At 49.5% G+C, this 54,011-nt stretch carries 41 protein-coding genes, 1 tRNA gene and 1 pseudogene; 28 read left to right on the forward strand and 15 right to left on the reverse strand.

Features of this window, described 5'->3' with window-relative positions; genetic code table 11:
* Window positions 1-1,431, forward strand: a pseudogene (locus HF894_RS12155) (BT4734/BF3469 family protein); the annotation flags it as partial.
* A complete protein-coding gene (locus HF894_RS12160; protein ID WP_021848100.1) occupies window positions 1,403-1,813 on the forward strand; it encodes a DUF5675 family protein in 411 nt (136 codons plus the stop codon). The pseudogene HF894_RS12155 and the gene HF894_RS12160, both read left to right, overlap by 29 nt.
* 140 nt (window positions 1,814-1,953) lie before the next feature.
* Here HF894_RS12160 and uxaC read toward each other — a convergent pair whose 3' ends face one another.
* Window positions 1,954-3,360 (reverse strand): glucuronate isomerase, encoded by a 1,407-nt coding sequence (gene uxaC / locus HF894_RS12165; protein WP_075316897.1) that lies wholly within the window; start codon window positions 3,358-3,360, stop codon window positions 1,954-1,956.
* Between the two features lie 233 nt (window positions 3,361-3,593).
* Here uxaC and HF894_RS12170 point away from each other — a divergent pair, with 233 nt between their 5' ends.
* From HF894_RS12170 to HF894_RS12190, 5 genes are all read left to right on the forward strand, one after another.
* Window positions 3,594-4,655 (forward strand): LacI family DNA-binding transcriptional regulator, encoded by a 1,062-nt coding sequence (locus tag HF894_RS12170; RefSeq protein WP_021848098.1) that lies wholly within the window; start codon window positions 3,594-3,596, stop codon window positions 4,653-4,655.
* A 39-nt stretch (window positions 4,656-4,694) separates the two neighbouring features.
* The gene (locus tag HF894_RS12175; protein ID WP_204972740.1) at window positions 4,695-6,173 is read left to right on the forward strand and encodes a tagaturonate reductase; all 1,479 of its coding nucleotides are present in this window, start codon (window positions 4,695-4,697) and stop codon (window positions 6,171-6,173) included.
* A gap of 247 nt (window positions 6,174-6,420) precedes the next feature.
* Window positions 6,421-8,727, forward strand: coding sequence for an ABC transporter permease (locus HF894_RS12180; protein WP_204972742.1), 2,307 nt, complete (start codon window positions 6,421-6,423; stop codon window positions 8,725-8,727).
* 126 nt (window positions 8,728-8,853) lie between these two features.
* The gene (locus tag HF894_RS12185; RefSeq protein ID WP_204972744.1) at window positions 8,854-9,531 is read left to right on the forward strand and encodes an ABC transporter ATP-binding protein; all 678 of its coding nucleotides are present in this window, start codon (window positions 8,854-8,856) and stop codon (window positions 9,529-9,531) included.
* A gap of 112 nt (window positions 9,532-9,643) precedes the next feature.
* Window positions 9,644-11,968 carry an ABC transporter permease gene (locus HF894_RS12190; RefSeq protein ID WP_204972746.1) on the forward strand — a complete coding sequence of 775 codons (2,325 nt, stop codon included), beginning with the start codon at window positions 9,644-9,646 and terminating at the stop codon, window positions 11,966-11,968.
* 99 nt (window positions 11,969-12,067) lie between these two features.
* Here the strand turns inward: HF894_RS12190 and HF894_RS12195 are convergent, their stop codons facing one another.
* Window positions 12,068-13,423, reverse strand: a complete 1,356-nt coding sequence (locus HF894_RS12195) for an MATE family efflux transporter (RefSeq protein WP_204972748.1) — start codon at window positions 13,421-13,423, stop codon at window positions 12,068-12,070.
* Window positions 13,424-13,602: 179 nt separating this feature from the next.
* Here HF894_RS12195 and HF894_RS12200 point away from each other — a divergent pair, with 179 nt between their 5' ends.
* The 3 genes from HF894_RS12200 (at window position 13,603) to HF894_RS12210 (ending at window position 16,101) form a co-directional block, all read left to right on the forward strand.
* Window positions 13,603-14,256 carry an HAD family hydrolase gene (locus HF894_RS12200; protein ID WP_021848092.1) on the forward strand — a complete coding sequence of 218 codons (654 nt, stop codon included), beginning with the start codon at window positions 13,603-13,605 and terminating at the stop codon, window positions 14,254-14,256.
* Window positions 14,257-14,318: 62 nt separating this feature from the next.
* Window positions 14,319-15,140, forward strand: a complete 822-nt coding sequence (panB, locus tag HF894_RS12205) for a 3-methyl-2-oxobutanoate hydroxymethyltransferase (RefSeq protein WP_021848091.1) — start codon at window positions 14,319-14,321, stop codon at window positions 15,138-15,140.
* Complete coding sequence (locus tag HF894_RS12210; protein ID WP_204972750.1) at window positions 15,121-16,101, forward strand: MFS transporter; 981 nt, start codon at window positions 15,121-15,123, stop codon at window positions 16,099-16,101. The genes panB and HF894_RS12210 overlap by 20 nt, the downstream gene beginning before the upstream one ends.
* Here HF894_RS12210 and HF894_RS12215 read toward each other — a convergent pair.
* From HF894_RS12215 to HF894_RS12230, 4 genes are all read right to left on the reverse strand, one after another.
* On the reverse strand, window positions 16,077-16,448 hold the full coding sequence (locus HF894_RS12215) for a diacylglycerol kinase family protein (RefSeq protein ID WP_204969020.1): 372 nt from the start codon (window positions 16,446-16,448) through the stop codon (window positions 16,077-16,079). The genes HF894_RS12210 and HF894_RS12215 overlap by 25 nt on opposite strands.
* An 8-nt stretch (window positions 16,449-16,456) precedes the next feature.
* Window positions 16,457-18,673, reverse strand: coding sequence for a RelA/SpoT family protein (locus HF894_RS12220; RefSeq protein ID WP_075316905.1), 2,217 nt, complete (start codon window positions 18,671-18,673; stop codon window positions 16,457-16,459).
* Between the two features lie 220 nt (window positions 18,674-18,893).
* On the reverse strand, window positions 18,894-19,343 hold the full coding sequence (locus HF894_RS12225; RefSeq protein ID WP_204972752.1) for a type I restriction enzyme HsdR N-terminal domain-containing protein: 450 nt from the start codon (window positions 19,341-19,343) through the stop codon (window positions 18,894-18,896).
* A 107-nt stretch (window positions 19,344-19,450) separates the two neighbouring features.
* Window positions 19,451-19,834, reverse strand: a complete 384-nt coding sequence (locus tag HF894_RS12230; RefSeq protein WP_021848086.1) for a nuclear transport factor 2 family protein — start codon at window positions 19,832-19,834, stop codon at window positions 19,451-19,453.
* 169 nt (window positions 19,835-20,003) lie between these two features.
* On the opposite strand from HF894_RS12230, the gene HF894_RS12235 reads away from it, so the two are divergent.
* Complete coding sequence (locus HF894_RS12235; RefSeq protein ID WP_204972754.1) at window positions 20,004-20,369, forward strand: winged helix-turn-helix transcriptional regulator; 366 nt, start codon at window positions 20,004-20,006, stop codon at window positions 20,367-20,369.
* 10 nt (window positions 20,370-20,379) lie between these two features.
* On the opposite strand, the gene HF894_RS12240 is transcribed toward HF894_RS12235, so the two are convergent.
* A complete protein-coding gene (locus HF894_RS12240; RefSeq protein ID WP_021848084.1) occupies window positions 20,380-21,255 on the reverse strand; it encodes a radical SAM mobile pair protein B in 876 nt (291 codons plus the stop codon).
* Window positions 21,256-21,419: 164 nt separating this feature from the next.
* Here HF894_RS12240 and HF894_RS12245 point away from each other — a divergent pair, with 164 nt between their 5' ends.
* Window positions 21,420-22,325: a helix-turn-helix domain-containing protein gene (locus HF894_RS12245; protein ID WP_204972756.1), complete on the forward strand. Its 906-nt coding sequence runs from the start codon at window positions 21,420-21,422 to the stop codon at window positions 22,323-22,325.
* 86 nt (window positions 22,326-22,411) lie between these two features.
* Here HF894_RS12245 and HF894_RS12250 read toward each other — a convergent pair whose 3' ends face one another.
* The gene (locus tag HF894_RS12250) at window positions 22,412-24,913 is read right to left on the reverse strand and encodes a hypothetical protein (RefSeq protein ID WP_204972758.1); all 2,502 of its coding nucleotides are present in this window, start codon (window positions 24,911-24,913) and stop codon (window positions 22,412-22,414) included.
* Window positions 24,914-24,995: 82 nt separating this feature from the next.
* Window positions 24,996-25,826 (reverse strand): GLPGLI family protein, encoded by an 831-nt coding sequence (locus tag HF894_RS12255; RefSeq protein ID WP_021846468.1) that lies wholly within the window; start codon window positions 25,824-25,826, stop codon window positions 24,996-24,998.
* Window positions 25,827-26,054: 228 nt separating this feature from the next.
* Here HF894_RS12255 and HF894_RS12260 point away from each other — a divergent pair, with 228 nt between their 5' ends.
* The 7 genes from HF894_RS12260 to HF894_RS12290 all read left to right on the forward strand — a co-directional run bounded on the left by HF894_RS12260 (window position 26,055) and on the right by HF894_RS12290 (window position 33,671).
* Window positions 26,055-27,497 (forward strand): sensor histidine kinase, encoded by a 1,443-nt coding sequence (locus HF894_RS12260; RefSeq protein ID WP_204972759.1) that lies wholly within the window; start codon window positions 26,055-26,057, stop codon window positions 27,495-27,497.
* Entirely contained in the window at window positions 27,494-28,177 is a 684-nt protein-coding gene (locus HF894_RS12265) for a response regulator transcription factor (RefSeq protein WP_204972761.1), read from the forward strand. The genes HF894_RS12260 and HF894_RS12265 overlap by 4 nt, the downstream gene beginning before the upstream one ends.
* A gap of 436 nt (window positions 28,178-28,613) precedes the next feature.
* Window positions 28,614-29,390, forward strand: a complete 777-nt coding sequence (locus HF894_RS12270; protein ID WP_204972763.1) for an AMP nucleosidase — start codon at window positions 28,614-28,616, stop codon at window positions 29,388-29,390.
* A gap of 4 nt (window positions 29,391-29,394) precedes the next feature.
* On the forward strand, window positions 29,395-30,420 hold the full coding sequence (gene holA, locus HF894_RS12275) for a DNA polymerase III subunit delta (RefSeq protein ID WP_204972765.1): 1,026 nt from the start codon (window positions 29,395-29,397) through the stop codon (window positions 30,418-30,420).
* A gap of 978 nt (window positions 30,421-31,398) precedes the next feature.
* Entirely contained in the window at window positions 31,399-31,869 is a 471-nt protein-coding gene (locus tag HF894_RS12280; RefSeq protein ID WP_021846461.1) for a helix-turn-helix domain-containing protein, read from the forward strand.
* 123 nt (window positions 31,870-31,992) lie between these two features.
* On the forward strand, window positions 31,993-32,772 hold the full coding sequence (locus tag HF894_RS12285; protein WP_204972767.1) for a dihydroorotate dehydrogenase electron transfer subunit: 780 nt from the start codon (window positions 31,993-31,995) through the stop codon (window positions 32,770-32,772).
* Window positions 32,760-33,671: a dihydroorotate dehydrogenase gene (locus HF894_RS12290; RefSeq protein WP_204972776.1), complete on the forward strand. Its 912-nt coding sequence runs from the start codon at window positions 32,760-32,762 to the stop codon at window positions 33,669-33,671. Before HF894_RS12285 ends, HF894_RS12290 begins: the two co-directional genes overlap by 13 nt.
* 92 nt (window positions 33,672-33,763) lie before the next feature.
* Here the strand turns inward: HF894_RS12290 and trmD are convergent, their stop codons facing one another.
* Complete coding sequence (gene trmD / locus HF894_RS12295) at window positions 33,764-34,441, reverse strand: tRNA (guanosine(37)-N1)-methyltransferase TrmD (protein ID WP_021846458.1); 678 nt, start codon at window positions 34,439-34,441, stop codon at window positions 33,764-33,766.
* A gap of 106 nt (window positions 34,442-34,547) precedes the next feature.
* Here trmD and ligA point away from each other — a divergent pair, with 106 nt between their 5' ends.
* From ligA to HF894_RS12320, 5 genes are all read left to right on the forward strand, one after another.
* Window positions 34,548-36,545 carry an NAD-dependent DNA ligase LigA gene (ligA, locus tag HF894_RS12300; protein WP_204972778.1) on the forward strand — a complete coding sequence of 666 codons (1,998 nt, stop codon included), beginning with the start codon at window positions 34,548-34,550 and terminating at the stop codon, window positions 36,543-36,545.
* A gap of 103 nt (window positions 36,546-36,648) precedes the next feature.
* A complete protein-coding gene (gene dapA / locus HF894_RS12305; protein ID WP_204972780.1) occupies window positions 36,649-37,542 on the forward strand; it encodes a 4-hydroxy-tetrahydrodipicolinate synthase in 894 nt (297 codons plus the stop codon).
* 351 nt (window positions 37,543-37,893) lie between these two features.
* Window positions 37,894-39,087, forward strand: a complete 1,194-nt coding sequence (locus HF894_RS12310) for a hypothetical protein (protein WP_204972782.1) — start codon at window positions 37,894-37,896, stop codon at window positions 39,085-39,087.
* A 4-nt stretch (window positions 39,088-39,091) separates the two neighbouring features.
* Window positions 39,092-39,805, forward strand: a complete 714-nt coding sequence (locus HF894_RS12315; protein WP_204972784.1) for a DUF5043 domain-containing protein — start codon at window positions 39,092-39,094, stop codon at window positions 39,803-39,805.
* 9 nt (window positions 39,806-39,814) lie between these two features.
* On the forward strand, window positions 39,815-40,384 hold the full coding sequence (locus tag HF894_RS12320) for a DUF5043 domain-containing protein (RefSeq protein ID WP_246593236.1): 570 nt from the start codon (window positions 39,815-39,817) through the stop codon (window positions 40,382-40,384).
* 196 nt (window positions 40,385-40,580) lie between these two features.
* On the opposite strand, the gene HF894_RS12325 is transcribed toward HF894_RS12320, so the two are convergent.
* The 5 genes from HF894_RS12325 to HF894_RS12345 all read right to left on the reverse strand — a co-directional run bounded on the left by HF894_RS12325 (window position 40,581) and on the right by HF894_RS12345 (window position 48,193).
* Window positions 40,581-40,654: transfer RNA gene (locus tag HF894_RS12325), tRNA-Arg, on the reverse strand.
* Window positions 40,655-40,730: 76 nt separating this feature from the next.
* The gene (locus HF894_RS12330) at window positions 40,731-43,037 is read right to left on the reverse strand and encodes a patatin-like phospholipase family protein (protein WP_075318855.1); all 2,307 of its coding nucleotides are present in this window, start codon (window positions 43,035-43,037) and stop codon (window positions 40,731-40,733) included.
* A 20-nt stretch (window positions 43,038-43,057) separates the two neighbouring features.
* Complete coding sequence (locus HF894_RS12335; protein WP_204972786.1) at window positions 43,058-43,342, reverse strand: hypothetical protein; 285 nt, start codon at window positions 43,340-43,342, stop codon at window positions 43,058-43,060.
* A 156-nt stretch (window positions 43,343-43,498) separates the two neighbouring features.
* Window positions 43,499-45,547 carry a molecular chaperone HtpG gene (gene htpG / locus HF894_RS12340; RefSeq protein WP_075316919.1) on the reverse strand — a complete coding sequence of 683 codons (2,049 nt, stop codon included), beginning with the start codon at window positions 45,545-45,547 and terminating at the stop codon, window positions 43,499-43,501.
* A gap of 114 nt (window positions 45,548-45,661) precedes the next feature.
* On the reverse strand, window positions 45,662-48,193 hold the full coding sequence (locus HF894_RS12345; protein WP_204972788.1) for an ATP-dependent Clp protease ATP-binding subunit: 2,532 nt from the start codon (window positions 48,191-48,193) through the stop codon (window positions 45,662-45,664).
* 846 nt (window positions 48,194-49,039) lie between these two features.
* Here HF894_RS12345 and HF894_RS12350 point away from each other — a divergent pair.
* From HF894_RS12350 to HF894_RS12365, 4 genes are all read left to right on the forward strand, one after another.
* Entirely contained in the window at window positions 49,040-49,501 is a 462-nt protein-coding gene (locus HF894_RS12350) for a hypothetical protein (protein WP_204972790.1), read from the forward strand.
* A 7-nt stretch (window positions 49,502-49,508) separates the two neighbouring features.
* Window positions 49,509-49,805: a hypothetical protein gene (locus HF894_RS12355; protein WP_075316924.1), complete on the forward strand. Its 297-nt coding sequence runs from the start codon at window positions 49,509-49,511 to the stop codon at window positions 49,803-49,805.
* Window positions 49,806-50,008: 203 nt separating this feature from the next.
* Window positions 50,009-52,540, forward strand: coding sequence for a DNA gyrase subunit A (gene gyrA, locus HF894_RS12360; RefSeq protein WP_204972792.1), 2,532 nt, complete (start codon window positions 50,009-50,011; stop codon window positions 52,538-52,540).
* A 40-nt stretch (window positions 52,541-52,580) separates the two neighbouring features.
* The gene (locus tag HF894_RS12365) at window positions 52,581-53,861 is read left to right on the forward strand and encodes a tetratricopeptide repeat protein (protein WP_204972794.1); all 1,281 of its coding nucleotides are present in this window, start codon (window positions 52,581-52,583) and stop codon (window positions 53,859-53,861) included.
* Window positions 53,862-54,011 lie beyond the last annotated feature (150 nt).

Consider the following 54,011-nt stretch of genomic DNA (forward strand, 5'->3'; position numbering starts at 1 on the left):
CCGCGGATGCTGAAAGAGGCCCTTGAAAATGAAGAACGAAGAATGAAGAATGAAGAATCTTTGAGAAATGAAGAATTAAGAATGAAGAATGAAGAATTGCCTGCGGATGGTGAAGATTCTTCATTCGGAGGCGAAGCCGACATTCTTCATTCTTCATTACCCAAGCGCCTTCCCGCCCTGATAAAGCTTCTCGTGAGCCGCACGCCTGATGTCTATAAACCTGCCGTGGCACATGCCGTCTTCCCCTCGCTGGGCGCGCACCTGCACAAAGTACGCTTCCGCTACATCGACAACGTGGAGCACGAAGCCACGCTGATGAATGTCCTCATGGCAGGCACAGGCGCGGGCAAGGACTGTATTTCAGAGCCCATCAACCGCATCATGGCCGACATCCGCCGACGCGACGAGGACAACCTGCGACGCGAACGCGAGTGGAAGAACGAAGTCACCTCGAAGGGCGCCAACAAGGACAAGCGACAACGCCCCGAGGGCCTTATCATCCAAGAGATTGACGCGGACATGACGAACCCTGCTTTCGTGATGCGTATGGCCGAGGCGGACGGGCACTTCCTCTACACGAAGCTGAACGAAATCGACCAGTTCGACGCACTGAAGGGCACAGGGCGTGCAGGGCAGCAATTCCAGATCATGTGCCTGGCCTTCGACCCCGGCAACCGCTACGGACAGACACGCGTGGGGGCGCAAAGCGTGACGGAGAAAGTGACTATCCGCTTCAACTGGAATGCCGCCACGACCATCCAGAAAGGGCGGCGGTACTTCTCAAAAGTTTTGACAGACGGTCCCATCTCGCGCATCAACTTCTGCACCATCCCTGAACGCGAAATCGGCGCGGACATGCCTGTCTATGGCACGTATGACGCCGCCTTCGACGAGGAACTTCGCCCCTACATCGAGAACCTTGTGAAGGCGCAAGGGTTGATTGACTGCCCGCAGGCCTATAAGCTTGCGCAGAAGCTCAAGGAAGAGTGCGCCGACTTCGCCCGCCTCTCGCAGAGCCGCGTGTACGAGAACCTCTCGTTTCGCGCCAACGTCATCGCCTGGCTGAAGGCGTGCGTGCTCTATGTAGCCAACGGCTGCCAGTGGGACAAGACGTTCGAGGACTTCATCCGCTGGTCCTTGCAATACGACCTGGCTTGCAAGATGGAGTTCTTCGGAGCCGCTATTGAAGAAGCGCAGGCGGCTAACTCCAACAAACAGAAGGGGCCGCGTAACCTGCTGGAACTGCTGCCCGACAACTTCTCTTATCGGGAGGCCGTGGAGGTACGTCTGCAGGCGGGTATGGACGAGAAAGGTACGCAAAATATGTTGAACCAGTGGGGCTACCGAAACTATATTGCGAGAATTACGAATTACAATTACAGTAAACTAAAATTCAAAAAAGATGGAACTGACACTGACAAGAACTACTAAAAGGAAAGGCTGCACGCTGGGCGTGCTGGTCGTGGACGGAAAAGAGATGTGCGACACGATGGAACCCACGTGGCGCGACCTGAAGAAAGAACGCAAGGTGAAGGGCTGCACGGCCATCCCCGAAGGGCGCTACCCCGTGGTAATCACCCTCAGCCCCAAGTTCGGCAAGTGGCTGCCCCTGCTGCTGAACGTGCCCTTCTTCGAGGGCATCCGCATCCATGCGGGCAACCTGCCTGCGGACACGGAGGGGTGTATCCTCGTGGGCGAGTACAACGAAGAAACGCGCCAGCTGGAGTGCTCCACGCTCTACGTCCGCCTGCTGAAGCAGCTCATCGTCGAAGCCAAGGAGCGGGGCGAAGGGGTGTGGATTACGGTGAAGTGAGAATGGAGAGTGAAATGAGCCGCGTTTCATAGAAAAAAGCACCACCGATTACACAGATGGACACAGATTCCTTCTCGGACGATGGGGGATAATCTGTGAAAATCCGAGTAATCGGTGGTGAAAAAAGGGCCAACGTCTGCTTAGAACTGGAAGTAGTTCTTTGCGTTGTTATAGCAGATGTCTTCGATCATCTGGTTGATGCGATCCATTTCGCTGACAGGCAGTTCGCCATTCTCGACATCGCGACCTACGAGGTTGCACAGCGTGCGGCGGAAGTATTCGTGGCGCGGGTAGGAGAGGAACGAACGCGAGTCGGTCAGCATACCTACGAAGCGGCTCAGCAAGCCCAGCAGTGACAGGGCGTTCATCTGCTTCTCCATGCCGTCCTTTTGGTCGAGGAACCACCAGCCCGAACCAAACTGGATCTTGCCCGGCCACGTGCCGTCCTGGAAGTTGCCCAGCATGGTGGCGATCACTTCGTTGGCGCAGGGGTTGAGGTTGTAGAGGATGGTCTTGGTCAGCTTGCCTTCGGTGTTCAGGCGGTCGAGGAACTTGGCCATCTTCTTAGCGGTAGTGAACTCGCCGATGGAGTCGAAGCCTGTGTCAGGGCCCAGGAGCTTGAACATCTTGGTGTTGTTGTTACGGATGGCGCCGTAGTGGTATTGCTGTGCCCAGCCTTTCTCCCAGTCCATCTCGGCAAAGATGACGAGCATGGCCGACTTGAACTTCAGGATTTCTTCCTGCGTCAATTCCTTGCCTCCATACACCTTGTTGAAGATGGCTTTGATTTCGGCATCGGTATAGTCTTCGGCATAGAATTCCTCGATGCCGTGATCGGACAGACGGCAGCCTTGCTCGGCGAAGAAGTCGTGACGACGGCGCAGGGCGGCGATCATGTCGTCAAAAGTGGAGATGGCAACGCCGCTCACTTCGGCCAGCTTCTCTACATAGGCGCGGAAGTCGGCAGGCACCTCGACAGCCATGGCCTTATCAGGACGCCAAGCGGGCAGCATCTTGATTTCGAAGCCGCTCTCGCGCGTCTGGATGTGGTATTCGAGCGAGTCGACAGGGTCGTCTGTGGTGCAGACAGTCTCTACATGGTAGCGGCGCATCATGCCACGAGCAGAGTATTCGGGCTGTTTCAGCTTCTCGTTGCACTCGTCGTAGATTTCGCGGGCGGTCTGGGGATTGAGCACCTTGTCAATGCCGAAGGCGGTCTTCAGCTCGAGGTGGGTCCAGTGGTACAGCGGGTTGCGCATGGTATAGGGAACGGTCTCGGCCCATTTCTCGAACTTTTCCCAGTCGGTAGTGTCCTTGCCTGTGCAGTAGCGTTCGTCTACGCCGTTGGTACGCATGGCGCGCCACTTGTAGTGGTCGCCTCCGAGCCAGATTTCGGTCAGCGAACGGAACTGGTAGTCGTCGGCCACCATCTTGGGGATGAGGTGGCAGTGGTAGTCGATAATCGGCATCTTGGCCGCATGTTCGTGGTAGAGCTTCTGTGCAGTTTCGGTCTGCAACAGGAAGTTTTCATCCATAAATTTCTTCATAACGTATGTGTTTTAAGTATCTAAAAATGTTACTTTCTCTCTATATACTTATATAGCTCTGATTGTAAATAGAATAGAGGTTGATTACGATTTTAGTTTTATTAACCGTTATCGAACACAAAAGTAGATATTTTACTTGGAGAAACAAAATATTTCGTATCTTTGCGACGAATATTTATAATATTTAAGTTTTAGGCAAACCGCCCTTCATTCCTATAAAAAGCGAAGCAGAGATGGGAAACAAGAACTATACCATAAAAGACATCGCCCGCATGGCGGGTGTATCGGCCGGAACAGTGGATCGCGTGCTGCACAATCGTGGAGACGTGTCGGCGGCCAGCCTGGAGAAAGTACGCAAGGTGCTCGACGAGATCAGCTACCAGCCCAACATGTTTGCCATCGGCCTGGCGGCGAAGAAACGCTACAGCATTGTCTGCATCATACCTTATTATATAGCCTACGACTACTGGTATGCCGTGGCAGGAGGCATCGACCGCGCCGCGCAGGAGCTGGCGCCCTACAACGTGACGGTGAGCTACCTGCATTACCTGCACGCCGACGAGGCTTCTTACAGCCAGGCCTGTACGCAGGTGCTTGGCGAGGAATGTGACGCCGTGCTGCTGGCGCCCAACTTCCGCGAAGAGACCCTGAAGCTCACGTCTGCCCTCGAGCAGAAAGGTACGCCCTATGCCTTCATCGACTTCAACATCGAACAGACACATGCCCTGTGCTACATCGGACAGGACTCGCGCATGAGTGGATACATCGCCGCCAAGATACTGATGCAGCACTTCAAGCAGGGGCAGGAGCTGGCCCTCTTCCTGAACAACCAGAAGCAGAGCCCTGCCGAGATACAGATGCAACGCAGGCTGGAGGGATTCATGCAATACCTGACTGAAAACCATGTGGGGCTTACCGTCCACGACGTGCTGCTCGACAAGAAAGATGCCGACGCCAACCGACGTACGCTCGACCGATTCTTCGACCAGTGCCCGCAGGCAGTGCTGGGCGTGGTGTTCAATTCGCGCGTCTATCAGGTGGCCGACTACCTGCACGCCACAGGCCGGCGCATGGAAGGGCTCGTGGGCTACGACCTGCTGAAGAAGAACGTGGAGCGGCTGAAGACAGGCGAGGTAGACTACCTGATAGGGCAACGACCTGCCATGCAGGGCTATTGCGGGGTGAAGGCTCTGTGTACGCACATGGTGTTCAAACGGCCTGTCACGACGACACAATACATGCCCATCGATGTGCTGATCAAGGAAAACATCGACTATTATTTCGAGTTCGAATAAAAAATATACATATCAAAACTTTTAAAATATACATTGAATATGAAAGCATTGAACAAGCTGACGGCTCCCAAGAGCGCAGCACCCGAAAGAATCATCCAGTTTGGCGAAGGTAACTTCCTCCGCGCGTTTGTAGACTGGATCATCTACAACATGAACCAGAAGACCGACTTCAACAGCAGTGTCGTAGTCGTGCAGCCCATCGAGAAGGGTATGGTAGAATGGCTCAACGGCCAGGACTGCCTCTATCACGTCAATCTGCAAGGACGCCTGAACGGCGAGGCTGTGAACTCCCTGACGCGCATAGACTGCATCAGCCGCGCCTTGAACCCCTATACGCAGAACGCCGCCTTCATGGCCCTGGCCGACCAGCCTGAAATCCGCTTCGTCATCTCCAACACGACCGAAGCCGGCATTGCTTTCGACCCCAACTGCAAGTTTACCGACGCGCCTGCCTCTTCCTATCCAGGCAAGCTGACCCAGCTGCTCTACCGCCGCTTCAAGACCTTCAAGGGCGACAAGACGAAGGGTCTTATCATCATGCCTTGCGAGCTGATCTTCCTGAACGGACACCACCTGAAGGAGTGCATTTATCAGTACATCGAGCTGTGGAAAGATGATTTCGGCGCCGACTACGAAAAGTTCAAGACATGGTTCACGAAATACTGCTACGTGTGCGCCACACTCGTTGACCGCATCGTGCCGGGCTTCCCTCGCAAGGAGATTGCTCAAATCCAGAAGAAGATCTGCTATGCCGACAACCTCGTGGTGCAGGCCGAAATCTTCCACCTGTGGGTCATCGAGGCCGCCGAGAACCTCTCTCTGCGCCAACTGGCCGAAGAGTTCCCCGCCAACAAGGCCGGCTTGAACGTGCTCTTCGTGAAGTCCGAGGCTCCTTACCATGAAAGAAAAGTGACGTTGCTCAACGGTCCGCACACCGTCCTCTCGCCCGTGGCCTACCTGAGCGGCGTGAACATCGTGCGCGACGCCTGCAACCACCCCGTCATCGGACGCTACATCCACAAGGTACAGTTCGACGAGCTGATGCAGACCCTCAACCTGCCGATGGACGAGCTGAAGAAGTTTGCCGCCGACGTGCTGGAACGCTTCAACAACCCCTACGTAGATCATCAGGTGACGAGCATCATGCTGAACTCCTTCCCAAAATTCCAGACGCGCGACCTGCCTGGCTTGAAGACTTACCTCGAGCGCAAGGGCGAACTGCCGAAGGGCTTGGTATTGGGCTTGGCCGCCATCATCACCTACTACAAGGGCGGTGTACGTGCTGACGGCGCTGAAATCGTGCCCAACGACGCACCCGAAATCATGCAGCTGCTCAAGGACCTTTGGGCAACAGGCGACACCCGCCGCGTGGCCGAAGGCGTACTGGCTGCCAAGGACCTTATCTGGGGCGAGCATGGCGACCTGAACACCATCCCTGGCCTGACCGACATGGTGACTGCCTTCCTGAACTCTATTCAGGAGAAAGGTATGCTTGAGACAGTGAAAAGCATACTTTAAGGAGAAGAAAACCACATTCTTGTAAATTAATAGTTGAGAAGAGTGCAGCAAGTCGCTTTTGAGCGTGCTTTGCTGCACTTTTGTTTTTTGCGGCCGGGTTGTCTAATAATTAGACACCAGTGTCCAATAATTAGACACTCCGTTCCAAGCTGAAGAAAGCTTATCTGTTGATTGTCAGACGTATAACATTTTTGGCACACTTTCTGCATTATAAATGGGTAGAAAACAACTAAAAAACGTTATACGCATGAGACAAATCCATTACGTCATCCAGACCCTGCTCAGAGGGAAGGGGAGCATTCCCTTCAAAGTCATCTCCCTCGGTCTGGGACTTGCCATGAGCATCCTGCTCTTTGCCCGCGTGGCCTACGAGCAGAGTTACGACACGTGCTTCCGCGACTACGACCGCATCTATCAGGTGTGGAGCCAGTTCATCATGAACGGTGAGACGCTGGAGCCGCAAAACATGAACATGGGACCGCTGGCAGGCGCCATCTTCGAAAGCTTCCCCAAGGAGGTGGAAGGGGCTACCTGCACGTGCCGCTATCTGGCCTCGTGGCCGCTCTACTATGGCGACCACCGCTTCGACGAGCGCAAGCTCTGCGCCGACTCGCTCTTCTTCCAGACGATGGGCATCGAGGTGCTGAGCGGAAACCCTGTGCAGGACCTCCAGCAGCCCAACGTCATCTATCTGAGCAAGAGCCTGGCCGAAAGGATGTTCGGCGGCGAAGAGCCCATCGGAAAGGTGATCAGCTACAACCACGAACGCGACCTGACCGTGCGGGGCACTTTTGCCGACCTGCCCGACAATACGACCGTGGGGGCCGACGCCGTCATCTCGCTGCCTCCCGCCTGGGCCGCCAAGCAGATGAACTATTCGTGGGACGGAGGCGACTCCTACTGCCAGTACGTGCGCCTGCGCCCTGGGGTGGATGTGGACGACCTCAACGCCCGCATGAAGAAGATGGCCAAGAAGTACCTGCCCGCCCGCGACAGCTGGAGCTACACGGCCTATGTACAGCCCCTGCGCGACACCTTCCGCCAGCAGGACGACGTGCGCCGCATGTTCACCATCATGCTGACGCTGGGCCTGTCCATCCTCTTCATCACCGCCCTGAACTACGCCCTCATCTCCATCTCCTCGCTGAGCCGAAGAGCCAAGATGGTGGGTGTGCACAAGTGCAGCGGAGCCAGTGGCGAAGGCATCTTCGGCATGTTCATGCTGGAGACGCTGGTGGTGGTTGCGCTGGCGCTGGGCGTGATGTTCCTCCTGCTGTGGGGCTTCCGCGACTTTGTGGAGGATACGGCCGCCACCAAGCTGACGAACCTCTTCGAAGGCAGCCGCCTGTGGGTGCCTGCCGCCACGGTGGGCGTGCTCCTGCTGGTGGGGGGCGTACTGCCGGGCCGCCTCTTTGCGCGCATCCCTGTGACGCAGGTGTTCCGCCGCTACACGGAGGGCAAGAAGGGATGGAAACGCCCCCTGCTGTTCGTGCAGTTTGCGGGCGTGGCCTTCATCTGCGGCCTGATGTGCATGGTGATGATGCAGTACCACTTCGTCATGAGCAAGGACATGGGCTTCAGCACCGAGCGCATCGCGGGCACCTACCTGCCCTTCAAGACGGCAAGGGAGTGCGACAACGCCTACAACTTCTTCCGCAGCCTGCCCTATGTGGAAGACCTCTCCGCCGCCTATGGCAATCCGCTGGAAGGATATAGCGGCTGCTTCATCAACGGCGAAGACGGCAATACCCTCTTTTCCGCCCGCTTCGACGCCTGCATGGCCAACTACTACGACTTGATGGGCATCCGCCTGAAGGAAGGCCGCCTGCCGCGCGACAACAGCGAGGTGGTGGTGAACGAAACCTTCGTCGGCCTGATGAAGTGGGGGAAGGATGCCGTGGGCCATACTGTCCACACGATGGGCGAAACCTCTACCGTGACGGGTGTGCTGAAAGACTTTCAGATAAATGGCTTCTATGCCGAGCCGATGCCCTACATAGGCTTCATGTCCAGGCAGTTCAACAACGGCCTGCACTTCCTGCTGAAGGAGCCCTTCGCCGAAAACCTGCAACGCCTGACGAAAGATGCCGCCGAAGCCTTCCCCGACAAGACCATCGACTTCACTTCGATGGAAGAGGGGATGAATATGTTGTACAACCCCGTCCGCGTGTTCCGCAACGCCACCGCCGTGGCAGGCGTGGTGATGTTCTTCATTATGCTCATGGGCCTGCTGGGCTATACGGCCGACGAGGTGCAGCGCCGAAGCAAGGAGATAGCCATCCGCAAGGTGAACGGCGCCGAGGCATCGTCCATCCTCCGCCTGCTGGGGCGCGACGTGCTCTATGTGGCGGGGCCTGCGGTCGCGATAGGCGTCGTGGCGTCGTGGTACGTCAACACCCTGTGGATGGACATGTTCAGCGCGCAGGCCTCGATGTCGGCCGCTGTATATCTATTGATAGGCGTGGCCGTGCTGGCCGTCATCACCGGCTGCGTGCTGTGGAAGTCGTGGCGCATCGCTAACGAGAACCCTGTACTGAGCATCAAGAGCGAATAAAATTTATTTCAATGAAGAATGAAGAACGAAAAATGAAGAATTTGCCCTGCGGCACGAATCCTTCTTTCCTAAATCTTCATCCCCAATTCTTCATTCTTCATTCTTAATTCTTCATTTTATACCATTATGATCGAAATCAACAACCTTAGCAAAGTATTCCGCACGTCGGAAGTAGAAACCGTCGCATTGAACCAAGTGAACCTCCAGGTAGAGGAGGGCGAATTCGTAGCCATCATGGGCCCGTCGGGCTGTGGCAAGTCCACCCTGCTGAACATCCTCGGCCTGCTGGACAACCCCACCTCGGGCAGCTACAAGCTGCTGGGGCAGGAGGTGGCCGACCTGCACGAGAAGGACCGCACCCGCGTCCGCAAGGGCAAGATAGGCTTCGTCTTCCAAAGTTTCAACCTGATAGACGAGCTGAACGTCTTCGAGAACGTGGAGCTGCCGCTGACCTATCTGGGCCTTCGTGCCGCCGAACGCAAGCAGCGCGTGAACGACATCCTGAAGCGCATGGCCATCAGCCACCGCTCGCAGCACTTCCCCCAGCAGCTCTCGGGCGGACAGCAGCAGCGTGTGGCCATCGCCCGTGCCGTGGTGACCAACCCCAAGCTCATCCTCGCCGATGAGCCCACTGGTAACCTAGACTCGAAGAACGGCGCCGAGGTCATCAAGCTGCTGAGCGAACTGAACGGCGAGGGCACCACCATCATCATGGTGACCCACTCGCAACACGACGCCTCCTTTGCCCATCGGACGGTGCATCTGTTTGATGGCAGTGTGGTGGCAAGCAACAGAAACTTATAAATAAATGAAGAACGAAGAATGAAGAATTTGCCCTGCGGCACGAATCCTTCTTTTCTCAATCTTCATTCTTAATTCTTCATTCTTAATTCTTCATTCTTAATTCTTCATTAAAATGAGACACCTATACTACACCCTACAGACCCTTCTCCGCGGCCATGGAGGCACCGCGGAGAAAATCATTTCGCTCACGCTGGGACTGGCGATGGGCGTGCTGCTCTTCGCACAGATAGCCTACGAGCTGAGCTACGACCGCTTCTATCCGAACCCCGATACGCTCGTCAGACTACGCATGAGAAACGTGAACAAGGGAGTGCCCGAAGCCGGATACAATTACTTCACCTACCGTCCCGCAGCTGCCGACCTCAGCGAGGCCTTCCCCGATCTGGTGGAGAGTGCCAGTCTGACTTCCAACTTATTTTGGGAACCTGCCTTCTACAAGGACGAGAAAAAGCTGGAGGACATCCAGATCCTCTTTGCCGACACGGCCTACTTCGCCACCACCGGCCTTCCCCTGCTGCAGGGCAACCCCAAGGACTTAGGGGTGCAGGGCAACGCCTTCATCTCCGAAAGCATGGCCCGCCGGCTCTATGGCGACGAAAGCCCCATCGGCAAGGTGCTTTCCGTTGAGAAGCTGTTCGACGTCACCATCCGCGGCATCTATGCCGACGTGCCGCGCAACAGCATCATGCCCCACGACCTGCTGCTCTCCATGGCTGCCCTGGACTGGGCCTACGGGCGGGGCACGTGGAACATGAATAACCTCTACGGCGTGCTGTTCCGCCTGAAGCAGCCTGCCGACGTGGACGCGATGAACAGCCGCATCCAGCAGGCGGTGGAGCAATACACTGACCCGCACCTGGGCGACGACGTGGTGACGGAGTACAGCGTCCTGCCCATCCACAAGGTTTACCGTTCTTATCCCGACAGCACGCGGCGACTGGTCATCCTCGGCGTGCTGGGCTTCTCCATCTTCTTCGTGTCCATCCTGAACTACGTGCTGCGTGCCGTGGCCGCCATGAGCCGGCGAGCCAAGCTGGTGGGCGTGCACAAGTGCAGCGGCGCCGACGGCTGGCACATCCTCTCGATGTTCCTCTGGGAGACGGGGCTGCTGGTGACGGCCTCCATCCTTTGCGGCGGCGTGCTGTTGTGGCTGCTGCGCGAGCAGGTGGAAGAGCTGTTGGGCAGCCGCCTGACCGACCTCTTCACCTGGCAGACGCTCTATGTGCCGCTGGGCACGGTGCTGCTGCTCTTCCTCGTGGCGGGCGTGGTACCAGGGCGCATCTATGCCCGCATCCCTGTGACGCAAGTGTTCCGCCGCTACACCGACGGCAAGCGTTCGTGGAAGCGTGGATTGCTGACGGTGCAGTTCATCGGCGTGTCCTTCATCGGCGGTCTGCTGCTGACCACCGTGTGGCAGTATCACGACCTGATGACCCGCAGTGTGGGCTTCCATGCCGAAGGGCTGGCCGTGGGGACGGTGACGGGCGACATCCGACGGGCGCAGGGCGTGGCCGACGCCATCCGCCGCGAACCGTATGTGGAAGCCGTGGCGGGCAGTGGCTCCCATCTACTGGCCCACTTCAGCACCTATCGGCTGCTGGACAACCAGGGCAACTTCATCTGCCCCCTGCACTTCACGCAAATAGAGAAGGATTTCCCCCAGGTGACAGGCCTCCAACTGCTGGAAGGCCATTGGCCGCAGCATCGGGGCGAAGCCGTGGTGGGCCGCAAGACAGTAGAGACGTTGAAGTGGGGCGACACCGCCATCGGCCGCAAGCTGCCCATCGATCCCTCATGGGCAGGACTGGAAGAACCAGCCATCGTGACAGGCGTGGTGGAGAATGTGCGCAACATGGGCTTCTTCGCGAGCCAAACCTGCACCGCCTTCATTCTGAACGACCGCGTCCGCACCTTCAACGTCCGCCTGAAGGCTCCGCTGGACGAGAACCTGAAGCGCCTGAACGCCTTCGTCAAGTCCACCTATCCTGACCTGGCACTGGAGTTCACCACCTATCAGGACATCCGCCGCGAGCAGAACGCCAGCGTCTCCACCTTCCGCAATACAGTGTGGGTCACTACCGCCTGCATCATCCTCATCGTGCTGATGGGGCTCATCGGCTACGTCAGCGACGAGACGCAGCGACGCTCCAAGGAGATAGCCATCCGCAAGGTGAACGGCGCCGAAGCGTCCGACATCCTGCGCCTGCTTTCGGTGGACATCCTCAAGATAGCCGTCGCAGCCGTCGTGGCAGGCATGGCCGCAGCGTGGTACGTCTCCGGCCAGTGGATGCAGCAGTTTGCCGACAGCCGCCTGCTCTCGCCCGCCTGGTACGCCCTGCTGGCCCTCCTGCTGCTGGTGCTGATTGTGGCCGTCGTAGTGCTGAAGGCCTGGCGCATCGCCAACGAGAATCCTGTGCTGAGCATCAAAAGCGAGTAAAAGCGAATAAAAAAGTTCCCCCTGCTTTTCTCTCCATGAGGGAAGGGCAGGGGGACTCGCTTATTCTAAGACACCCACCCATAAAACGAAAATGTGGTGTTATTGTATGGTTTGCGGATGGAACAGATGTTTCCGACGGACGTACCACAGAAGAATTAGCACAGCCGTGACGAAGGCGAAGAAGTCGCTCACGGGCATGCTCGTCCAAATGCCGTCCAGCCCCATGAACTGCGGGAACACCAGCAGGCAGGGCAGCAGGTAGAGCAGCTGGCGCGTGAGCGACATGAAGATACTGATCTTAGCCATGCCGATGCTCTGGAAGAAATTGCCGATGACAATCTGCGCCCCCACGAAGGGGAAGATGGCCACACAGATGCGCACGCCGCGGGCGGCCATGTTGATAAGCGCCTCGTCCGACGTGAAGACCGAAGCCACCGCGTGGGGAAAGAGCTCGCAGATGAGGAAACCGCTCGAGGTGATGCACACACCCGCCGTGATGCCCAAACGCAGCACCTGCTTCACACGGTCCAGCCGCCGTGCTCCGAAGTTATAGCCCGTAATGGGCTGCATGCCCATCGTCAGCCCCATTACCACCATAACGTAGAGCATCAGCAGGCGGTTGATGATGCCATAGGCACCGATGGCCATGTCGCCCCCGTGGCGTTGCAGGCTGTTATTGATGATGATGACGATGGCACAGGCCGTGACGTTCATCAGGAACGGCGACATGCCGATGGAGAAGATACTGCCCACGATGCGCCGCTCCATGCGCTGGAAACCATGTCGCAGGCGGATGGGGTTGGAACGCTGGAGAAAGTGGTTGAGTACCCACAACATTCCGATGAATTGCGAAATGACCGTGGCCAGAGCCGCGCCCCGTATGCCCCAACCAAACTGGAAAATGAAGATGGGAGCAAGGATGATGTTGCACACCACGGTGGTGAGCGACGTCAGCATGGCTTTCTTCGGATGGCCCGTGGCGCGCATCACGTGGTTCAGCCCAATCATGGTGAAGGTGATGGGCGTTCCCAGCAGGATGACCTGCATGAAGTCGCGGGCATAGGGCAGCGTCTCGCCGCTGGCGCCGAAGAAGCGCAGAATGGCGTCAAGAAAGATGAACGTCAGTCCGCCGAACACTACGGCGTTGATCAGGCAAAGCATCAGCGTGTTGCCCAACACCTTGTTCACTCCCTCCATGTCCTTCTGCCCCAGGCGGATGGACGAGATGGTAGAGCCACCCGCCGAAACAAGGTTGCAGAAGGCTGCCGTCAGGTTCATCAGCGGGAAGGTGATGGCCAAGCCCGCAATAGCCATGGGGCCTACGCCGTGACCGATGAAGATGCTGTCGATGATGTTGTAAAGCGACACGATGGTCATGCTGATGATGGCGGGGATGGAATATTGTACGAGCAACTTCCCGATGTGTTCGGTACCGAGTATGTGCGGATTGTTCATATGCTGTCGTATAAGGGTTATTCGCAACAAAGATAGTATAAACCGAGCGAAGAAAAAAGCCGAAAATGGGTTTTCGAGTTCTTACCTTTGAAACATAGCCTTATTTATTTAAAGTTAGAAAAACTTGCAGGATACGGATACTTTTCAGACCTTTGCGTCCGATTTTTGACGAAAAGTTTATGGATAACAACAAGACGAATACCGCTGTCCTTTTCGATTTTGACGGCGTGGTGATAGATACCGAAACGCAATATAGTGTCTTTTGGCACCGCATTGGTATAGACTATCTGGGTATGGCAGACCTCGAAACACGCATCAAGGGACAGACCTTAACTTACATTTACGAAACATTTTTACCCAACATGGCAGAACGGCAAAAAGAGATTACCGCTGCCCTCGATCAGTTCGAACAACAGATGACATTCGATTTTATTCCCGGTGTACTTGAGTTTATCGACGACTTGCGCCGTCATAACGTACCAATGGCTGTCGTCACCAGTTCCAACGATAAGAAAATGGCAGCCGTACGTCGCGTTCATCCAGACCTTGACTGTTTGTTCGACCGTATTTTGACAGCAGAAATGTTTACAGCCTCAAAACCTGCACCCGACTGTTTTCTGCTGGGTATGCAAGTACTTGGATCCGAACCTAATACGACTTGGGTTTTCGAAGATTCATTCAATGGTTTACGAGCAGGAATGGCTTCAGGAGCTAACGTCATCGGGCTTGCTACGACCAATGCGTGTGAAGCCATCACTCCGCTGTGCCATGCTGTTATAGATGACTTCCGTGACTTTACTTATGAAAAGATGCTGAAAGTGAAGAAGCAATAAGAAAAAGCTGTAACTTTGTAATCGATTATTCAGAACAATAACCCTTTAAATATTAAGTAAAAATGGCTGGATACATTTCAGACGACACACGTAAAGTGACTACTCATCGCCTCATAGAAATGAAACAAAGAGGCGAAAAGATATCAATGTTGACATCATACGATTACACCATGGCACAGATTGTAGATGGTGCAGGTGTAGATGTTATTCTGGTGGGTGACTCTGCCTCTAACGTCATGGCAGGTAATGTAACAACACTACCTATCACACTGGACCAAATGATCTACCACGGGAAGTCAGTGGTACGCGGTGTGAAGCGTGCCATGGTGGTAGTGGACATGCCTTTCGGCTCCTATCAGGGCAACGAGCTCGAAGGTCTTGCCTCGGCTATTCGTATCATGAAAGAGAGCCATGCCGACGCCTTGAAGCTGGAGGGCGGTGAAGAAATCATCGGCACAGTGAAACGTATCTTAAGTGCAGGCATTCCCTTGATGGGACATCTGGGTCTGATGCCACAGAGCATCAACAAGTACGGCACCTACACCGTCCGTGCCAAGGACGAAGCCGAAGCCGAGAAACTGGTACGCGACGCCCATCTGTTGGAAGAGGCAGGATGCTTCGCACTGGTACTGGAGAAGATTCCCGCCGCACTGGCTGCCCGCGTGGCTCACGAACTGACTATTCCCGTTATCGGCATTGGTGCCGGCGGTGAGGTGGATGGACAGGTATTGGTATGTCAGGATATGCTGGGCATGAACAATGGTTTCCGCCCACGCTTCCTGCGTCGTTATGCCGACCTGCACACGGTGATGACGGATGCCATTAGCCGCTACGTAAGCGATGTGAAGAACTTAGACTTTCCCAATGAGAAAGAACAATATTGATGGCCGTTTGTTGACGCATGGGCTTAGGGCTATGTGTGCCGCCAATTTCCTGCTGTATGCCGCGGTGTACATGCTGCTTGGCGTGCTTCCGATGGCTTTGGCTGACGATGCAACGTGCATTTATCCGGCTTTTTTAGCTGGGATGTTGCTCGTAGGTCCCTTTCATGCCTATCTGGCCGACGCCTTTAAGCGGAAACATATTTTGTTGCTATCATACACAGGAGTTGGCATAACCATGGCTGTGGCATCGTATATCTACGAAGCTCATTACGCATGGCTTGCCCTGCTTCAAGGAGCCTGCTTTGCCTTGGCATCGGGAGCGGGAACCACCATCAGCATCGATATCACCCTATCGGGCCATCGTACGTCAGGAAACATGCTCTTCGCCTTCTGCGGACGAGTAGGTATGGTTGCAGGACTGACAGCGGGAGCTTGGGGAATCGGCCATTATCCACTGGCGTGGCTGTCGTATGCATCTGCTCTGCTGTGTGCCATCGGCATCTTGCTATGTACTACGGTATATGTATCTTTCCGTGCTCCTATCGGTTTGAAGCTATGTAGTTTGGATCGGTTTCTGCTGGGGCGAGCCTGGCTGCCTGCACTCAATGTTGGTATATTGGCTTTTTCATTCGGTATTATTAGTTCATTTTTGACAGGCCTTTCTGCGTCCATAAGTTGGATATGGATGTTGCCCATGCTGGTACTTCCGCTGCTGACTCCGCTGTGGGTGAAAATGTTTGTCAAATTGTCTCACCATTGCCAGCGAGCTACAGGTAATATGACTTTCAACCTGCTGATGGATGGGGGACTAATAATTGGTATATGGACTATGTGCGTCATGAATAGCCAAGACAAAGTGCCGATAGGTGAAGACACGCTGGCGATAAGTGCATTGGTACTGGCGATACTTATGTTCGTTTTCGCTACACGCCCTTATTATAAGAAGAAACGGGTAAGATAAGGTATAAAAATTATCAGCCCGACGACAATCGCCGCCAGAGCGCACACCAACACCGCTCCGGCGGCGATGTCTTTTACCTGTCCTGCCACGGGATGGTGTTGCGGCGAAACAAAGTCTACCAACCGTTCGATGGCACTATTGAAAAGCTCGGCAGCTATCACCATACCGATGCAAAGAACGATAGCAATCCACTCTCCCCGTGTGATGCAGAAGCACCAACCTGCCGTTACCACACAGACAGTGGTAATGAGGTGAAAACTGAGGTTCTGCTCTTTGCCTACGCAACTACGGATACCTTTCCAAGCATAGCCGAAGCTGCGTAGCTGTTTTTTGTAATCGTAATGCATATAAGAAGTTAGTTTCTCTCCACTTGTTTTACTCCTTTTACTGTTCGCAGTTTCTTGATAAGTGCTTCAAGGCGTCCTGTATCGCCCACCATGACGGTTAGAGTGCCCGAGAAAAGACCATCGTTCGAGTTGATGCCGATGCTGCGCAACGTGATACCCGTTTCCTTCGAAATGATGGAAGTGATGTTGGTCACAATACCTATGTCGTCATGGCCTACCACACGAAGGGTAATGGGATATTGTGTGCCTTCGCCCTTGCCGGCCCAGCGTGCCTTCACGATACGGTAGCCGAAACGGGCATGAAGTTCGGCAGCATTAGGACAGTCACAACGGTGAATCTTAATACCACCTGTCACGCTGACGAAGCCAAACACATCATCGCCGTAGATAGGATTACAACACTTGGCAAGCTTGAAGTCAATGCCTTTCAGGTTCTGGTCGATAACGAGTACATCCTCCTTGACCGAACCGTCTTCCGGCGTCTGAGGTTGCAGATTATATTCCTCGGCGCTGCGGTACTGTACTTCCTCGCGGATGTCGTTCTCGCGCTTCTGCAGTTCCAGATATCGGTCGATGATGTCGTTTACGTCCAATGCTCCATCGGCAATAGCCTGATAAAACTCAGTAACTACCTTGTAACCCATACGCTTGATGAGCCGCATCATTACGGCTTCATCATATTCTATCTTTCGGTTTTTGAATTTACGTTCCAGCGTTTCGCGTGCAAAGGCTGTCTGACGGGATGCCATTTCCTTCAAGGCCTGGCGTATCTTGGTACGCGCCTTTGAGGTAGTAACGATATTCAGCCAATCCTGCTTGGGCGTCTGCGTATTCGAAGTCATAATTTCTACCTGATCACCACTCTGAAGCACCTGCTTAAGCTGCACATTGCGTCCGTTTACCTTGGCACCGATACACTTGCACCCCAACTTGGTGTGGATATGGAAGGCGAAATCGAGTACCGTGGCACCCTTACCCAGCTTAAAGAGGTCGCCCTTGGGCGTGAAGACAAACACCTCATCCTCATACAGATCCAACTTGAAACGATCCATTGCCTCCAGGTCGCTATCCGAACTCTCAAGCGCTTCGCGTACCGAAGTCAGCCATTCGTCCAATCCGCTCTCTCCCTTGATACCTTTGTAACGCCAGTGGGCGGCCAAACCTCGTTCGGCTATTTCATCCATGCGTTCGGTACGTATCTGCACCTCCACCCATTTGCCTTCGGGGCCCATGACGGTGATGTGCAGTGACTCGTAGCCATTGCTTTTCGGTACGGACAGCCAGTCGCGCAGGCGTTTAGGATTGGGTTGATACATGTCGGTCACGATGGAGTAAGCCTGCCAGCATTCCAGTTTCTCCTTTTCCAGCGGAGAGTCTAGGATGACACGGATAGCAAACAGATCGTACACGCCTTCGAAGGGGCACTTCTGTTTCTTCATCTTCTGGTAGATGGAGTGGATGGACTTGGTGCGTCCTTTGATGTGGAACTTTAGTCCCGCTTCCTCCAGCTTCTTCTGTACCGGTGCAATGAAAGCAGCTATATAACGGTCGCGTGCAGCCTTGGTGGCATTCAGCTTATCCTTGATATGATAATAAACATCGTGTTCCGTATATTTCAGAGAAAGATCTTCCAGTTCAGATTTCAGTTTGTATAAACCCAGCTTATGGGCCAACGGCGCATACAGATAAGCAGCCTCGTTGGCAGCCCGGCGACGTGCTTCGTCATTCTCGGCATCTTTAATCTGCCGCATAATATTCACACGGTCGGCTATCATGATAAGAATAACGCGCATATCCTCGGCAAAAGAGAGGAGTAAATTGCGGAAATTCTCAGACTCAATGGTAGGACTTTTAGAATAAAGTTCATTTACACGAATCAGGCCACGAATAATGCCAGCCACGTCTTCACCATATTCGCGATGAATATCTTCAGCCGTACATTGCCCACTCCGTACGACCTCATGAAGCATCAGAGCCAGGATAGAGGCGCGTCGCATACCTATCTCTTCAGCTACAATCACAGCTGTCTGCATGTTTTTAATGACTGGATTCAACCCGAATACATCGCGTTGTAGGGCTTCTGTAGCGGCACAGGCCACAAGATGTGCTTTTAATTTACGGCAGTCGCCTGGTAGCAACGTGTCACCTGACAGTTGTAATAACTTGCGATAGAGGGGTATAAGCATCTGCTTTTCTTCCTTACTGAAGAAACGGTTTGTGTCCATAACGTGTTTTCTTTGATAGTTACAAGCGCAAAGTTAGTATTCTTTGTTTCAAATCATACGTTTTTCATACTAATTTTTAAAAGTTCTTCCTTGCAAAATCCTGCAAAAACAGGCAAACATAAAACCATCTCCGTACCTGCTCCGTACCAAGTCCACGTATAGGTACTTTCTCACGGAGAATGTACGGAGCAGATATGGAGCAGATCATGGGAAGATAGGGCTAAAGTTCGTTGTAAGCAGGCACATCGGGTAGGAACTGATATCCTCCATTAACATAGTCCATACGACAACAATAGTGCTGGAGACCATTACTGACAATCAGATAATCGACTTTCAATACCATATTGTAGCGTGTAATTTGGTCGAAAACAGCTTGAGTAATCTGTATTTCAGGTGCCTTATACTCTATAATCATGCGTGCTGACAGGTCACGACGGTAAAGTACGGTATCGCATCGCTTTCGTGTGCCGTTCAGTTGCACTTGTACTTCGTTGGCCATTAGTGCCTTAGGGTATCCTTTATGATTTATCAGGAAATGAACGAAGTGCTGGCGCACCCACTCCTCGGGAGTCAGGGCCACATAACGGCGGCGAATGACGTCAAATATCACTCGTTTACCGTCGCGTACGGCAATCTTGGCATCGAATACGGGTAGGTTCAGTGAAGGCATGGGCAGTTTCTTTCCATTAATATACTATTCGTAGAGAAGACAAAAGTACAAAAAAGGACGGAATTCAATATTCCGTCCTTGAAAAATACGTCAGTGTTTCTTTTTATTTATTTCCGAACAGTATTGGAATTCTGATTATAAGCTTTGGCCACACACTTCCATTCTCCATCCATCTTCATCAGCAGCAGATAATCGGTAAAATCGATGCGTCCGCCCCATTTTTCTTCCAGCACACGGACAACGGCCAGCGTTTCTTCTACATCCACCACATCGATGCGCGCCTTGAAATCCTGTCCTGCACCTACGGTGTCCACGTTGTGATAGAATTGCTGAATACTGCCGTGCTCCAGTTTTCCGTCCAGATAGCCGAACAAGACGGCTTCGTCGATGAACAGTTCTTTGGCATAACTGCTGTTGCCTTCGGCTACACTTTTCACAAACTTCATGGCTGCCTTCTCCACAGCCTCATACTCTTCGATACTTGCTCTCATGATGACAAATGTGTTTTAACGGGTTCGTAACTGCCGCAAAAGTACATGGTAAGACTGGCTTGTGCAAGTACCGAAAAATTATTCATATACCGAAAAATTATTCGGTATATCCCAGTATTAGTGAGTTATGCATATCTTTGTATCCGAATTAATGATAGAGCCTCCAAACATGTACGAAAGAAAAATCCCCGTTGATCTGGACTGCCCTTTACGCCTGACCATGAGTCTGATAGACTCCAAATGGAAATCGTGTATTCTGGACGAACTGCGTCACCGTCCTTTACGCCCCAGTGAACTCCACAAACTGTTTCCCGAGGCTACACCCCGTGTGCTGGACATTCAGCTGAAGGAATTGGTGGAGGACGGACTGGTATCCAAGACCATCTTTCCCGAACTGCCGCCACGTTCCGAATATGCCATCACGCCGTTGGGGCAGACCCTGATCCCGATTATCGACGCCATGATAGCGTGGGGCAACCGGAATGCGGATCTGTTTGAACGGAAGTATGGGAAGAAGGAAGAGAAAGGGCAATGAGTGCGGCATGTCATTTCCCCAACCGTATTTTTTCGTGATAGAAGTAATTGACCAGTACAGGCTTTCCCTTTTCCGAACGTCCGTAGGGCAGGTCGTTCACGCGGTAGGGATAGCCCTGCTCGGCGGCGTATGACGAGATTTCCTTCTCCAGGCTTTGCCAATACTCAGTCCGTTTCCGGTTGTAGATGTCTTCGTACAGGGGGACGAGTGACGGATGCTTTTCACGGATGTAGTCCATGATGACACCTTTGAACTGACCGCGCAGATTGAGGTTCTCCAGCCAAATGAGGTCGGCAAAATCCTTTACACGCTCTATGATGGCCTTGACATCGGTTATGCCGGGGAAGATGGGCGAAACAAAGCATACGGTGCGGATGCCTGCCTCGTACGTCCGGCGCATGGCTGTCAGTCTGCGTTCGATGCTCACGGCACGGTCCATGTCGCTGCGGAACTGCTCGTCGAGGGTGTTGACCGACCACGAAACGGTCACTTTGGGGAATCGCTTCAGCAGATCCAGATCGCGCAAGACCAGATCGGATTTTGTGCAGATCATGATTTCAGCCTGCGTTCCCTTCAGTTCTTCAAGCAGTCGGCGCGTGTTGCCGAACTCGGCTTCATAAGGATTGTACCCGTCCGTCACCGAACCGATGACAATCCGCTGGCCGTCATACTTATGCGGATTGCCGACGGGCTTCCAACGCTTGACGTCCAGAAACGTTCCCCAAGCTTCGGTGTGCCCCGTGAAGCGCTTCATGAACGATGCGTAACAATACTTGCAGGCGTGCGGGCAGCCCACATACGGATTGACCGAATATCCTCCGACTGGCAGCGATGACTTGGTCATGATGCTCTGTACATCGATTGTTCTGATAATTTCTGTAGTCATATTATTGTTATATCTGGTTGACCGGTATATTCACTTTTTCTTTAATACCGTTGCAAAGTTCGGAAAATTTCATTCATTCCTTTATGCCCTAAAATATGAAAGATATGCCATTTTGATAAATGGATTCCGTATCTTTGCCGACAACCTCATCCATCTCATTTATTATGCAAAAAAAGAAGAATATCAATCCGTCGAAACTGGTCAATGTACCTTTCAGCAAGACACAATGTGGTGTGGATTTCTATATCAATACTGGTAACGGGAAAGAAATTTGCGGTGTGCTGACCGAAAATACAACGTTCAAGACCGATTTTTTCGAGTTTTTCTTTTTCCGCCGGGCCGACGGATTCCTTTTGCTGAACTCCAAGCGGATAGAACTGCATGACGACATGGTACTGCTTCTCTCTCCACACCAGCGGCAGGAGTGGCATGTCGACGAACGGGCATTGCACTATACCTTTCTCATCTTTCGCGAAGACTTCATGCGTACGTTTATTGCCGACAAGTTTTTTGTCTACCGTCTGCTCTATTGCTATCAGACCGACACGCCACCCTATTTGTCAGTTTCCCAGGAAACCTTCGACGAATACATGAGGTTCTTGGGAAAAATCAAGCAGGAACTGCTCCATCCCACGGCAGATAGCTACAATCTGATAGTGGCCGTCCTGTATTATCTTCTGCTGGTCATCAACCGTGAATATGCTTCGGCCTACCGCCTGCCGGTCGACGTACCCAAGAACCATTACGCCTATCAGTTCAAGGACCTGCTCGAACGGCATATCTACGACGTGCAGCGGGTTGCCGAATATGCCGAGATGATGCACGTCAGCCGCGTTACCCTGAACAATGCAGTGGTGGCCCAGTTCGGCGTTTCCGCCAACCACCTGCTGAAACAACGGCTGCTGGAAGCCCTGAAGAACGACTTGCTTTTCACCGACTGCACTGTCAGCCAGCTGGCCGACAAATTCCATTTTTCGGATCCGAGCCATCTGATGCGTTTCTTCAAGCAGCAGACCGGTAAAACCTGCTCCCAATATCTGTCGGACTATAAAAACGGGGTGTATGAATGATGTAAGACAATGCCGGACGGTGGTTCTTATAATTGTACAAGACTTTTACATTCTACAAAAAAAATGGATTTTCCATTGATAAAGGATTACAGTGTCATTGCAAGCGTGAACAGTAGTTCACGTCCACGCAGTTTGTAATTATAGCTGTAGGTATTGATAGAATTGTATATCGTATAGCTATATGAATCTTGGTTTAACGCGTTTTGCAAGCTCAGATTAAACCTGAAAGCCTTGAACAGCCAGGTTATGTCAAAATCAAGCAGGCCCGTCGTTTTACTCTGATTTTCGCTTAGATCCTTTTTCACGATGTCTGATGAAGCGGACAAGATGAGGGAGTGTATCGGTGTGATTTTTAATGAGATTTTATGTACCTGCGACCAATAACTTCTCTTGATGTCCTCATAGCTCAAGAAAGTTTTGCTTATTTCACCGGAATAATCCAATTCGACATATTTGCAGGGCTGTGAGGTCACTGTCGGGGAAATGCCGACACTTTGCCAAGAATAGGTTGTGAGCAAGTTGTTCTGCTCTGCCTGCTGCTGTCTCCATATATATAGTCCATTTAATGAAATTTTTGTCTTGATGGATTCAATTTGTTTGGTAATGCCGAGTTGTGCCGTTGTGTTATGGGTATTGTTGGGCATGTATAGGTAAGTCGACTGAATCAAGTCTGATGCTACCTTTTGGGATGTCAGCAGATTGCTGTGCTCACGTTGGTATATGATGTCAGCATTTACAAACCACATGTCCAATGGTATCTTATAGTCATAGTGCAGGTTTGCCATCAACGATTGATTGTCCTGCAGAATGCCGGAACTGATTTTTTGAGTTGTGTTGTCCGTCTGCACCGGGGATGTCAGGAAGTCCAGGATGTCCCCAAAGTTTCGTGTATAGGCCACTTGCGTCCTGAATGTAGAACGGCTGCTGAATTTATAGTTGAAATAAATTCCTGGGCATACGGAAAAGAAGCTGAATTTATCTTTTTCATTCTGTATGTGGTTTCTGTTGTAGATGTAATCCATCCGCACCGGTACGTCGGCCCGAAAGACATATATGCGTTTCGGATGGGTATATTCATACCGCGGAGCAAAAGCAACGCTCAATTGACCGGCTGTCATATCATTCTTATTGTTTGTATTCTCCCGGTAGGACCGTAAATCTGTTTGCATTTTATCTGCCGAATAGTTCAGTGACAGTGGAAGATAAAAACGTGAGTTCTTGAAATCATAAATCGCAGACAGGAGATTCTTGGTCTGAAAGCTCAAGCTGTTTGCACTTTGATGAATGTCGTTTCCTTCGTTTGTGACAGTCAGCCTGACTTGTGGCGTGTTGAATAACAGTACGGATGATGACAGTCTCCAGCGCAGTTTCTTCCTGCGCCAGCTATATGAAAAATTATTTCCAATATAGTAGTCACGCATGGACTGTTGCTGCATAAGTGCCTGGCCGTTTTCCGTAGTCGGCAAGTCGTTGCGTAGGAACGTGGCCTTGCCAAATAGAGAATTATTAAGATAGCTTGTCGGCGCATTGTTTTTATAAACGATGGAGAAACTGGGGGCATGACTGGCGGACAGCGAATTTATACCTTGGTCGATGATTATATTCTCATCTCCGTCATAAAAGTTGCGTTGGATGTCATAATCATATTGGCTTTTGGAATAGCTGTAATCGACGTTTCCCCGTAAGGTAGCTGTTTCTGTTATTTTTTGGATAAAATTGACTGAAAACATGCGTTCGGCAGGTGAGGCATACCGGTCTTGGTCCAGCGGTGGAGTGGAAGTCGATAGATTGCCCATCAGTTTTTCAGCCTTGGACTCTTCTTCGATTCCCCCGAAAAGGGAAGCCGCTTCATCTGAAGTGAATGAATGTACGTTTCCGATTTTTAATGTGGCAATGGTCTGGAACTTGGGCTTGAAAAGCATGCCGGCCCCGCTTGCCTGATATAGCCAGTCGTCACCATACCCGACAGAGCCTTCATACGTTCCAATGGGTTTAAAACGTGCGTTGTTGTTCATGTGGATGTTTATGGCCACGTTATCTGAAAAAATATCCTTATTCATGTTTACGGCCTGATGGTTGTTTAGCACCTGAACCGAATTTACATACGAGGCAGGTATATTGGTGGTCGCTATGTTATATTTTCCGCCAAGCAAATCCAGACCGTCAATGTAAAAGTTTGAGATGTCTTTCCCCAGGTACTTGATGTTGCCTGATTTTTCCACGTCGATGCCCGGAAGTTTTTTCAGGGCGTCTTTCAATGTATAGTCACTTTGGGTGGTGTATGCAGAAAGATGAAAGGACAAGGTATCGCCGCGCTGGTAGATGGCCGGGGCCTTTACGACCACTTCTTTCAATTCCGTCGCTTTTTCTTTCATGGTAATGTTGCAGGTCTGGGACATATTCAAAATTTCGTTTTCCACAGATTCATATCCCATCGACTCGGCAATCAGCTTGACCTTTTTTGAACCTGTATGAAAGGCAACATTAAAATGTCCCTTGTCAGAAATTGCATAGGCAATGACGGTGCTGTCCGCAGAAATTTTGATGATCGCACCGTCGATGCCTGCGCCGGAAACATCTCTAAGCATTCCCTCTACCCGGCTTTGAGAAAAAGCGATGCCTGTAATAACGCAAAATAATATACTGAATAATAAACGCATAGTCAAATTTTCATTCTAATTCCAAGGGAGTGTAACCATTGGGGCGAATCCGCAACTGAACACCGTTGATAAGGATGGAGCTTTTCCCTTCTTCATCCTTTTGCACCGTCATATCACTGATGGATTCCAGTGGAATGTTTGTCATGGGGTCCTCTTCAAATTTGTTCTTGCTTTTGATAAACTTGTCTCTTTCTACGGTCACGATGTTGGGTATATCCGGCAAAGCTATTGGCAATGTGCCCTTGCGGAAAGTGATGGCTTCAAAACGGTGTATGTTCTCCGTATCATGAGCCAGCATTACGAGGCCGGGAAGACCGCAAAATTTCCAAGGACCGTAAGTGGTCGGTATTTCCGGTGCGTACCATACGACCCATTTCCTTCCACCGTATTCACCCGTTGCTTTTTTGCAAACGTAACCACAGACGGTATCGGTTTCATTGCCTAAGCTCCACTGTATCGGGCGAAGTTTTTCCTTGTACATATAATAGTCCGGCGGTATTACACTGTAAACAGACATTTCCCCTTGCGGATGGTTCTGTAATACCGTCTGGTCGAAAAACAAACTGTTTTTTATTTCCTGCATCTGGTATTTTTTTATATCCTCGTCGGAAGCATGGGGGCTGGCGTTGACAGAATCGGACTGGAATGCCGTGTAATCCATAAAGCAGGAGCAATCACGTCCTATCTGTAAAATAGTCGTATAGGTATCCGTAATGGATTTTGAATTTGTCACCCGATATTCGTAAAGACATTCATAATCTGTCGGGAACGTGTCGTTTTGTTGTGCGGACAATGACAAGGAAAGTCCCAGACCTGCACTGAGAATTAGAAAATGTTTCATATACAATAAGTTTTATGGAGTTAATATCTGTTTATGGTTATTTATATTGAATGTATTTTCATCAGAATATTCGCATTGCTATTTTTGTGCAAAGGTATCGGGGCTGTGACAGACTGGGAAAAATAATCATTATCCTATTCTTATGGAATTATTATTAAATTATTATAGCCGATCAATATTGCCCCGGCCATGCTGTCCATTCTATTCAAATTGCCATATATTTGCATCATGGAAAAAAGAATCAAAATACTGAATTACCTGACAGTCATTGTCATCGTGTTATTTGCCATCGTGCAGGGCAAATGGCTTTATTCCCGATACAAGTACACGGTACAAACCTGTGCGGATACACTTTACAGCCGTGTATTTGAATCCGTTGATGAATACAACAGGGTGCGTCAGAGTGCGGTCAACAACGAAATTGCCGTTGAATATACGACCAGACGGTTTGTAAGAGGAGATACTGAGATGTTTTTGTTTGATATCTATACGGCAGATATGCGCCGGTGTCCGGCAATTGATTCACTTTCGGCTGATTTGTTTTCCCGGATATATGAAACGCAACACCCTGACTGGCTGGATAGAGAAGTGCAAGTGATTGTTGTCAAACAGGATCGGAAAGAGTCGGAGGTGCTTGATGCGATAGAACGCAGCTGTCTGAACAGACGGTTCCCTTTTTCAGCTGAGAAACTCGATACGGTGATGCGGTCCAACGATATCAGGCTCGATACCATTTTCACCGAGACGGCAGATTCGATAGTCTGGGAATCTTCCCGTACGGAATGGGGTTCGCTGTTCCATCCTGTACTCTCCATAACCTATCCCTACGACATTCTGGGTAAGAAGCTGGTACGAATGGATTGCCAGATTGCATTGCCGCTGATTATAAGAGGAATGTCGGATATTCTGTTCTTTTCATTCGCCTTATCTGTTTTATTGGTTGTTTGCCTTGTTGCACAAATTGCCACGATCCGCAAACAGCGTAAAATAGAAAATCTCCGGTCAGACTTTATACAAACCATGATTCACGAGCTGAAACGTCCGATTGCAACGCTCAAGATGTGTGTCTCCTATATGGGCAATGAACGGCTTATGAAAGACATTGCGGGCCGGCAAATGGTCGTTGCAGATTCCCATACGGCATTGGATAGCCTGTCTGCTTTGTTTTCCAAACTGAGAGATTTGACTTTCAGCAAGTCAACCGAGATACCGCTTCATCTTTCAGCGTTCAGTCTGCACGATTTGTTAGATGCGTGTATCCATAAACTGAATGTACCAGGCGACAAGCATGTTCGTATCCTTGTTCTTCCTCACGAGGATATGATTGTCACTGCTGACAGGATGCACATGATTAACATTATCGACAATCTGCTGGAGAATGCAGTAAAATATTCGCGCGAAAGGGTTGAAATCGAAATAGATTACCGGAAATGTGACAATGACCACGTCCGTATCTCAGTTAAAGACAATGGATTGGGCATTCCCAAATCGGAACAAGGACATGTTTTTGAAAAATTTTATCGTGGGCGGATTGGCGTTGAAAAAGATATAGCAGGCATGGGGCTCGGACTGGCTTATGTCCGCATGCTTGTTGAAGCGCACCGGGGTAATATACGCATGGAAAGTGAGCTGAATCATGGAAGTACTTTTATTATAGAGTTACCACAATGAATAAAAATGAAATACATATTTTGCTGGTCGATGATGACAGGCAGAATTCATTGCTTTTGATACGTTTCCTGGAGCTCGAAGGATACTCGGTAACCTACGCTTCCGATGGGGCTGCGGCATGGGAAATGTATAACCGGCAACATCCCGACTTGATATTGCTGGATGTGAACATGCCTGTAATGAACGGATTCGAACTTGCACAGAAAATCCGTGAAACGGATAGTGAGGTATTCCTGTTTTTCCTGACTGACCGTACGGAAAAGGCAGACCGGTTGAAGGGCTTCCACTTGAAAGGCAATGACTATATTCCCAAACCGTTTTATCCCGAAGAGCTGATTGCGAGAATTGACGAACGGTTTGAAAACAGGAAAGTTGATGTTCAATGCCGCTATATGATTGGAAAAACATTATTTGACAGCCAGAATTCAACAGTCACATACGATGGGATCACCCGTAATCTATCGGCGCGTCAGACGGATATTTTGGTCCTGTTGTCACGAAGTGCCGGCATACTGGTGACGCGGGATGAAATTCTGAATCAGGTATGGGGCGACATCAGCTATACTAATTCCATGTCTTTGAATGTACAGATTACTTATTTACGACACATTCTTGCTCCTGATAATACCATAAATATTGTTTCTGTTAAGAAAAAGGGTTATATCCTTCAGATACCATGACAAACTGAAAACAGAAGTCTCCTGGCATTGAACTCCATTTATAAAGCCAGTATTCAAGCGAGAAATGTATAGAATTTGTTTGTAAATGATTCTGACTTCCATTTGCAGATACCCGAATCGTCGGTGATTTCCTGGCTGAAGCAGGAAAAACCTCTTCCACCATGAGTATACGACTGATCCTACATGAGTCGTATACTCATCCTACATCAGTCGTATACTCATGGTAGATGCTTTCAGGATGCTTGCATGACGGGTAAAGCCGAAAAGGAGCGGGCAGGGGAGTCCTGCTGAATTTGTCCGCAGATATGAATGAAAATCCGACTTTTTCTTTTCCCGTCTCCCTAATTATTGTATTTTTGCGTTTGCGGAACGGCGGCCCATGCAAGGGTGCCGTTCTGCAGACCATATCCTAATCCTTATAGATTAACGAAATCGTATGAAAACTAAAGAAGAAATTGTAGCCAACTGGTTGCCACGTTACACCAAACGCCCGCTGGAAGACTTCGGCGAATACATCCTGCTGACCAACTTCAACAAGTATGTGGAGCTGTTTGCCGGGAAGTTCAATGTGCCCATCCTGGGACGTGACGCCAACATGATATCGGCCAGTGCCGAGGGCATCACCATCATCAATTTCGGCATGGGCAGCCCCAATGCCGCCATCATCATGGACCTGCTCAGCGCCATTCATCCCAAGGCCTGCCTGTTCTTGGGCAAGTGTGGAGGTATCGACAGGAAAAACAGGCTGGGGGACCTGATTCTTCCCATCGCGGCCATCCGTGGTGAAGGTACCTCGAACGACTACTTCCCGCCCGAAGTGCCTGCACTGCCGGCCTTCATGCTGCAGCGTGCCGTATCGTCGGCTATCCGCGACCATGCCCGCGATTACTGGACGGGAACTGTCTATACCACCAACCGCCGCATCTGGGAGCACGACGACCAGTTCAAGGAATACCTCAAGAAGACACGTGCCATGGCGGTGGACATGGAGACGGCCACCCTCTTCAGCTGCGGCTTTGCCAACCACATCCCCACAGGAGCCCTGCTGCTGGTGTCCGACCAGCCCATGATTCCTGAAGGCGTGAAGACCGACAAGAGCGACAACATGGTGACGCAGAACTACGTGGCCGAGCATGTGGAAATCGGCATCGAATCGCTCCGCATGATTATCGACGAAAAGAAGACCGTAAAACACCTGAAGTTCGACTGGTAAGACTATGGCAAAGCAGGAACTGACGTGCGACGACATTCTGAAGGAACTTCGGGCCAAGCAATACCGCCCCATCTACTATCTGATGGGCGAAGAAGATTACTACATCGACCTGATAGCCGACTACATCGAGGAGAACGTACTGACCGATGAGGAAAAAGAGTTCAACCAGACGGTGATGTATGGGGGCGATGTAGATAATATAGCGACCGTCATCAACGCGGCCAAACGCTATCCGATGATGGCCGAACACCAAGTTATCATCGTCAAGGAGGCCCAGGCCGTGCGCGGCATGGAGGAGCTGACTTACTACCTGCAAAAGCCGCTGCTGTCCACCATCCTCGTCCTCTGCCACAAGCATGGCGTGCTGGACCGGCGCAAGAAGCTGGCAGGCGAGATAGAAAAGGCAGGAGGCGTAGTCTTTGAATCAAAGAAAGTGCGCGAAGCCCAGCTGCCTGCCTTCATCAGTTCCTATCTGAAACGCAAGGGGGTGGACATCGAACCGAAGGCCTCGCAGATGGTAGCCGAATTCGTGGGTACCGACCTGAGCCGCCTGACGGGCGAGCTGGAAAAGTTGGTCATTACGCTGCCAAAAGGTTTGACAAGAGTGACACCCGAACAGGTGGAACGGAACATCGGAATCAGCAAGGACTATAACAACTTCGAACTTCGGGCCGCTTTGGTCGAAAAAGATGTGCTGAAAGCCAATCGGATAGTAAAATACTTTGAGGAAAATCCGAAAGGAAACCCCATACAGATGACTTTATCTTTACTTTTCAGTTTCTTCTCCAACCTGATGATGGCCTATTATGCCCCCGAAAAATCGGAGCATGGCATCGCTGCGTTTCTGGATTTGAAGTCGCCTTGGCAGGCTCGCGAATACCTGGCCGCCATGCGCCGCTACAGCGGAGTGAAGACCTTGCAGATTATCGGCGAGATACGCACGGCCGATGCACAGTCGAAAGGCGTGGAGAACAGTTCGATGAGCGATGGCGATATCCTGCGGGAACTGGTGTTTAAAATTCTGCATTAATGGGAGTATAATCCAATCTGTTTTTTCCAGAAAGAAATATGGATGGTATCGGAGCTGTGAACAGACATCCGGATACCATCCTTTTTTGTTGCCTTAATTTACAGCTCCAATCCACATCCATTGCCGCATCCTATACGCAAAAAATCCCCTGTTTACCTATGTTTGACTGCCATTTTCTCTAGAATCTCCCAATTGACGAATGTAAAAATAGGGGTTAATGCGCTATATTACAAACGTTTATATCAAAATAAAACCTCTGAGAATGCGATATTTCCTCCAATTAGTCCATTTATACGGAAAAAAAGGCTGGAAATTACAATAATAAAAAGGAAAGAAGAAAATATCCAGCTATCCATATTAATGTACCACCAATCCGCTCACATAACCCTCCATTTCATCAAATCTGTCATATCCAAATGGTATATCAGGCTACTGAAATGGACAAAATAGTTGTAAATACAACAAGAAAGATTTTCATATGTAATATATCGGTATATTCACCGATGTAATAGCTGCAACTATTATATTACACATATAATATTCACTATTGTTATATATACAAATATATGTATATTTATTGTGGTAAAGTAGGGGATTACATTCGTACTTTCCCAATGATTAAGCGTAAATATAGAATCTATCAATTAACTATATACCAATAAAATACTATGATTTGATGCAAATATGCTTTCACAAACACGCCAAAAGGATATTTACTTATGTAAATATAGCCGTAAAGCACAATAGTGTATAATATTATATACTGATTACCAGATAGATATTCAGTTTTGCTAAAGTTTAATACATGCATTGTTTTTACTTATATCAGGTACATAACGAATGTAATAATCGAAAATGGAATATACAGAATACTTTTGTAAAACCGCCAAATCACATTCTTAAATTTGCTTTTGTGAACTATATTATTTACTTTTGTAACCAATAATAAAAGAAAATACTTTTGTAATATCTACCTGTATGAGCATCAAAGACCGCTTTAAAATGATCATGGAACGGGAAAAGCTGACGGCCGGAGCTTTTGCCGAAAGTATTGGAGTGGCACAAGCTACCATCTCTCACATTCTGGGTCCCCGTAACAAATATCCCAGCACGGAAGTTATCCTCCGGCTTCACCAGCGTTATAGTGACATCAACCTCGAGTGGTTGCTCACGGGACAAGGCAGCATGAGTAACGATGCCGAGGCTTCCGCTTCTACCCCCGAAAACATCGGCGCAGACTATCCGCTATTCGCTGAGAATGCCGAAAATCCGGACAAAGGGACAGATGAACCGGAAAATCGCAAGGAAATGGCATTAGCAAAGCCATTAAACACGCCTAAAGAGATTGTAAAACAAGAGATTATCTATAAAGAAAGACCACCCAGGAAAATCACCGAAATAAGAATCTTCTTCGACGACAATACGTACGAGACTTTCAAGCCGGCGTGAAAGAGGATAAGACAGGCGACACCTCGGAAGTAAAAAGCCTGAAAACGTTGTTTTCAGCTTTTGTACTTCTCTCGGTTTGCACTATCTTTGCACAACGATTGAAATCCATTCTCTTTTATAGTAATGAAAAAATATATCTTAGATTTGACAGTCACGGAGAACGTCCGCCTGCATGCCCATTATGTGCTGCTGAAGCTGACGTCCCCCCAGATGGAACTGCCGGAGATGCTGCCGGGCCAGTTCGCTGAAATCCGTGTGGACGGCTCGCCCACCACATTCCTGCGCCGCCCCATTTCCATCAATTATGTGGACAGACAACGCAACGAGGTGTGGTTCCTGATCCAGCTCGTAGGAGACGGAACAAAGCGCCTGGGCGAAGCGAAAACCGGCGATGTAATCAATGTAGTGCTTCCTTTGGGAAATGGCTTTACCATGCCTGAAAAGCCTTCAGACAAGCTGCTTTTGGTAGGTGGCGGCGTGGGTACGGCTCCGATGCTCTACCTGGGCGAACAATTGAAGCAATGGGGATGCAAGCCCACCTTCCTGCTGGGCGCCCGCAGCGACAAGGATCTGTTGCAGCTCGACCAGTTTGCCGCCTATGGCGAGGTGTATACGACGACCGAAGACGGTAGTCACGGCGAAAAGGGCTTTGTGACGCAGCATTCCATCCTGGAGCAGGTGAAGTTCGAACACATTTATACGTGTGGTCCCAAGCCGATGATGATGGCCGTGGCGCACTATGCCAAGGCGAAGGGCATCGACTGCGAAGTGTCTCTGGAAAACAAGATGGCCTGTGGTGTAGGCGCCTGCCTCTGCTGCGTGGAAAACACCGATGAAGGCCACCTATGTGTATGTAAAGAAGGTCCCGTATTTAATATAAACAAACTGTTATGGCAGATTTAAGTGTAAAGATTGGTGAATTACAAATGAAAAATCCCGTGATGACCGCTTCCGGGACTTTCGGATACGGCGAAGAATTTGCCGATTTCATCGATTTGGAGCGAATAGGCGGTATCATTGTAAAGGGAACCACCCTTCACAAACGTGAAGGCAACCCATATCCCCGTATGGCGGAGACTCCTTCGGGCATGTTAAACGCTGTGGGACTGCAAAATAAGGGCGTACATTACTTTGTTGAACACATCTATCCCCGCATCAAGGACATCCGGACCAATATGATTGTGAACGTATCGGGATCGGCCATCGAAGATTATGCCGAAACGGCCTCCATCATTAACGAACTTGACAAAATTCCTGCCATCGAATTGAACATTTCCTGCCCCAATGTAAAGCAGGGTGGAATGGCCTTCGGCGTGACTGCCAAAGGGGCCGAAGAAGTGGTCAAGGCAGTACGCCAGGTGTACAAAAAAACGCTCATCGTGAAGCTGTCACCCAACGTGACAGACATTACAGAAATAGCACGTGCGGCCGAAAATGGTGGTGCCGACAGCGTTTCGCTCATCAATACCCTGCTGGGTATGGCTATCGACGCCGAAAAACGTCGTCCGTTGCTCTCCACAGTGACCGGAGGTATGTCTGGGGCAGCTGTAAAGCCCATTGCCCTGCGTATGGTGTGGCAGGTGGCTAAGGCGGTAAAAATACCCGTCATCGGTCTGGGAGGCATCATGAACTGGCGAGATGCGGTGGAATTTCTGTTGGCAGGGGCTTCAGCCATCCAAATCGGTACGGCCAACTTCATCGATCCGACAGTTACAGTCAAGGTGGCCGAGGGTATCGACGACTACCTGAACCGACACGGATTTAAGTCTGTAACGGACATTATCGGTGCGCTTGAGGCATAACGTCTAACAAAGATACCCTCTTCGCAACTGAAGAGAATAAAAAAGGACATCAGCCGACTGATGTCCTTTTCTTTTATATTTACACGTCTATTTTATTCTCCCAACAAGTCGGGACGCAACCGACGGGTCCGTTCAATGGACTGCTGCAACTCCCATTCCTTAATTTTCGCCTCGTGACCGGAAAGTAAAATATCCGGAACTTTCCAGCCGTTATAATCAGCCGGACGGGTATAGACCGGAGCGGCCAGCAGATTGTCCTGGAACGAGTCCGACAGAGCCGACTGCTCATCGGAAATCACACCGGGAATGATGCGCACGATGGCGTCGGCCATCACGGCAGCTGCCAGTTCGCCGCCCGTCAGCACATAGTCGCCGATGCTCACCTCTTTCGTGATGAGGTGCTCGCGGATGCGGTAGTCGATGCCCTTGAAGTGGCCGCACAGGATGATGAGGTTCTGCGCCAGCGACAGGGTGTTGGCCATGGGCTGGTTGAACTGCTCGCCGTCGGGCGTGGTAAAAATGACTTCATCGTACTGGCGTTCGGCCTTCAGACTGTTGATGCAGCGTTCGATGGGCTCAATCTTCATCACCATGCCGGCAAAGCCCCCGAAGGGATAATCGTCCACGCGGCGGTACTTGTCCTGGGTGTAGTCGCGCAGGTTATGGATATGTATTTCGGCCAGGCCCTTGTTCTGTGCCCGTTTCATGATGGAGCAGTTGAAGAAGCCTTCAATCATCTCCGGAAGAACGGTAATAATGTCTATGCGCATAACGTTTCTTGCAATTTTTCTGCAAAGATAGTATTTTGGCACGGATTACACGGATTTTCACGGAGAAACCCGTATTTTTGCATGCAAACTATCTGTAAGACGAACTATGACATCCAAAGAACGAATAGACTGGCTGCGTGCCGAGCTGCACCGCCATAACTACAACTACTACGTCATGAACGCTCCCGAAATCACGGACAAGGAGTTTGACGACCTGATGCGCGAACTACAGGACCTGGAGAAGGAGCACCCCGAATATGCGGACGAGAATTCGCCCACCATGCGTGTAGGCAGCGACCTGAACAAGAACTTCACGCAGGTAGCCCACAAATATCCCATGCTCTCGTTGGGCAACACCTACTCCGAAAGTGAGGTGACCGACTTCTATGAACGGGTGAAGAAGGCCCTGAACGAGGACTTCGAAATCTGTTGCGAGCTGAAGTACGACGGCACGTCCATCTCCCTGACCTACGAAGACGGCAAGCTGGTGCGCGCCGTGACCCGCGGTGACGGCGAGAAAGGTGACGACGTGACGGACAATGTAAAAACTATCCGTACCATCCCTCTCGTGCTGCACGGCGACTATCCCTCTACATTCGAGATACGCGGCGAGATTCTGATGCCGTGGGAGTCGTTCGAAGCCCTGAACCGCGAACGCGAAGCTCGCGAGGAACCGCTCTTTGCCAATCCGCGCAACGCCGCCTCGGGTACGCTGAAGTCGCAGAACTCCTCCGTAGTGGCCGCGCGCAAGCTCGATGCCTACCTCTACTACCTGCTGGGCGAAGACCTGCCCGCCGACGGCCACTACGAATGCCTGCAGAAGGCAGCACAGTGGGGCTTCAAGATATCGGAGCACATGAAGAAGGCCCGCACCCTGGAGGAAGTGTTCGACTACATCAACTATTGGGACACGGAACGCAAGAACCTGCCCGTGGCCACCGACGGCATCGTGCTGAAGGTGAACAGCCTGCGCCAGCAGAAGAACCTGGGCTACACGGCCAAATCGCCCCGCTGGGCCATCGCCTACAAATTCCAGGCCGAACGGGCACTGACGCGGCTCAACAAGGTGAGCTACCAAGTGGGCCGTACGGGTGCCATCACGCCAGTGGCCAATCTGGACCCCGTGCAGTTGTCGGGGACCGTCGTAAAACGTGCCTCGCTCCACAATGCCGACATCATCGAAGGCCTCGACTTGCACATCGGCGACATGGTCTATGTGGAGAAAGGCGGTGAAATCATCCCCAAGATAACGGGTGTAGACACCGATGCCCGCGGCATGCTGCTGGGCGAAAAGGTAAAGTTTATCACCCGCTGCCCCGAGTGCGGCACACCGCTGGTGCGGTTCGAAGGCGAAGCGGCCCACTATTGCCCCAACGAAACGGCTTGCCCGCCGCAAATCAAGGGCAAGATAGAACACTTCATCAGCCGCCGGGCCATGAACATCGACGGACTGGGACCCGAGACCGTGGACATGTTCTATCGTCTGAAGCTTATAAAGGACGCTGCTGACCTTTACCACCTCACGGTGGACGACATTAAGGACCTGGACCGAATGGGGCAGAAATCGGCTGAAAATATAGTTAACGGCATCGCTGCGAGCCGTAGTGTACCCTTCGAGCGTGTTCTCTTCGCCCTGGGTATCCGCTTCGTAGGCGAAACAGTGGCCAAGAAGATTGCCCGCTCTTTCAAGAGCATCGACGAAGTGGAGCAGGCCAGCCTCGAAACGTTGATGAGTATCGATGAAATCGGCGAAAAAATAGCCCAAAGCATCGTCAGCTACTTTGGCAATCCGCTGAACCACAACCTGGTGGAACGACTGAAGGAAGCCGGCCTGCAGTTCAGCCGAAGCGAGGAAGACCTAAGTGGATACACCGACAAGCTGGCGGGGCAGTCCATCGTCATCAGCGGCGTATTCGAGCACCATTCGCGCGACGAATACAAGGAAATGATCGAGCGCAACGGTGGAAAGAACGTGGGAAGCATCTCGTCCAAAACGAGCTTCATCCTGGCCGGTGCCAACATGGGCCCTGCCAAGTTGGAGAAAGCACAGAAACTGGGTATCCGCATTATGTCCGAAAACGAGTTCCTGGACTTGCTTTCCTGACAAAATCACATAAAAACGTTTTTTATCTCGGGTATTTGTAGCGCAAAACGAAAAAAATAGTACATTTGCGAACTGCTAAACCACAGATTATCTCATAAGACCCATGATAAAAACTAGATTGAAGGGAATGGGGGTTGCATTGATCACCCCATTTAAAGAAGATGAAAGTGTAGACTACGATGCCCTGATGCGTATCGTAGACTATCTGATACAGAACAACGCAGATTTCCTGTGCGTGCTGGGAACTACAGCCGAAACCCCGACACTGACAGAAGAGGAAAAAAAGAAAATCAAGCAAATGGTGATAGAGCGCGTCAACGGACGTGTTCCCATTTTGCTGGGTGTAGGAGGCAACAACACACGTGCCATCGTCGACACGCTGAAACATGACGATTTCACCGGTGTAGACGCCATCCTCTCCGTAGTGCCTTACTATAACAAACCTTCGCAAGAGGGCATCTACCAGCACTACAAAGCCATTGCCGAAGCCACAGAGCTACCCATCGTACTCTACAACGTGCCGGGTCGTACAGGCGTGAACATGACAGCCGAAACTACCTTGCGCATTGCCCGCGATTTCGAGAACGTGATCGCTATCAAAGAGGCTTCGGGCAACATCACACAAATGGACGATATCATTAAGAACAAGCCGGCCAACTTTGACGTTATTTCGGGTGACGACGGTATCACCTTCCCCCTCATCACACTGGGTGCCGTGGGTGTCATCTCGGTCATCGGCAATGCCTTCCCGCGTGAATTCAGCCGCATGGTGCGCCTGGCCCTACAGGGCGACTACGCCAATGCACTGACCATTCACCACAAGTTTGCCGAACTGTTCAAACTGCTCTTCGTGGACGGTAATCCTGCCGGCGTGAAAGCCATGCTTAATGCCATGGGGATGGTGGAGAACAAGCTTCGCCTACCGCTGGTTCCTACACGTATCACCACGTTTGAGGCTATGCGTAAGATATTGAGCGAGCTGAACATCAAGTGCTGACGGCACTTCCTGTCAAAACAACAAATAAAAGCCGGTATCCCGAAGGTTTTGCCTGACGGATATCGGCTTTTTGTTTTGTAATCCGCTTTCCTTTCTTGCTTTTTTCTCATACGCTCCGTTCTTTTTTCAGTTAAAAGTTTTGTGTATCCGTTATTTTTTCCTATATTGGGCGCATATCCTTAAAACAATACACCTATGCAGAAAAAGCGTTATTTTTATTCGACGATCTTGTCCTGTATAGTACTACTGTTCTCTTGCCTGCGTGACGAGCGGTTTGGAGCCGGAGAAATGGAAGAATGGTTTAGGTACACGGATGCATTGTTGACTCCCATCGTGTCTACAATGCGTGTCATGGAACTGAAGCAGCCTTTCATGGAAGGTTTCTGCGAACGCTATGGAGTACCTTTATGGGACGATACGGATGTCTATCAGGGATCGCCGGATGCTCCTGTTTTCTTTTGGGTGCCTCTTTATCACCCTTCTTTTCCAGATGAAATTCGCACAGTGTGGTTCTTCAAAATGGAAAACGGTTTGTTGGACTATGGGCCTGTCGGCCGGGATGCGGAAATCATCCGTCAATATGGCCAGGAAGGACAGTTCGATTATTTAAGTTTCCGTGTATTCGGCCGGAAGAATCTTTCCCGAAAGGTATTTTCTTCTCAAGCAATGACCCGGGGAGAAGATGGAGAATATGTAGTCGTCGGACAAGAATGCCAGGATGCTTATATTACTATCGAAATAGATGGAAATAGCATGACAAAGTATGACGGAACTATTTGTAAAGACATAAAAGTGTGGATGAGTTATGTGGATTCGAGTCTTATTGATGACGGGCAAGGAGGACCTATAGGTGGCGGAGGAGGTGGAGGCTCCGGTCAAGATGTCCCCGTAGAGGGAGGGGGAAACAGCCAACCGAATGCTCCTAAAGCCAAAGGTATCTTTGAACACAGTAATATGATCAAGGAGACGTGGGAGTGGCTTGAATCCTTGCTGAACGACATGGATAAGGATCCCTGTTTGGGACAGAACCTATACAAGGAAATATTGGACGCATTGGGCGGTGAGAAAATCAGCATCCAGTTTACCGAAGAAGGATACTCCAAGTATACGCCAGCCACCAATACCTTGTCTCTAAAGATTAAGGATGCCTACAGCCATGTATTGCTACACGAATTGTTTCATGCCTTCCAATATCTGAAAAAAGGGGATGGCATGTACAACTCCCTGTTGAACTGTGAGATAGAAGCACATTTGGCACAATATATGTTTCTTAAGAAGAAACCGGATTATAAGATTAAGTGGGAAAAAAATTATATGAATGATGATAGACTTAGGCAAATATTGCTTATAGAAAGCACGTTAACCCCTGAAATGCAACGTAATGATAAATTTGGATTTTTCTTAGATGGCTATTGGGACGCAGCAATCAATGCTTTTAGAAAAGTAAAGGAATATTCGGACGGAAAAGTTTATAAATACGAAGAGACCAGTGATATAGTTAAAAATCTCACTCTATTACAGGAACTTGTAGGAAATTGTAAGTAAGCGTATGAGAACATTCAGAATTTTTATCGCAATGATGTTTGGAATTTCAGCCTTGCATGCCCAAACAGGTTATTACTCAGAGACCAAAACATTCTATGAAGATGGGTATACCTATCAATGTGATGTGGAAAATGGAGTATTGGCGACGCTTTATAACAAAGACGTCAAGTATTACGGAAAAGTAAAGATAGACAAACGTACCGGCGAAGAATATGAGTTTCATTTTGAGAACCCTCCCCATATTGAAGACGAGACCTGGAGCAAGCCCAAGGCTTTCGAGATTGTCAATCAGGCCTTCTCGCCGGAGCAGAAAGCCCAACTACAGGGGGACGAATTGTTGATAGGGCTGTATATAGACTCGCAGACAGGAAAAATAGCCGATGTCGTTTTTGATTTTCCGGCTGTAGCAGGTATGAACGAATTTCATACCATTCCTGTCTCAGTATACCGTCAAATCGAAGTAGAGTTAAAGAAAAATGTATGGTTTACTCCTACTGAAGAAGGAAAAAACTTAAGCTACATTTATCAATGCTGGATGCAAGATCCTAACATCACCCTCCGGAGCAATCCACGGACTCCCCTCGGTCCTCCCTTGAAACCGGGTAACGACAGCCTCTTTGACGACAATATTCGGAGAGAGGACGAAACGGTGGTCAATCCGAGAAAGGCGGCAGATCATACCGCTGCAGATAGTACTGATGTCGGAAAGAACAAATAAAGAAGCATCATGAGAACCGTTGTGTGTATTATAGGGATATGGATGTGGGTTTGGGCCTTGCATGCTCAAACAGGTTATTACTCGGAGACCAAAACATTCTATGAAGATGGGTATACCTATCAATGTGATGTGGAAAATGAAGTGTTAGCTATTCTTTATAATAAAGATACGAAATATTATGGGCAAACGCAAATGTACAGAGATACAGGGGAACAATATGATTTTCATGCCGGAGATCCTGCCCATATCAAAAAAGACAATTGGAGTAAGCCCAAAGCATTCGATATAGTCAACCGGGCCTTTTCGCCGGAGCAGAAAGCTAAATTACAAGGAGATGAACTGCTTATCGAGTTATTCATTGACTCGCAAACGGGCAAAGTAGCCGATGTCGTATTTGAATTTCCTGCTGTACCCGGAATGGACGAATACCATACCATTCCCGTCTCCGTATACCGTCAGATTGAAATAGAGCTGAAAAAGAATATATGGTTCATCCCGACTTCATTTGGGAAGAGTCTGAACTATATCTATATGTTTTGGACACAGGACCCTAACGTTACGCTTAATTCCAAACAATAATAATACTCGAGAGGATTGAACACAGGCAAACACAGTGCTTCGTCACCCTCTGACACAGTGCTTCCTGAGCCCCTGACGAAGTGCTTCGTGAGGAGGTGACGAAGCACAGCATGGGAGGGTGACGAAGCACGGCGTGAGACCGCCATACACCAGAAACAGAAATCCCCCGCAAGAAGCGTCTTGCAGGGGATTCGTGTGATCGCGACAGGATTCAAACCTGTAACCGGCTGATCCGTAGTCAGCTACTCTATTCAGTTGAGCTACGCGGCCTTATTTTTTTTACGGGTGCAAAGATACGGACATTTTCTGTTTCTGCAAACTTTTCACCGTTTTTTTTCGCAAAAAATCATTCGATAAATCGATAGTTAAACAATTGCCAACCCAAAGTCAATCCAACATTCCACTCGCCCTTAGGTGAACTATAGTGATTTACATACGCAGAGACAGCCCCGAACGACAATTTGCAGACTAAAGAAATTTCTCCCATATATTGGAATTCAGAAAAGGCTTTTCCATAATAAGCGTGATTATTTTCGTTCCTTTTTATCGGGAAAATAGGTGCAAACCCATAGAACTCGGTGCGAAGATGGAACATGTCATTGAATACGAAAATAGGCTTTATACCCGCAGCTATAAACTGATTGGCCCGAAAAGCCTCGTTATACATAATCTGACTGTGAGGAGTCGGTGCAAATTCTCCGGCCTGCATCATGGTGGCAGTGTAGTTTTCTGAGAAATTTCTCGATGAATACAATAATTCCGTCATCCAGCCTAACGTAAACAGAGGACTCAGCCGATGATAGGCGTCCTTCATATACGAGATTTGCAACCAGGCCTGATGCTTTTTTTCGACAGCCTTCGAGCTTCCGTCTTCAGAAGGTGTACCGGGGTTGAACCATTCGTGCCCGGTAAACACCTGGGCTATAAGACTTTCATGATACCCTCGTGTGGCATACTGACGGGAATCGGTCGTGCTGCCATAAAAGCCAATACTTCCCCCCAACAGTTTGTGGGTACTTTTGTCTGCACGGTCTTTGGTGAAGTCAATAGTGGTAGATTGATAATAATTGTCTGTCAATACGCCGTATCCAAATCCGAACTCCGCACGTTTGTTGGCCAAAAAGGGTAACGCGCACATGAGTTTCACAAACCGTTCATCCTTCGAATTGAAAGAAGGGCGGTCGTTTTTGGAGAAAAGCTTGTCTTTCTTGTAATAATCAAATGTGCTGATAGATCCCAGCAAACGAAGAGAGATCGGAATACGGGTAGGCAAATCCAGCCTTCCCATTAGTTGAACGTTATTGTAAATTTTCCCAAGCTGCCCATCAAGCATGATTTCTTTGGAATAATAGTTCAAGTTTTGATATCCAATGCCCAGATAAATCTGATTGGAACTGGTGGTAGACACGCTCCCACCTATGCGGACAAAGAAATCTTTCTCCATCTTGACTTGAAGATGGAGTTCGTATAAATCGGACTCAGGATCATAAACTGCGTGAGGGATAATCTCCGAAATCATATTGTCTGCCAACAGTCGAAAATATCCCCTTTTTAAATCTTCATAAGTGAAGATCTGATGGTTGTCGCTATGAAATTCCTTTCTGATATACGACTGCTGGTGTTCGTTGGCTCCTTCAATATAGATATCACGAAAACGCAGTTGAGGCAAAGTGTTACGATAGGTCATGCGCCTCAGTCGGACATTTTCAGCACTTTCACGACGGGATATTCGCATTTTGATGGAGTCCATCAGGCTGATGGTCCTGTTGTATCCAATATCGTGAAGTTCCTGTAGACGGTCAAAATCCAGCAGATTGACGTCGTTATATTTGAAAGTCATTACAATACCCAACGAATCGGGAATGGAATAATCCGTTTTCTGCATAATCATGTTCTCAAGCTGGCTCATGAGATTGCCTTCCTGAGGTTTTCCCGGATTGGCGGCAACTACGCTGCCGATAATGACATCGGGATGGAAATCCTTCATCATTACATCCGTAGGGAAGTTATTATAAATGCCACCATCATAAGCCAATACGCTGTCTATCTCAATGGGTTTGAATACGAAAGGAAAACTCATTGAGGCTCGCACTGCATCTCCTAAATCACCTTGACGCATGACCAAAGGGCGCTTGTTGTATACATCGGAAGCTACACAGCGGAAAGGAACAAACATTTTATCGAAATTCCCCCGACAAGCAGCCGTAGCCTGTGCAAACAGCTCCACAAATACAAGATTCATCTGAATAGGGCTTACAATATTGGTCGGAAGGATTTGAGGACGAATATGAATGGAATCGCCAAAAGAAAAACGGATATTGGCAAACTCTGGTGTCGGTCTGCTCTGCTTGAAATAATATCCATATTGCGACTCAACCTGCCCGGAATACCATCTTTTGAAATCTGGTGAACGAAGCAGGGCTTCCATATCGTCGGGTGAATAGCCCATGGCATAGAGCGATCCAATGATGGCACCCATAGATGTCCCTGCAATATAATCAATGGGGATATTGTTCTCTTCCAATGCACGGATGATACCGATGTGGGTCATACCCTTGGCACCGCCACCGCTCAATACAAGTCCTACCTTCTGCGCGTTCAAAGCGGAAAGCAGACAACAGCAACACAAGAGGAAGGTATATAGTTTTTTCATATTCTGTAAATAATCATGCTTCAATTCAACAGAAAGAGTATTACGCAGATTGTCAAAAGAGTACAGATCCCCATCACCAGATAGGCAAAAGTGACTTCTTGTTTCAAGTCCTGTTCTTGTTTGTCGGCAATCTGTTCCTGAGCCTGTTTCATATCATCGGCTGTCACTCCTTCCGACAAATGCAATTTCTTTCCGCAATACATTCGGTCGAGACGATCTTTACGACGTTCTCTTCCCAATTTCCGCAATTCACGGTTTTCCTTATCCCGTTGAATCATGTCATTGATACAGCCTAACGTTCCCATAATACCGAATGATTTTTTTCAAATATACGAATTTGTTTTGAACTGTATTCAATTTAGCGAAGAAAAAAAGATTTTTTCGATGAAAAGGGCAAAAAAAGAGGATGTACCATGAAGATACATCCTCTTTTGGAGAGTATAGAAAGTGTTGAAGGGGCTTTATTTAATCAGCTCGATGCTTCGTTTTACGAAGTTATTGAGTGCTTCGCCTTTCAGCATACCGTTTTGCAACAGAGCCAGATCGATGAGCTGGCGGACAACCGGATTCTGGGCGGCATAACCGGCCAGGACGGCTTCCTTCTTCGTCTTCAGTTCGTTCCATTTCTTGTCCAGTTCGCTGAGCTCGTCCTTCTCGGCTGTGGGGATTTCCTCGTCCTTCTTGCCTTCGTGGCTCTTCTTCAGCGCATTGCGACGGTTGTTGGTATCGTCCATAGAGAGCTGAATGGGCACGATGTCGGCTGCGCAGGCCTGTTCTTCACCAGCCAAGACCTCCTTAACCAACGGATGGTCGGCATTGAGTACGAGGTTGAACATATCGGGCATGTCGCCATAGAAACTCATACCGGCCTGAATATTGGCCATTTCCTTCATACGGCGCATGTATTCACTCTGCGTAATCATGACCGGAGCGGCACCTTCGCCCATAGCCTGTGCCACAACGTAGAACTCAGTCTTGTCCATCTTGGGCAGCTGGCTCTTGAACATAGCTGAAAGAGCTTCCTGTTTGGCTGCTTCGAGCACCTCGTTCTTCTTGTCTTCCTTCACGATGAGGTTGTCGATGATATCGCTGTCCACACGGGTGAAGCGAACTTTGTCGAACTTCTGCTCGAGCATGCTTACAACAGCAATGTCCAGCTGGCCGTCCATCAGCAACACATTGTAGCCCTTATTTTTAGCAGCCTCGATGTAGCTATACTGCTCGTCCTTGTTGTTGGCATACAGATAGATCAGGGTATTGTCCTTATCGGTCTGGTTGTCCTTGATGAGCGTCTTGTACTCGTCGAAGGTATATTGCTTGCCGTCGGTGTCGGTGAAGAGGGCAAAATCCTTAGCACGGTCGTAGAAATCTTCTTGCGTCAGCATACCGTAGTTGATGAAGATCTTCAGGTCGTTCCACTTTTCTTCGAACTGTTTGCGGTCGTTCTTGAAGATGGACTGCAGACGGTCGGACACCTTCTTGGTGATGTACGTCGAAATCTTCTTGACGTTGGAATCGCTTTGCAGGTACGAACGCGATACGTTCAACGGGATGTCGGGTGAATCAAGCACGCCGTGGAGCAACGTCAGGAAGTCGGGCACGATGCCTTCTACAGAATCCGTAACGTATACCTGGTTGCAGTAAAGCTGTATCTTGTTCTTGTTCAGCTCGATGTTGCTCTTCACTTTGGGGAAGTAGAGCACGCCAGTGAGGTGGAACGGATAGTCTACGTTCAGGTGAATCCAGAACAGAGGCTCGTCGGACATGGGATAGAGGTCACGATAGAAGGCTTTGTAGTCTTCGTCCTTCAGTTCGCTGGGCTTGCGTGTCCAAAGCGGAGTCGTTTCGTTGATGACGTTGTCTTCAGCGGTTTCTACCTGTTTGCCGTCTTTCCATTCCTTCTTCTTGCCGAAAGCTACGGGCACGGGCAGGAAGCTGCAGTACTTCTTCAGCAGCGTAGAGATGCGGGCTTCTTCGAGGAACTCCTTGCAATCATCGTCGATGTAGAGGACAATATCGGTACCGCGGTCGGCCTTGTCGCAATCCTCGATAGTAAACTCAGGACTGCCGTCGCAGGTCCACTTCACGGCCTGTGCGCCTTCCTTGCACGACTTGGTGATGATTTCCACCTTCTTGGCCACCATGAAGGCCGAGTAGAAGCCCAGACCGAAGTGGCCGATGATGGCGTTCGCGTCGTTCTTGTACTTCTCGAGGAAGTCGTTGGCGCCAGAGAAAGCTATCTGATTGATGTATTTGTCGATTTCTTCGGCGGTCAGACCAATACCGCGGTCGGACACGGTAATGGTGTCCTTACCCAGGCTGACACGGACCGTCAGGTCGCCCAACTCGCCTTTGTACTCACCAATGGAGGCAAGAGTTTTCAGTTTCTGCGTAGCATCAACGGCGTTGGACACCAGTTCGCGCAGGAATATTTCGTGGTCACTGTACAAAAACTTTTTAATGACGGGGAAGATGTTTTCGGTCGTTACCCCAATGTTACCTTTTTGCATAATTCAAACAGTATATTATAGGTTTTACTTATTTTTTCTCTGACGGTAGGGATACAAAAAAAATGCCAGTCCGTCGGGGACTGACATTTTGTCTGTATGATGGCCGGTTTACGGTCAAAGTTTCTGCATCGTCAACTCGTCCTTGCCGTCTTCGTGGGTCACGCTGACGGTATCACCTAGCTGTACGTCGCCCGAGACAATCAGTTCGGACAGGCCGTCTTCCAGGTAGTTCTGGATGGCACGCTTCAGCGGACGGGCACCGAACTGTACGTCGTAGCCCTTCGTAGCAAGGAATTTCTTGGCCGCATCGTCCACCTGAAGATGGTAGCCAATGCCTTCAAGACGCTCATACAGCCCCTTCAACTCGATGTCAACGATGCGCGTGATGGCGTCAAGCGACAACTGGTCAAAGGTAATGATTTCATCCAGACGGTTCAGGAACTCGGGCGAGAAAGTCTTGTTCAATGCCTTTTGGATGACGCCACGTGAGTACTCTTTGTCGTCCGTACGGTTCTGAGCGGCAAAGCCTACACCACGGCCAAACTCCTTGAGTTGGCGCGTACCGATGTTGGAGGTCATGATGATGACCGTATTCTTGAAGTCGATGGTGCGACCCACATTGTCGGTCAAACGACCTTCGTCGAGTACCTGCAAGAGGATGTTGAAGACGTCGGGATGAGCCTTTTCGATCTCGTCCAGCAGGACAATGGAGTAGGGTTTGCGGCGCACCTTCTCGGTGAGCTGTCCGCCTTCCTCATAGCCCACGTAGCCGGGAGCGGCACCTATCATACGCGACACGGTATATTTCTCCATGTATTCACTCATATCGATACGTATCAGCGCATCGTCCGAACCGAACATATAGCGCGCTAACTGCTTGGCCAGATGCGTTTTACCCACACCTGTCGGCCCCAGGAACATGAATGTGCCGATAGGACGGTTGGGGTCTTTCAGGCCCACACGGCTGCGTACAATAGCCTTCACCAACTTCTCGATGGCTACGTCCTGGGCAATGACCTTTTGCTGGAGCTCTTCCTTCATGCCGGCCAGCTTCAGTCCTTCGGCCTGTGCCATACGCTGTACGGGTACACCCGACATCATGGACACCACAGAGGCTATTTCTTCCTCGTCCACCGTCTGACGCTGCTCCTTGAGCTGTGCCTCCCAGTCGGCTTTCATCTGCTCCAGTTGCGTCGTGAGCTCTTTCTCGCGGTCGCGGTAGCCGGCAGCCAATTCAAAATTCTGCGCCTTCACAGCCTCGGTCTTTTGCAGGCGGGCGTTCTCTATCAGGCGTTCCTGCTCTTCGATTTCCTTGGGGGCACTGATGTTGGTCAGGTGTACACGCGAACCGGCTTCGTCGAGGGCATCGATGGCCTTGTCAGGGAAGTTGCGGTCGTTGATATAACGGGCTGACAACTTGACACACGCCTCGAGGGCGGCATCCGTGTAGCGCACGTTGTGGTGGTCTTCGTATTTCTCCTTGATGTTCTTCAATATCTGCAACGTCTCTTCAGCAGTAGTGGGCTCCACAATAACCTTTTGGAAACGACGCTCCAGCGCACCGTCTTTTTCGATGCTCTTGCGATACTCGTCCAGTGTAGTGGCGCCGATGCACTGTATCTCGCCACGCGCCAGGGCGGGCTTCAGCATGTTGGCGGCATCCATGGTGCCTGCGGCGGCTCCTGCACCGACGATGGTATGTATCTCGTCGATGAAAAGGATGACATTGGGGTTCTTCTGCAACTCGTTGATAATGGATCGGATGCGCTCTTCGAACTGGCCGCGGTACTTGGTGCCTGCCACGACGGACGACATGTCGAGCATGATGACGCGCTTGTCGAAGAGTATGCGCGACACCTTGCGCTGCGTGATGCGCAGGGCCAATCCTTCGACGATAGCCGACTTGCCCACGCCGGGTTCGCCTATCAGCACAGGATTGTTTTTCTTGCGACGGCTCAGAATTTGTGCCAGACGCTCAATCTCGCGTTCACGGCCTACAACAGGATCCAGCTTGCCCTCGGCAGCGGCACGGGTGATGTCAGTGCCGAAGTTATCGAGTACAGGCGTGTCGTTGGCAGGGCGGCGCGTAGCCGTCTGTGCCGAGGCAGACGAACTGCCCATATTGCCACGCCCGCTTTCCTGTCCGGAGCGCGAAGGGCCGACTTCCTCTTCTTCGTCATCGTCTTCGGTAAAGCCCATGCCAGCATTCGGATTGGCCGATTTCATCGTAAGAACGTCGTACACATCCTGATAGGTAATGCCATTGTCTACCAGCACTGTAGATGCCACACTGTTGCCATCTTTCAGGATAGCCAGCAGCAAATGCTCCGTGTCGGCCAGTTCGCTCTTCAGCAAGCGGGCTTCGAGCATGCATATTTTAAGGATTCGGGTAGCAGTAAGTGAGAGGGGTACTTCTGCCTCAGGCAGGAAATCACCTTCCGACTCTATGCTCTCCTCCAGGTTTCTTTTGATTCGATTTACGTCCGCATCAAGTTTCATGAGCACTTCCATAGCTTTTCCGCCGCCATCGCGCAAAATGCCAAGCAGCAGATGTTCAGGGGCTATAAGGCTGCAACCCAGCCGATTGGCCTCTTCCTTGCTATAGGTCAGTACGTCCGAAACTCTTTGTGAAAATTGACTGTTCATTGATTTACTCCTTTTGTTTGGGTTATAATCCGGGGCAAAGATACGCATTTTTAGCGGCTTTGCCACGATGTTTCAAGTAATAATCAGCAAATCCTGTGCCAAAAAGAGCAAAGCTGTCTTTTCTTCATTTGCCCATATAACAAAGTGTCACTCATTTTTGCAAAATATATACTTTTCGAAATAGAAAAAGGCAGCATGCTGACTCGTCCGTTTTTCTATCGACGCGAAATAGAAAGAAAAAAGCCTGTAAAATGCTGCTTGGCAAGCAAAAAAGAGCATGTCGCGAGGCATTACATTGCTTTTCATGCGAAAAAACACCGTATTTTCCATCCATAAACATCTACTTTAGCCCGCTAAAGTCTTACTTTGGCTTCGAAAAGTAGGGGATAGAGGGGTAGAAAGCCTTGTTTTTGCCCTATTATTTTTCTCGTTGGAATGTAAAGATTTCGCTATCACACTGAGAGCGAGACAATAAGCTGCTTTGCGCTTTAAAATTTGCCATCAACCTTTACCTTGGGGCGAAAGAAGCGATTCTCAGCGCATTAAGAAAGCAAAATGTCAGATTGTCAAAGTGAAAAGGCAAGTAGTTCAAAAAGGTTAAGTCAAAGTAAAACGTTTAAATAAGTTAAATAAGCAAGCCGGAAACAGAAAAACAATTGAGGAAGATTGTTTATTCATAAAAAAGTACTATATTTACAATGACACACTTTTAAAACTAATTCAATAAAAGGCTTATGAAAAGAATTACTTTACTCGGAATCATTTCATTATTGTTTATCTTTGCATGATGAAGATAATCATCCAACTAACAACACTGAAAATGAAAATGTTCAAATAGAAAAGTTTATGAAAGAAATAGAGGAAATGCGCCTCTATATAGGAACACTTTCTATATCAGAATTGCAAGTCTTGCACCAAGAATGTCTTAACTATTTAAATGCGAGCGAATCGAAAAAAGAAGAGATGTATGCTGACATACAACAAATTTTACATTTAAATTCTAATTTGTCAATAGAAATAAAAACGGAGAGTGTACGAAATAAAGCTTATCAGGAATTGAATAAATTCTTATTCCCCAATATTGAAGAAATAACAACAAAGGGAAGTGAAGATTGTGCATCTGTAAGAGATAGAAAATTGAACTCGCTTGCTAACAAATACGCAATTGAATTTACCGGACCATGCTTGGCTGGTCCACTTACAGGAGGTATTGGAACAGCTATTTCCATAGCAGTAATTACAGCTGTTACAGAAATTGAAAGAAGAGAAATTTGGGCTGAATATGATGATTGTGTAAAAAACTCATAAATAAATTATGGAACGAAAAGCATCTATTATTCATTACAACTGGAAAATTCTTTTAATCTATTTGACGTTTTTTTTGGTTGTAGTTGTGCGTCTGTGTACAATGGACGCTTCGGAAAGTATCATACCTGGCATAGAAAAATTATCTACAGAGGCATTGTGGATTATTGTAGCCATACTGCTGTTGGCTTTTTCAGCATATATTGGCCGAAGAGTCTATAAGGTTTGGTTGGAAGGGCGGAAGTTGGAGGCAGTGATTATCTTGGTTGTGAACTTCGCCTTGATGGCGGTGATATTACTCTGGTGAGCACACCTCTAATTATATAAGGCCTGCCGAAGTTCTGCCTTAGGCGGGCTTTCTTGTGCTATTCCTTAGACCGTGCCTAGCCGTCCCCGGACACATCGCTCCTTGAAACTTTCTTTCCGAAATGTTTTCGTATGTCGTAAAAAAGCAGTACTTTAGCGTGGTTTTTCACGAACCATGCAATGTATAATTAATAATCTTTTTAAATGCTTGAACAAGACAGAATTATAAAGATTAACATCGAGGAGGAAATGAAGTCATCGTACATTGACTACTCCATGTCGGTCATTGTTTCGCGTGCCCTTCCGGATGTTAGAGATGGTTTTAAGCCTGTTCACCGAAGAATTCTTTTCGGTATGATGGGGCTGGGAAATACGTCGGACAAACCTTATAAGAAATCGGCCAGAGTAGTAGGTGAAGTGTTGGGTAAGTACCACCCGCACGGCGACTCGTCCGTCTATGGCGCATTGGTACGTATGGCACAACCGTGGGCCATGCGCTACATGCTGGTAGACGGCCAGGGCAACTACGGCTCGGTAGACGGCGACAATGCAGCGGCCATGCGTTACACGGAGTGCCGCCTGCAGAAGATCGGTGAAGACATGATGCAGGACCTCGACAAGGAAACCGTCGACATGCAGAACAACTTCGACGACTCCCTCCAGGAGCCCACCGTGATGCCTACACGCATCCCGAACCTGCTGGTAAACGGTGCTTCAGGTATTGCCGTCGGTATGGCCACCAATATGCCTACACATAACCTCTCGGAGGTGATCGACGCTTGTGTAGCCTACATTGACAACAACGATATCGAAATAGAGGAGTTGATGAACTACGTCAAGGCTCCTGACTTCCCCACAGGAGGTTACATCTATGGTATGAGCGGTGTACGCGAAGCCTATCTGACGGGACGTGGTCGCGTAGTGATGCGTGCCAAGGCCGAGATTGAAACTGGGCAGACGCATGACAAGATTGTCGTTACCGAAATACCTTATGGCGTAAACAAGGCTGAGCTCATCAAGAGCATCGCCGACCTGGCCAACGAGAAGAAAATCGAAGGCATCACAAACGCCAACGACGAATCCGACCGCGAAGGTATGCGCATCGTCATCGACGTGAAGCGCGATGCCAACGCCAGCGTAGTGCTGAACAAGCTCTACAAGATGACTATGCTCCAGACATCGTTTGGCGTGAACAACGTGGCACTGGTACACGGACGTCCGCGTCTGCTGAACCTGAAAGAGCTCATCAAATACTTCGTAGAGCATCGTCACGACGTCGTTATCCGCCGCACGCAGTTCGACCTACGCAAGGCTAAGGAACGTGCCCACATTCTGGAAGGTTTGATCATCGCTTCGGACAATATCGACGAAGTAATCCGCATCATCCGTGCCGCCAAGACGCCAGCTGATGCTATTACGGGCCTGATGGAGCGTTTCCAACTGACTGAGATACAGAGCCGTGCCATCGTCGAGATGCGTCTGCGCCAACTCACAGGCCTGATGCAAGACCAACTGCACGCCGAATACGAGGAAATCAAGAAACAGATTGCTTACCTGGAGGAAATCCTGGTGAACGACGAGCTTTGCCGTAAGGTCATCAAGGACGAACTCATCGAGGTGAAAGAAAAATACGGCGACGAGCGCCGCTCCGAAATCGTGTATTCTTCCGAGGAATTCAACCCCGAAGACTTCTACGCCGACGACGAGATGATTATCACCATCTCGCACATGGGCTACATCAAGCGTACGCCGCTGAGCGAATTCCGTGCACAGAACCGTGGTGGGGTAGGCTCCAAAGGTTCTGAAACCCGCGATGAGGACTTCGTAGAGCACATCTATCCGGCCACGATGCACAACACCATGATGTTCTTTACCCAAAAAGGTAAATGCTACTGGCTGAAAGTGTACGAAATACCCGAAGGTTCGAAGAACTCGAAGGGACGAGCCATCCAGAATCTGTTGAACATCGACTCCGACGATGCTGTCAATGCCTACCTGCGCGTGAAGAACCTGAACGATCAGGAATTCATCAACAGCCACTACGTGCTGTTCTGCACCAAGAACGGTGTCATTAAGAAGACCTTGCTCGAACAGTATTCTCGTCCACGCCAAAACGGTGTGAACGCCATCACCATCCGCGAAGACGACCGCGTCATCGAAGTTCGCATGACCAATGGTGACAATGAAATCATCATCGCCAACCGCAACGGACGCGCCATCCGCTTCCACGAAAGTGCCGTACGTGTCATGGGCCGTACCGCAACAGGTGTACGCGGCATGACCCTCGACGAAGACGGACAGGACGAAGTTGTCGGCATGATCTGCATCAAAGACCCTGAGGCAGAAACCATTATGGTCGTTTCTGAGCAGGGATACGGCAAACGTTCGGACATCGAGGACTACCGCAAGACCAACCGTGGTGGCAAGGGTGTGAAGACCATCAGTATCACCGAGAAGACAGGTAAGCTTGTGGCAATCAAGTCTGTAACGGATGAGAACGATCTGATGATCATCAACAAGTCTGGTATCACCATTCGTCTGAAAGTAGCCGACGTACGTATCATGGGCCGTGCTACGCAGGGAGTACGTCTTATCAATCTGGAGAAACGAAATGACGAGATTGGCTCCGTTTGTAAGGTAACTTCAGAAACAGAGGAAGATGAACCACAGGACGAGAACCTGCCAGAGAATGAAAACAACGTTGAAAACGCTGAAAATGAAACTAATAATGAATAAGAATAGACAACATAGTTCTAATTTAAACTTTTCTACAATCATGAAAAAAGTATTATTTACAGCTGCTTTGCTGCTTGTTGCAGGCTTTACCTTTGCCCAAGAGAAGTCAGTAAAAGAAGCTAAAAAGATGGCAAGTGCAGTACAACCTGATTTTGCCAAAGCAGAAGAACTGATCAATCAAGCTTTAACCAATCCTGAAACAAAGGATCAGGCTGAAACTTGGAATGTAGCTGGTTTCATCCAGAAGAGAAGAAGCGAAAAGGAAATGGAAAATGCTTACCTGAGAAAGCCGTATGACACACTTCAGGTGTACAACAGCGCATTGAACATGTGCCAGTACTATTTCAAGTGTGATGAATTGGCACAGATTCCCAATGAAAAGGGTAAGATCAAGAACAAGTACAGAAAAGCCAATTCAAGTGCTATCTTGGCAGAACGTGGTAATCTGATTAACGGTGGTATTCAGTACTACAACATGTATCTGGGAAATGAAAACAAAGAAGACGGAAAGAAAGCATTAAGTTTCTTCGGTACATATGTAGATATCGCCGGCAATCCTATGTTTGCTGAAAACGAGGCAGTTAAGGCTGACACTTTGCTGCCGCAAATCGCATATTACGCAGCTATGGTAGCCACTCGTTTGGAAGACTATCCCAGCGTATTGAAATATGCTCCGTACGCAAAAGAAGATAAAGAAGTTGGTAAGTATGCCATGGAATTTATCTCTTCAGCATTGAAAGCTCAAGGTGAAACAGACAAATGGGTAGCTTCACTGCAAGAAGGTGTGCAAAAATATCCTGACCATCAGTTCTTCTTTGGTAATCTGATTGATTACTACAGCAACAATAACAAATATGATGAAGCTATGAAGTTTGCTGATGATATGCTGGCTAAGGATCCGAATAACACATTCTATCTGTATGTAAAGGGTTATCTGTATCACAATCAGTATAATACTTTAAAAGAACAGAAGAAAGATGCTGAAGCTGCTGCAGCTTTGGAGAAAGCCATTGAATTCTATCAGAAGACCACAGAAATTGATCCTAATTATGCAGAAGCATATTCTAACTTAGGTTTGGTTTACTGTCTGCAAGCTCAAGACTTTTCTGAGAAGTCTACAACTGACGTAAACGATCCGAAGTATAGAGAAGATCAAGAAGCATTAAAAGTCTTCTATGAAAAAGCAAAACCTTGCTACGAGAAAGCAAGACAATTACAACCCGAAAGAAAAGAACTGTGGCTGAACGGTCTTTACAGAGTTTATTACAATCTGCAAATGGGTGCTGAATTTGAAGAAATCGAGAAGCTTGGTAATTTCTAAAATTTGCTTTGATTTGTAACAGCAATTAATTTATATAATAGAATGAAGGTGTGTCAAAAAGCACACCTTCTTTGTTTAGCACAAAGCCCCGACTTTCACAAGCTGGGGCTTTGTTATTACCTAAAGATTTTGTATCTTTAAGCCTAAAGA

The organism is Caecibacteroides pullorum, assembly GCF_019239235.1.
GTDB classification, from domain to species: domain Bacteria; phylum Bacteroidota; class Bacteroidia; order Bacteroidales; family Bacteroidaceae; genus Bacteroides; species Bacteroides pullorum.

Bases quoted from the DNA above. Each gene is read 5' to 3' on its own strand.
- HF894_RS12160 (WP_021848100.1), top strand. From the start codon at position 1,403: ATGGAACTGACACTGACAAGAACTACTAAAAGGAAAGGCTGCACGCTG.
- uxaC (WP_075316897.1), bottom strand. From the start codon at position 3,360: ATGAAGAAATTTATGGATGAAAACTTCCTGTTGCAGACCGAAACTGCA.
- HF894_RS12170 (WP_021848098.1), top strand. From the start codon at position 3,594: ATGGGAAACAAGAACTATACCATAAAAGACATCGCCCGCATGGCGGGT.
- HF894_RS12175 (WP_204972740.1), top strand. From the start codon at position 4,695: ATGAAAGCATTGAACAAGCTGACGGCTCCCAAGAGCGCAGCACCCGAA.
- HF894_RS12180 (WP_204972742.1), top strand. From the start codon at position 6,421: ATGAGACAAATCCATTACGTCATCCAGACCCTGCTCAGAGGGAAGGGG.
- HF894_RS12185 (WP_204972744.1), top strand. From the start codon at position 8,854: ATGATCGAAATCAACAACCTTAGCAAAGTATTCCGCACGTCGGAAGTA.
- HF894_RS12190 (WP_204972746.1), top strand. From the start codon at position 9,644: ATGAGACACCTATACTACACCCTACAGACCCTTCTCCGCGGCCATGGA.
- HF894_RS12195 (WP_204972748.1), bottom strand. From the start codon at position 13,423: ATGAACAATCCGCACATACTCGGTACCGAACACATCGGGAAGTTGCTC.
- HF894_RS12200 (WP_021848092.1), top strand. From the start codon at position 13,603: ATGGATAACAACAAGACGAATACCGCTGTCCTTTTCGATTTTGACGGC.
- panB (WP_021848091.1), top strand. From the start codon at position 14,319: ATGGCTGGATACATTTCAGACGACACACGTAAAGTGACTACTCATCGC.
- HF894_RS12210 (WP_204972750.1), top strand. From the start codon at position 15,121: ATGAGAAAGAACAATATTGATGGCCGTTTGTTGACGCATGGGCTTAGG.
- HF894_RS12215 (WP_204969020.1), bottom strand. From the start codon at position 16,448: ATGCATTACGATTACAAAAAACAGCTACGCAGCTTCGGCTATGCTTGG.
- HF894_RS12220 (WP_075316905.1), bottom strand. From the start codon at position 18,673: ATGGACACAAACCGTTTCTTCAGTAAGGAAGAAAAGCAGATGCTTATA.
- HF894_RS12225 (WP_204972752.1), bottom strand. From the start codon at position 19,343: ATGCCTTCACTGAACCTACCCGTATTCGATGCCAAGATTGCCGTACGC.
- HF894_RS12230 (WP_021848086.1), bottom strand. From the start codon at position 19,834: ATGAGAGCAAGTATCGAAGAGTATGAGGCTGTGGAGAAGGCAGCCATG.
- HF894_RS12235 (WP_204972754.1), top strand. From the start codon at position 20,004: ATGTACGAAAGAAAAATCCCCGTTGATCTGGACTGCCCTTTACGCCTG.
- HF894_RS12240 (WP_021848084.1), bottom strand. From the start codon at position 21,255: ATGACTACAGAAATTATCAGAACAATCGATGTACAGAGCATCATGACC.
- HF894_RS12245 (WP_204972756.1), top strand. From the start codon at position 21,420: ATGCAAAAAAAGAAGAATATCAATCCGTCGAAACTGGTCAATGTACCT.
- HF894_RS12250 (WP_204972758.1), bottom strand. From the start codon at position 24,913: ATGCTTAGAGATGTTTCCGGCGCAGGCATCGACGGTGCGATCATCAAA.
- HF894_RS12255 (WP_021846468.1), bottom strand. From the start codon at position 25,826: ATGAAACATTTTCTAATTCTCAGTGCAGGTCTGGGACTTTCCTTGTCA.
- HF894_RS12260 (WP_204972759.1), top strand. From the start codon at position 26,055: ATGGAAAAAAGAATCAAAATACTGAATTACCTGACAGTCATTGTCATC.
- HF894_RS12265 (WP_204972761.1), top strand. From the start codon at position 27,494: ATGAATAAAAATGAAATACATATTTTGCTGGTCGATGATGACAGGCAG.
- HF894_RS12270 (WP_204972763.1), top strand. From the start codon at position 28,614: ATGAAAACTAAAGAAGAAATTGTAGCCAACTGGTTGCCACGTTACACC.
- holA (WP_204972765.1), top strand. From the start codon at position 29,395: ATGGCAAAGCAGGAACTGACGTGCGACGACATTCTGAAGGAACTTCGG.
- HF894_RS12280 (WP_021846461.1), top strand. From the start codon at position 31,399: ATGAGCATCAAAGACCGCTTTAAAATGATCATGGAACGGGAAAAGCTG.
- HF894_RS12285 (WP_204972767.1), top strand. From the start codon at position 31,993: ATGAAAAAATATATCTTAGATTTGACAGTCACGGAGAACGTCCGCCTG.
- HF894_RS12290 (WP_204972776.1), top strand. From the start codon at position 32,760: ATGGCAGATTTAAGTGTAAAGATTGGTGAATTACAAATGAAAAATCCC.
- trmD (WP_021846458.1), bottom strand. From the start codon at position 34,441: ATGCGCATAGACATTATTACCGTTCTTCCGGAGATGATTGAAGGCTTC.
- ligA (WP_204972778.1), top strand. From the start codon at position 34,548: ATGACATCCAAAGAACGAATAGACTGGCTGCGTGCCGAGCTGCACCGC.
- dapA (WP_204972780.1), top strand. From the start codon at position 36,649: ATGATAAAAACTAGATTGAAGGGAATGGGGGTTGCATTGATCACCCCA.
- HF894_RS12310 (WP_204972782.1), top strand. From the start codon at position 37,894: ATGGAACTGAAGCAGCCTTTCATGGAAGGTTTCTGCGAACGCTATGGA.
- HF894_RS12315 (WP_204972784.1), top strand. From the start codon at position 39,092: ATGAGAACATTCAGAATTTTTATCGCAATGATGTTTGGAATTTCAGCC.
- HF894_RS12320 (WP_246593236.1), top strand. From the start codon at position 39,815: ATGAGAACCGTTGTGTGTATTATAGGGATATGGATGTGGGTTTGGGCC.
- HF894_RS12330 (WP_075318855.1), bottom strand. From the start codon at position 43,037: ATGAAAAAACTATATACCTTCCTCTTGTGTTGCTGTTGTCTGCTTTCC.
- HF894_RS12335 (WP_204972786.1), bottom strand. From the start codon at position 43,342: ATGGGAACGTTAGGCTGTATCAATGACATGATTCAACGGGATAAGGAA.
- htpG (WP_075316919.1), bottom strand. From the start codon at position 45,547: ATGCAAAAAGGTAACATTGGGGTAACGACCGAAAACATCTTCCCCGTC.
- HF894_RS12345 (WP_204972788.1), bottom strand. From the start codon at position 48,193: ATGAACAGTCAATTTTCACAAAGAGTTTCGGACGTACTGACCTATAGC.
- HF894_RS12350 (WP_204972790.1), top strand. From the start codon at position 49,040: ATGAAAGAAATAGAGGAAATGCGCCTCTATATAGGAACACTTTCTATA.
- HF894_RS12355 (WP_075316924.1), top strand. From the start codon at position 49,509: ATGGAACGAAAAGCATCTATTATTCATTACAACTGGAAAATTCTTTTA.
- gyrA (WP_204972792.1), top strand. From the start codon at position 50,009: ATGCTTGAACAAGACAGAATTATAAAGATTAACATCGAGGAGGAAATG.
- HF894_RS12365 (WP_204972794.1), top strand. From the start codon at position 52,581: ATGAAAAAAGTATTATTTACAGCTGCTTTGCTGCTTGTTGCAGGCTTT.